Origin of the sequence: Phytomonospora endophytica (assembly GCF_014202425.1) — a bacterium.
GTDB lineage: Bacteria > Actinomycetota > Actinomycetes > Mycobacteriales > Micromonosporaceae > Phytomonospora > Phytomonospora endophytica.
On sequence record NZ_JACHGT010000008.1, the window covers coordinates 55525 to 110848 of the forward strand.

Consider the following 55324-nt stretch of genomic DNA (forward strand, 5'->3'; position numbering starts at 1 on the left):
CGTTGCCGATCCCGACGGTCGCGGCGGCCGTCGGGATCCCGGACCTGCAGGCCTTCAACAAGGTGTGCCGGCGTGAACTGGGCGCGGCGCCGCGAGCGCTGCGGGGGTGACCTTCGTGCGCCGGTGGTACGACCAGGTGACGGCCGCCAGCATGGGCCCCCACAGCAGCAGTGGCGCGTAACAGGCGAGCATGACGGCGGCGTATCCGCCGGACAGGCCCATGTTGCTTTCGACGGCGACTGCCACGACGGTCTGGTACACCCACAGCAGCGTCAGGAGCCCGGAGCCGGTCGAGGCGGCGATGAGCGCGGCCCTGCGGTTGACGGGTTTGCCGCCCATGAAGGGGATCCAGCGTGGGGCGATGACGCCCCAGTCGCGGACCAGGCCCATGGTCATGAAGGCGGCGAGTTCGGTCAGCACGCACAGGCCGAGCATGTAGACCGTGCCCCAGCCCGGCGACCGGTAGTCGTCGCGGAGGACCTGCTCGGTGAAGCCGACGTGTACGCCGAGGGCCATGGCCGCGCGCCAGATCGTCGACGGGAGGACGACGAGCAGGACGGCGTGGGCGGTCCGGACGGCCCAGCGCGGGGCGGGTGCGATGTTCATGGGTCCAGAGTCGCGCGGTCACGGCCGCGACCCCTCCCGCTGTGGAGCGGAAGGGGTCCCCCACGTGGGGGATCAGCCGGTCAGGGTCCAGGTCATGCCGTACTTCGCCAGGCCGTCGAGGAACGCGGCGGGTTCGAAGAGTTCGGCCGTCGCGCGCGCCCCGGTCCTGCCTTCGCCGGATGCCAGCCGCACGGCCACGTCGACCGACATCTGGCCGCTGTTGAGGTAGGTGTCCGGGCCGCTTCCGATGCCGCGCAGGCGGCGGCCGTCGCGGTAGGTGTCGACGACCATCCGGTAGGCCGCGGGCACGTCGGGGGTCTCGGGCGCGGCGGCCAGGTCGGCTTCGCTGACGTCCTTGACGACGTCGAGGATCGCCGTGGCGAGCACGCCTTCGACGGCGCCGGTCTTCGTGTGGCGCGGGATCGACACGACGCCGGGTTGCGGGAACTTCGACACGGTGACGGTCTCACCGTCGGGCAGTTCGAACTCGGCGCGGCGGGCCGTCGGTCCACTGTGGAACTCGCCGTCGGCGTAGGAGAGTCCGCCGGACAGGAAGGTGTCGAGGTTGTTGAAGACGGTGAGCATGCTCCCGCGCGAACCCGCGCCGGAGGCGACGTGGCTGAGCACGATCTCGTCGGCGCCGCCGAGCCGTTCGGCCGCGACATGTGCGAGCAGGTCGGCGAACACGCCGGCCTCGGTGACGGCCGGGACGAGCGTGACGCCCGCCGCCGCGGCGGCATCGCCGTACTCGTCGTAGATCTTGCGGACGAACAGCTGCTCACCGGCGACGTCGACGTAGTGCGCGCCCGCCGCGATCGCCGCCCGGACCACGCCTTCGCCGTTGCCGGTGTAGTCGGGCAGCGAGCTGACCACGGCGTCGACGCCGGTGAACGCGGCGACCAGCGCGTCATGGTCGTGTGACCCGGCGACGCGGATCTCGGGGTCGGGCACACCGGCGCGTTCGGCGGCGGCCCTGAGCCGGCCGGCGTCGCGGCCGACGAGGACGGTGGGGATGTCGCGGCGGCGCAGCTCCTCGACGGCGAAACGGCCGACGTGTCCGCTGGCCCCGTAGACGGCGATCTTCATGGTGGACTCCTTCATCAGTGGCTGTGCCCCAACCATATGAGTCCATGCGAAGACTTCCCATGGCCGAGAAGCTCGGTTCCATGTCTCATCGTCTTCAGGCATAGACTCACGGCATGGATGTTCTCTCCGACGTGATCGCCACGACCCGCACCGGCCGTCCCGTGTCGGGCATGTTCGAGCGCCACGCTCCCTGGGGCCGCCGCTACCCCAAGGTGGAGGCCGCGGGCTTCCACGTCGTCCTCCAGGGCGCCTGCGTGCTGCTCAGGGACGGCGCGGAGCCGGTGGCGCTGGCCGTCGGAGACGTCGTGTTCATGCCCCGCGGATGCGAGCACGCCCTCGCCGACCGGCCCGACTCCCCGCTGACCGAGACCGCGCGCCCCGGCGAACCCCGCCACATCCCCGGTCCCGGCGTGTCGACGACGCTGCTGTGCGGCTCCTACGAACTCGCCGCCGACCGCACCCACCCGCTCCTGGCCGAACTGCCCGAGGTCGTCCACATCCCCGCGCGCCTCGGGACGCACCCCGCGCTGCGCGGCGCCGTCGACCTCCTCGCCGCCGAACTCGCCGCGCCCGCCCTCGGCGCCGACGCGGCCGTGCCGCCGCTGCTGGACCTGCTCCTGCTGTACATGCTCCGCGCCCGCCTGAGCGAGGGCACCGGCGGATGGGCCGCCGCCTTCGCCGACCCCGCCATCGCCGCCGCCCTGCGCGGCATCCACGCCGACCCCCGCCGCCAGTGGACCGTCGAGGCCCTCGGCGAGCTGGCGGGACTGAGCCGGGCGGCCTTCGCCAAACGCTTCACCGCGGCCGTCGGCGAACCGCCCCTGGCCTACCTGACCCGCTGGCGCATGATCACCGCCGCCCGCCTCCTGCGGGAGGGCGACGCGCCCCTCGCGACGGTCGCGCGGCAGGCCGGGTACGGCTCGGAGTTCGCCTTCGGCAAGGCCTTCAAGCGTGAGTACGGGTGCGCGCCGGGACGGTACCGGCGCGACGGCCGGGACGTGGTGCTCGCGGGCGCGGACACGGTGTCAGCGCCCGTATCAGCGTGAGGTCAGGGTCGTGACAGCCGACCGCCACATAGTTGCCTCAACAACCCGGCAAGGCGATCACCCGAGGAGCACACGACCATGAGCATCACCTTCACCCCCGCCGAGCAGTCCACCCTCCGCGTCGCCGCCTACGGTGCCGTCACACTGATGTCCTACGCCGACATGGCCGGCTCGCCGCACAAGGTCGCCACGCACGGCACCCTGGCGCTGAACGCCGCGACCGGTCCCGTCGGGCACGCCCTGGCCTCGAAGAAGCGGGACTTCAAGCTCAAGGCCCGCTCCAGCGCCGCGCTCGCCGACCAGGTCCTGCCCGCGCTGGCCGAGTCGGTGCGCCTGCTGGAGGCCCGTGACGCCGCCGAGGCCGCGAACTTCCGCGCCACCATCACCACCGCCCTTGAGGCGGCCGTGAACGCGGGCAAGGGCGGTCCGGCGCTGGCGGCGATGACCCGCAAGCTCACCGGCGCGCTCAACGCCGCCTGAGGGTGGCGGCGCGACGGCGCGAAAGGTCGCGGAGGTCCGTTCGCCGGGCCTCCGCGACACGGTGCGACCCCCAGCGCACGTACTAGTCCGTGCGGTCACGAACCCACCATCGCGCCCCTCCCTCCCCACCTCAGAGTGACCGAACCCTAAGTCCGCCTAAATCGGAGTGAGATGAGGGTCGCTTTACGCGCTCGAATCGGGTAAGCAGGGTCAATGCAGGTACGTGATTTCGACCCGGCCACCGCCGACGGCGACGCGTTCACCGACTGGCTCGCCGTCCTCAACGAGATGACCGAGGCCGACATGCCGGGCGAACCGCGCTGGTGCGACGACCGGCTCGGCGACTACCTGTCGGTGACCATGCCCGACGAGGCGCGCGTCGCCTGGTCCGCCTACGACGACGACGGCGCGATCGCCGGTCACGCGAACCTCCTGCTCTTCGGCGGCGATTTCGCCCACACGGGCGTTTTCGAGATCTTCGTCCGGCCTTCGGCACGCGGGCTCGGCGTCGGCCGGGCGCTGCTCACCGAACTGGCCAAGCACGCCGCCGCCGACGGTCGCCAGACGATCAGCACCGAGGTCATCGCGACGACTCCCGCGGTCGGCTTCTACGAGCGCCTCGGCTTCAGCCGGGCCGTCGTCGAATGGCGCTCCCTGCTGCCCATGTCCAATGTGGACTGGTCGCGCACTTCCCTGCAGGCACGCCAGGTCAGCGCCCCCTACCGGCTGGAATACCACCGCGGCGGCCTTCCCGACGGCCTGCACGAGCGTTACGCCGCGACGAAGGCGAACCTGCGGACCGCCGGTCCCCAGGCCTCGGAATGGCGCGGCTCGTCCGACGCCGTCCGCCTCCGCGACAGCCTCGCCACCCTGCGCGGCCGCGGACTGCGCACGCACCTGGTCGTCGCCGTACACGAGAAGACCGAGCAGGTCGCCGGTCTCACCGAACTCGTCGTCGCCGCGCAGCGCCCGACCCGCGGCGACCAGTACGACACCGTCGTCGCGCCCGCCCACCGCAGCTACGGTCTCGCGCTGGCCATGAAGGCCCGCATGCTCACCGAACTGCGCTCGGCCGAACCCCAGCTGCGCGACGTCCAGACCTGGACCGCGCTGGAGAACTCGCCCCTCGAACACGTCAACGCCCAGCTCGGTTTCGAGCAGGACGTGCACTGGTACGAGTACGAGGCGACCGTGTCGGACCTGCTGGACAGCCTGCGCTGAGAAAATTATCGACAATGACTGTCATGATCGCGACACACCAGGCAAGATCATGACATCGGCGGTCACGAACCGCTACGGTCCAAGGCATCTCGTCCCCGCGCGCCGGTGGACCCACCCCACCCCACACCCATAACCGCAGAACAACCGAATAAGGACCGAACGAAGCGACCCGGGGGACAACATGGCCGCCGTTCAGCCCAACCCATTGTGGTGCCCGTGCCACAGCCCGCCCGCGCCTTCGGCGCAGGCGGTTCGACGGTGCCTCCTCCCGCAATCTCCAGAGGGGACGTACCGATGAGTTCCATGTCCACAGTGGTCAGATCGGCGGCGGACGCCACGGCACGCGGATTCCGCGACCTGCTGCCCCGCCGGGAAGACCTGCTCAGCGTCAAACGCCATCCCCGGCGCGACCTGCTCGCCGGCGTCACCGTCGCGATCATCGCGCTGCCGCTGGCCCTCGGTTACGGCGTCGCCTCCGGGCTCGGCGCGGCCGCCGGGCTCACCACGGCGATCGTCGCCGGCGCCATCGCGGCGATCTTCGGGGGATCCAACCTTCAGGTGTCCGGCCCGACCGGCGCGATGACCGTCGTCCTGGCACCCATGGTGGCCGCCTACGGCATCGGCGGTGTCCTGACCGCCTGCGTCATGGCCGGGGTCATCCTCATCGTGCTGGCCGCGACCGGCATCGCCCGCTACGTCCGGCTGATCCCGGCGCCCGTCGTGGAGGGCTTCACGGCCGGCATCGCCGCGATCATCTTCGTCCAGCAGATCCCCGTCATGCTGGGGATCCCGGCCTCACCCGAACAGAAGGTCCTGGCCGGGGCCTGGCAGTCCATCCGCGGCTTCACCGCGAATCCACAATGGACCGGCGTGTGCATCGCCGCCGCCGTCGCGGGAGTGACCCTCCTCGGTGCGCACTGGCGGCCGAAGATCCCGTTCTCACTGCTCACCATCATCGGCGCCACGATCGTGGTCGAACTGACCCCGATCACCGCCCCCGAGATCGGCGCGCTGCCGGCGACCCTGGCCGCGCCCTCCTTCGCCTTCCTGGAACTGTCGGCGATCCCGTCACTGGCGTGGTCGGCGGTCACCATCGCCGGAATCTGCGCACTGGAGAGCCTGCTGTCGGCGACCGTCGCCGATCGCATGCGCGGCAAGGGCGAACGGCACGACCCGAACCGGGAACTCTTCGGCCAGGGCCTGTCCAACCTCTTCGCGCCACTGTTCGGCGGCATGCCCGCGTCGGCGGCGATCTCCCGCACGGCCGTGAACGTCCGCGCCGGGGCCGGATCCCGCCTCGCGGCCTTCACCCACGCCGCCGGACTCGCCGTCATCGCACTCGCCGCCGCGCCGCTCGTCGCGCACATCCCGCTCGCCGCGCTCGCCGGAGTCCTGGTGGCCACGGCGATCCGGATGCTCGAACTGGGCGTCCTGCGCACCTTCGGGAAGGTCTCGCGTGCCGACGGCGTCATCATGCTCGTCACCGCGATCCTGACCCTCGCGCACGACCTGCTCGCCGCGATCGCCATCGGCGTCGGCGTCGCCGGGATCTCCGCGATCCACAAGATCGCGGCCGCGACCCGCGCCGAACGCGTCGGGCACGCCGGCGACATCGCCACCTTCCGCCTCGACGGCCCGCTCTTCTTCGCCGTCACGCACCGGCTCCTGCACACCTTCACCGACCCGCACGGCTTCAGCGCCGTGGTCTTCAGGTGCGCCAAGGTGTCCACGATCGACTCCTCGGGGGCACTGCTGCTCCGCGACGTCATCGAAACACTGGAATCGGCCGGAAAACACGTCCACCTCGCCGGGGTCCGCGAAGACCACCAGCGGGCGCTCACCGCCGTCGGCGTCCTGCCGAGACTGGCCGCGACCGGCCGCGTGCACCCGCACACACCGGCGGCATTGGCGGCCGCGCGAGAACAGCTCGCCGCGGCGGCCTGAGGAAGCGACGTTTCGGATCGGCGACCGTGGAACCGGTCGCCGATCCGCCCGTCCCCCGCAAAGGCGCTGGCGGTCAGCGACGGTCCGGGACATTCGTACCCACCAACGTCACACATCCGGTAGCACGGCGTCCTCACTGCGGACGGGCGACGACGGCCCGTTGAGCGACCGGGTCAAGAGGCCGCGACACATGCCACCACCGCGTCGCGTCCACCCGTCATCCCCGGGTAATCGCCCTGCCGGAACGAACCGTCCGACCGTCGCGACGCTCACCGCGACGGGCGACTTCACCCGTTCGTGCTACCTGTGCTCTCGCTGTCCCGTTTCCGTTCGTGCCTTTTGGGTTCGGAGTGGTTAGTTTGTAACTTCAAGCGATTGAACGCAGCTCAGAACCACCACACCGGACGAGTAACGAACAATCGCCGAACAATCGCCCGAACAACCCGTTCTGCTGGGGGACATCGTGGGAAGGCCGCAACGACCGATCGACCGCAACGGCGGGCCGGTGGCGGAATTCGCCGGAGCACTCAGGCGCCTGCGCGACCGCAGCGGCGCCCTCCCTTACCGGACCCTCGCCCGCAGAGCCAACTGCGCACCGTCCACATTGTCCGACGCCGCCGCCGGACGCCGCCTGCCCAGCTGGCCGGTCGTGTCCGCCTTCGTCCGCGCCTGCGGCGTCGGCGACGAGTCGCCCTGGCTCGCCCGCTGGCAGGCCGCCGCCAACCGCACCCCGACACCCGCGCCCGTCGGCCGCATCCCCGACGACCCGGCCTCCTTCCTCGGCCGCGACGACGAACTCGACGGCACCCTCCGACTGCTCGAAAGCGCCCGGATGGTCACCGTCACCGGACCCGGCGGCGTCGGGAAGACCCGCCTCGCGCAACGCGTCGCCGCCCAGGCCCAGATCGACTACAAGAACGGCGCCCGCTGGGTCGAACTCGCCGACCTCAACGACCGCGCCCTCATCGCCCGCAAGATCCTCTCGGCCCTCGACCAGCCACCCGACCCGATCCGCGACCCCGAGGAACAGCTCCTCGCCGCGTTGACCGGTCGGCATTTACTGCTGGTCCTCGACAACTGCGAGCACCTCGCCGCAGGCGTCGCCCGCCTCACCCGCGAGATCCTCACGCACACCACGGGTGTGTCGATCCTGGCGACGAGCCGCCGTGCGCTCGGACTCCCCGAGGAACATCTGTCCACTGTGGGGCCGCTGTCGCCCGAGCAGGCCACCGACCTGCTGCTGGAACGCGCCCGGGCGGTCCTTCCCGGGTACGAGCCGGGCGAGACCGACCTGCAGTGCGCCCAACGCATCTGTGAACGCCTCGACGGGCTGCCCCTGGCGATCGAGTTCGCGGCCCGCCGGTTGCGCACCTTCTCGCTGGCGCAACTCCTCGAATACCTCTCGGCACCGTCGGCGCAGCTCGGTGACGACTCCGGGGTGCGGCATCCACGCCAGGCCTCGATGCTCGCGACGCTGGACTGGAGCCACGAACTCTGCTCCCCGGCGGCGCGCCGACTGTGGTGCGACCTGTCGGTCTACCTGGGCGGCGCGCCTCTAGAAGCGGTCACGGCCGGAGCGGGCGCCGAGGCCTTCGGCGCGGTGTCGGAACTCGTCGACCAGTCCGTCCTGGTCAACGCCGGGCAGCGGCTGCGGATGCTGGAGACCGTGCGGGAGTACGGGATCCGGCGGCTGACCGCGCGCGGCGGACTGGCGGAGGCGCACGAACGACATCTCGACCGGTGTCTGGCCTACCTGATGCGCGCCGACGCCGAATGGTACGGACCCAAGCAGCTCGACGTGCTGCGCCGGGTGCGCGCCGAGATGCCGAACTTCCGCGTCGCCATGGAGTACGGCATGGACGCCGGCGGCGACGCCTCCCTTCGCGCGCTGCGGATCGCGCGCACCCTCTGGTGGTTCTGGCTCGCGTCGGGGACCGTCGACGAAGGACGCGACTGGCTGGAGAAGGGGATCGCGGCCTGCGACGACCCCGCCGAACGCCACGACGCCTACTGGGCCTGCGCCTATGTCTACGTCCTCCTCGGCGACACCAAACGCGTTGGGGAACTGTGCGACCTCGCCGTCGAAGGCGGCGGGAAGGCCACGATCGCCTGGGCCACCCTGGTTCGAGGGCTGATCGCGCTCGTCTCCGGGCCCCTTGAGGAGTCGATCGAGGTCTCCGAGTCGGCCCTGCGCCGCTTCGAGGAGATCGGCGAGGACCAAGGCGCCCAGCACGCCCTGAGCCAGCTAGGGATCGCCGAAGTGCTGCGCGGCAACGAGGACAGGGCCGTCCCCTGGCTGGAGCAAGGGCGCCACATCGCCGCCGAACACGGCGAACGCTGGCACCGTACCTACCTGCTGTGGGGACTGGGAACCCTGCGGTCCAAGGGATCCGACCCCGCGTCGGCACTTCCCATGCTCAAGGAGGGACTGCGGATCCAGGAGGACTTCGGCGACCAGCGAGCCGTCGCGGCCAACCTGGAGGCCCTCGCCTGGGTCTCGGCGGCCATCGGCGCCACCGACGCCGCCGTCGTCCTGCTCGGCCGCAGCCATTGGGCGTGGCCGGAAGCCGAGTCGAGGCTGTTCGGGTTCAGCGCCCTCGTCGGGATAGGTGAACGCAATGAGGCCGCCCTGCGCGCGTCGATGACCCCGGCCGCGTTCGAGACGGCCTACACCCGCGGTGGCGAACTGTCGAGCGACGAGTTCTGGGACCTCGTCGACGACCTCTAGCCGGGGACGCCACTCCACGCCGGCCGATCGGCGTGGTCGGCGCGGACGACGACGTCGGCGGGCTCGACTTCCCCGTCATAGCGGGCGAAGGCGGGCAACTGCCAGTCCTCGGTGCCACGCCGGCGCAGCGCGCCCGCCGACAGGTGAATGTGGACGGACAGGTCGAAGGGGAACCACCGGTTGAGCAGGAACTCCCCGACGACGACAACGACCGTGCCGGGAGCGAGCTCGACGTAGGGACTGCGGGTCGCGCGGTCCTTCGTGGTGTCCCACAGGTCGGGCAGGACGCGACCGGAACCCTTGGCTTCGAGGGGATCGAACACCTCCCGGAAGAGCGCGCCGGAGTCGAGCCAGTGGTCGAGGAACGCGTCGGCGTCGCGCTTGCCGTACTCGAAACGCAGCGACGCGGGCTTGAGGAACCCGCCCGACGGGACGATGAGGGTTTCACGGCCCAACGGGCGCAGCTCGGCGGCGAGCGCGTCGGCGAGGTCGCGGGGCCGCGCCACCGCGGCTCCGTCGACGGCGACGCGGGTGTGGCGGGCGTCATCGGCGGGCGTGAGGTCGGCGATGTGGCGGGCGAGAGTGGCCGCGATGGCGGGCCAGGTGGTGGGGACTGGTGGTGGCACGGGGTCAGTGTGCCGGATCTTGGGCCGGGGTGGGGGCGAGGTGGCCGGCGTGGTGGGCGGCCTGGTCGGCCAGGGCGCGGGTGAGGCGGTGAGCGGGCCAGAGGAGGGCGGCGTCGGCGAGGCCGTGCAGGGCGGCGAGATGACGAAGGTCGATCGGCGACCTTGCCGCTCTTGCCTTCCTCCGCCAAGATGTCCGGATGGGTTCGCGGGGGCGGTGGGTCGTCGGGGTTGCGGCGGGGCTGGTCGGGTTGGCGGCGTCGGGGTTCCTCATCGTCGCCTACGCGTTCGCGCCTGCGCGCGACTTCGGGGCCACGTCGGGCGTGGTCAGCGGGGTGATCGGGGCGCTCGGGTTCGCCGTCGCCGTGTTCGCCCTGCTTCCCGGGCTGGCCGGGCCTTCCGGCGATCCGCTGGAGGAACTGGCCGCCGCGGTGGCGCGGGAGTGGGAACGCGAGGTCATGGCCCGCGGCCTTGACCGTTCGGACGTGTTGCGGGTGCGCTGGGGGTCGACGCGGCGGCCGGTCGTGACCGCCTGCGGCGACGATTCCGGTGACGTCGCGGGGATGGCGGACCTGTGGCGGGCGCATCCCGCCCGGCAGCTCGTCGTCATCGGTGATCCGGGCGCGGGCAAGAGCACGGCGGCGGTGGGGCTCGTGCGGCGCATTCTCGCGGAGCGGTCGGCGGGTGATCCGGTCCCGGTTCTGATTCCCCTCGCCGACTGGGATCCCGGTGCCGACCACGCCGAGGTGTGGCTGGCCCGGCGGCTCGCCGACGCCTATCCCTGGCTGCGTCGGCGGGGTCTGGCGTCGGACCTGGTCGAGCGCGGCAGGCTCGTACCGGTCCTGGACGGCCTGGACGAGATCGGCGGTGACCGGCGGCCCGCGGCTATCCCGGCGCTGGAGGCGGCTTTCGGCGCGTCGCGGCCGTTCGTGCTGACCTGCCGGTCGGCCGAGTACGAGGAGCTCATCGCCGTGACGGGATCGCCGTTCGCGGCGGCCGCCGTCGTGGAGATCGAGGCCGTGTCGGCCGAGGATGCGGTCGCCTACCTGCCGTCGGGGCAGGTAGGCGGCGCCGAGCGCTGGAAGCCGGTGCTGGACCGGCTTCGTGCCGAGCCGGACGGACCGCTCGCGACGGCCCTGCGGACACCGCTGATGGTGTTCCTGGCCAGGGAGGGCCATCGGCGCGGCGACCCGGCCGAACTGCTCGCTCTGTCCGATGTAGACGTGATCGAGGAGACGCTCCTTGACGGCTACATTCCGGCCGTCTACGGCGATCGTGGGCCGGCGGCTCCGGGGGACAGGCGCCTCGACGTCGCCGAGGATGACGCCCGGCAGTGGCTCGGGCATTTCGCGCGCCGCTCGCCGGGGCCGTTCGCCTGGTGGGAGACCGCCCCGGCGATGCGCTGGACACGCCGCCTGCTGGGGGCGGCGGTGGGTGTCGTCGTCGGTGTCGTCGCGTTCGCGGTGTCCGGGGACGAGTCGATCTGGTTCGCCGTCATGCCGACGCTCGTGTTCGGTGCCGCCGCCACGGGCCGGATCCACGCCGCGCGCCCGAAGTCCCTGCGCGGCAGCCGCCGGGTCTGGTCGACGGTCGTGTGGATCACCGTGGCCGACGCGGTACTGGCCGTCGCCTTGTTCGCCTTCGGCGAGTCCGAGCTGGGGCTGGCGGTCGCGCTCATCTATCCCGGTGTCGCCGTGCTCGGCGTGCTCCTCGCGTCGATGCTGACCGTCGAACCCGGCGTCTCGGGACCCGAACGCTCGCTGCGTGACGACCGAACGGTCGCGATGCTCACGGCCCTGGCCTACCTGCTGTTGCTGGGCGGGCTGCTGGTCGCCATCGGATGGCGGGGCGCGCTGGACACGGAGCCGCTCCCGATCGTGGCCAGCATGCCGATCGGCACCGCCCTCATGGGGATCACCGCGAGCGCGTGGGCGCGCTTCTGCGCGGCCCGGTTGCTGTTGGCGCGGCGGCGGCGGTTCCCGTTGCGGCTCATGCGGTTCCTCGCCGACGCCCACCGTCGCGGCGTGGTGCGCAAGGTCGGCCCGCGCTACGAACTGCGGCATGCCCGGCTGGCGCAGCACCTGTCGTCGACGTGGGTGCCGCGGTGAGCGGGATTCCCCGCGTGTCGGAGCTTTGGGACGACCCACCGCGCATCTCACGCGGAACCGGTCACGTGCACTGCTCCACCATCAACGCGCGCTCGAAGCGCCGGGCCGCCAGGTCGTCGTCGCGGACGAACCAGTACAGGTTCCAGTAGTCGCCGCCGGCGAGCGCGGTCCTGTCGTGCGGCACGTACTGGAGGAGCGGCCGCCAGTGCGGCAGCTCGCGCTGGACCGTCTCCTCGTCGGCCTTGCCTTCGAAGACGGCGTAGCGGACGAGTTCGTCCTCGGGCGGGTCCTGCATCGCGTAGGTGTGGCCGCCGATCTTCGTCGGGACCTCGCCTTCGCCGTACGGCGGCTCGAAACCCCCGCCGTCCAGGGCTTCCAGCACCTCCGGGTCGGACTCGCCGTACCGTGCGCGCCACGCCGCCGCCGCGTACTCGGGCTGCGTGAGGTCCACCCACCCCGTCAGCGGCTCGGCCTCGACGCAGGTCAGCGCGGTCGGCGCCCGCCGTCGAAGGCCTGCCCCGTCAGGGATGTAGACGACCTGCCCGGCCTCGGGCGCGCCCGCCGACGCGCCCATCGTCCACGGCGTGCGCCCGCCCCACAGCTGCCCGTCGGCGACGAAGAACTGGAGCAGCCCCGACTCCGGCAGGCCCAGCCCGGCGTCCGGCAGGGCCGCGCAGTCGAGCGTCAGCTACGGCGACAGCTCGCCGTAGTCGTCCCACACCGGCCACGGCATGTCCGGCGGAAGGACGGCGGAGTCGCCGCCGTAGCGGCCGACGACCGGCTCGTGGTCGTCGGCGTGGTCGAGCAGGACCGCCGGGAGCAGGAGCTCGCGCCAGCGCGGGATCGCCTGGGGCGGCAGGAGTTCGCGGGCCGCGGCCACGAGACGCGGCTCGTGGACGGGCGCGCGAAAGGGGGTGGTGGGCATGTGGGACAAGGTATGCGGCGAGGCGGGCGGCGACCTTGAGGGGAACTTGAGTTGCCCCGCTCGACGTCGCGCACGAAGATGTTCGGATGGGGACGAGGGGGCGCCGGATACTCGGCGGCGCAGGGGTTCTGCTCGGACTGGCGGCGGCCGGCGGCTTCCTCGCGGCGTACCTCGCCTCCCCGGCCCGCGACTTCGCCACCACGTCCGGGCTGATCAGTGGCGTGCTCGCCGCGCTCGGCTTCACCGTCGCGGTGCTCGCGCTGCTCCCGGCCCTCAGTCGGACCGGCGGCGACCCGCTCGAAACGCTCGCGCTCGCCGTCGCCCGTGAGTGGGAGCGTGAGGCCGTGTCGCGGGGTCTCGACCGGCCGGAGCCGCTGCGGGTGCGATGGGGACCGACGGATCGGCTCGTCGCCGAGGCGCGGGTCGAAGAATCCGGCGACGTCACCGCGATCGCCGACGTGTGGAGCGCGCATCCCGCGCGGCAACTGGTGATCCTCGGCGAGCCGGGGGCGGGCAAGACCTCGGCGGCGGTGATCCTGGTGCGGCGGCTCCTGGCGACCCGGGCGCAGGGGGATCCGGTGCCGGTGCTGCTGAACGTCGGCGACTGGGAGGCCGGTGGAGACCACCTCCACTCCTGGCTGGCCGACAAGCTCGTGGCCCACTACGGTCTTCGTCCGGCTGTGACCGGTGAGCTCGTCGACGGTGGACGGATCGTGCCGGTTCTCGACGGGCTCGACGAGCTGCGTGAATCGGTGCGAGAACGCGCGATCGGCGCGCTGACCGACGCCGTGGGAATGGAACGGCCGCTGGTGGTGACCTGTCGCTCGGTGGAGTACGAGTCGCTCGTCCGGTCGGAGGGAGCGCCACTCGCCCGGGCCGCGGTCGTGGAGATCAGGCGGGTCGAGGCCGCGGAGGCGGTCGCGTATCTGCCTGCGGGCCAGATCGGCGGTGAGACCCGGTGGCGGCCGGTCCTCGACCGGTTGCGCGACGAGCCGGATGGACCGCTCGCCACGGCGTTGCGGACGCCGCTGATGGTGTTCCTCGCCCGGGAGGAGTACCGGCAGGCGGAGACGGATCCGCGCGAGCTGCTCGCACTGTCCGATATGGACGCGATCGAGCGAGAGCTGCTCACCGGCTACATCCCCGCCATTTACCGGGACCCAGGTCCCCAGCGACCGGGAGAGAAGGCTCCGCCGGACTACCCGGCCGCTGATGTCGAGCGATGGCTGAGTTTCCTGGCGCGACCTGCGGCCTTTGGCGATGTCGGCGGATTTCACTGGTGGGGTCTGCGCGGCAAGGTTCGCAGGCGCCCGGCACAGCACAGAAGTCTGCGCGGAGAATCGGCGATCGGGGGCATCGCCGCGGGTCTCCTCACATCCGCGCTGCTGGGCTACCTGGTCGGTGCGAACGCCCTCCCCGACGTGAACTCCGGGCTGACCCTCGGTGTGCTCGTTCTCTCGATCACCATCGGTCTGTGGATTCCGAACCGATCGCCCTGGCGGGCTCGGATCTGGGAGGACTGGCCCGATCGTTTCCTACCGGAGGCGCGCTCGAATCTGTACGCGGTCTCCGGAGCCTGGCTTGGGCTCACCTTGCTGGGCGGGATGCTCACCGGTGCCTTTCCGTCCGCATGGCACCTGGTCTCGCTTCCGGTGGCGTTCGTGGCCGCGTTGATCATGCTGCCGTGGGTTTCGGAGTCCGCCAACTTCCATCTCGCGACGTGGCAGCTCTCGCGGGACGGCGTCATACCCGTGCGTCTCATACCCTTCCTCGAAGACGCCCACCGCCGGGGCGTCATGCGCAAGGTCGGCCCCGCCTACCAGTTCCGCCACGCCCGCCTCGCCGAACACCTGGCCGCCCAACACCTCGCCAAACAGCAGGGACCGGCGGCCGAAGCCCCCGGTCCCTCCACAAGCGACTAACGCGTTACACGGCCTCCGCCGTGTCCAGGATCCAGGCCAGCGCGAACGCCTGCTCCTTCCACGCGTCGTACCGGCCCGACCGGCCGCCGTGCCCGGCTTCCATCTCGGTCTTCAGCAGGAACGGACCGCCGGTCGCGACCTCCCGCAGCCGCGCGATCCACTTGGCGGGCTCGTGGAACAGCACCCGCGTGTCGTGCAGCGACGTGACCGCGAGGATCGCCGGGTACTCGGTCGCCGCGACGTTCTCGTAGGGCGTGTACGACTTCATGTACTCGTAGACCTCGGGGTCCTCAAGCGGGTTGCCCCACTCCTCCCACTCGATCACCGTCAACGGCAGTGAGGGGTCGAGGATCGTGTTCAGCGCGTCCACGAAGGGCACGTCGGCGACGACGCCGGCGAAGCGCTGGGGCGCGAGGTTCGCGATGGCGCCCATGAGCAGTCCACCGGCGCTTCCGCCGCGGGCGACGAGCTTGTCGGGGGCCGACCAGCCGGCCTTGACGAGGTGCTCGGCACAGGCGACGAAGTCGGTGAAGGTGTTGCGCTTGTGCAGCATCTTCCCGTTGTCGTACCAGGCGCGGCCCATCTCGCCGCCGCCGCGGACGTGCGCGATCGCGAAGACCATGCCCCTGTCCACAAGAGACAGGCGCGGAACGGCGAAGTACGGGTCGATCGACGTCTCGTAGGAGCCGTATCCGTAGATCAGGCAGGGCGCGGTGCCGTCGGCGGTGATGCCCTTGCGGTACATCACCGAGATCGGCACGCGCGTCCCGTCCTCGGCGACGGCCCACTCGCGGCGCTGCTCGTAGTCCTCGGGCCGGTAGCCGCCGAGGACCTCTTTCCGCTTGCGCAGCAACAGTTCCCGCGTCGCAAGGTCGTAGTCGAACACCGAGTCCGGCGTGATCATCGACGTGTACGACAGGCGCACCTGCCCGCTCACGTAGTCGGGGTTCGCCGACGGATGCACGGTGTAGATCGGCTCCGGGAAGCTGAGCTCGACCGGCTCGCCGTAACCGGTGCCCTCGGCGAAGTCCAGAATGGACACACCGGTCAGCCCGTCCCGGCGGTACGAGACCACCAGGTGCGTCGAGAACGCGTCCACGTCGAGGATCCGGGTGTCGGCCCGGTGCTCCAGGATCGGGTTGAACGCCGAGGTGTCGTCCAGCGGAGCCCAGCCGAGGGTGAAGTTCTCGGCGCCGTCGTTGTGCAGCACCAGGAAGCGGTCGCCCTGGTGGTCGACGGTCACCTCGACGCCGTGGCGACGGCCGGACCCGAACAGCGCGAACTCCTCGGTCGGCCGATCCGAGGCCAGGTAACGGATCTCGCTGGTGATCTTGCTGTGCGACTCCAGGAACAGGTACCGCTCGCTGCGCGACAGGTCGACGCCCACCCAGAAGCGCTCGTCGGTCTCCTCGTGCACGAGGGCGTCCTCGCCCTTCGCGCCGAGGTCGTGCCGGTAGACCTGGTACGGGCGCCACGACTCGTCGACGCGCGTGTAGAACAGCGCCTCCCCGCCGTGCGACCAGGCGCCGCCGTAGAAGATCCCGGTGATCTCGTCGGCGAGGGCCTCGCCGGTGCGCAGGTCCTTGAACCGCAAGGTGAAGCGCTCGTCGCCGGTGGTGTCGACGCTGTAGGCGAGCAGATTCCCGTCGGGGGTGATGGTGAAGGCCCCGAGAGCGAAGAACTCGTGTCCCTCGGCGAGTGCGTTCTCGTCGAGGAGGATCGTCTCGCCGGGCAGCGGACCGCCGTCGCCGAGGTCGGGCGGGGTGTCACCGGTGGCGGCGGTGCGGCAGTGGATGCCGTACTGCTTGCCCTCCTCGGTACGCGTGTAGTACCACCAGTCGCCCTTGCGGCTGGGGACGGTCAGGTCCGTCTCCTTGGTACGCGACTTGATCTCGCCGAAGATCTGCTCGCGCAGCCCGTCGAGGTGCTCGGTGTGGGTCTCGGTGTAGGTGTTGTTGTCCTTGAGGAAGGCCAGGACCTCGGGATTCTCGCCGTCGCGCAGCCACGCGTACGGGTCGTCGACGGTGTCGCCGTGGTGCGTGCGCGGCGAGGGCTGCTTCGGGGCGAACGGGGCCTGGACATCGCTCATAAAGGGGGAGCCTACCGCCTGCCCCCGGTGGTCACATGGGGTCCTGCGGCCGCCGCCTGCGGCGACCCCACCACCAGAAGGCCGTTCCGATGACCAGAACGAGGATGACGAAGGCGAAGAAGAAGGCCCAGCCGGCGCCCGGTGATTCCCAGGCGAGCGCGGGTGCTTCGGAGGCGGGGATGGGTGGCACGGGAGACCTCCTGTCAGGTGGGTTCATAGTGCCACAAAACGGCCGGAGCCAAGGATCGGGACGCGACGGGGCCCGGCACGCAAATTACCGTGCCGGGCCCCGATCGAGGATTACTTGCGAAGGGTCGTCCCGACCGAGCGGAGGTCCTCGCAGGCCTGCACGACGCGCTTGGCCATGCCGTTCTCGGCGGCCTTGCCCCAGGCGCGGGGGTCGTAGGCCTTCTTGTTGCCGACCTCGCCGTCGACCTTGAGCACGCCCTCGTAGTTGGTGAACATGTGCGACACGACGGGGCGCGTGAACGCGTACTGCGTGTCGGTGTCGACGTTCATCTTCACGACGCCGTAGTCGAGGGCCTCGCGGATCTCCTCAAGGAGCGAGCCGGAGCCGCCGTGGAAGACCAGGTCGAAGGGCTTCTCGCGGCCCGTCTTGGCGCCGACGGCGTCCTGGATCTCCTTGAGGATCGACGGGCGCAGCTTGACGTTGCCGGGCTTGTAGACGCCGTGCACGTTGCCGAAGGTCAGGGCGGTCATGTACCGGCCCTTCTCGCCGACGCCGAGCGCGGCGGCGGTGGCCAGGCCGTCCTCGACGGTGCTGTACAGCTTGTCGTCGATGGCGCCGACGACGCCGTCCTCTTCCCCGCCGACCACGCCGACCTCGATTTCGAGGATGATGTGCGCGGCGGCGGCGCGGGCGAGGAGGTCCTCGGCGATCTGGAGGTTCTCGTCGAGCGGCACGGCCGAGCCGTCCCACATGTGCGACTGGAACAGCGGCGCCTGGCCGTTGGCGACGCGCTCGGCGGAGACGTCGAGCAGGGGGCGCACGAAGCCGTCGAGCTTGTTCTTCGGACAGTGGTCGGTGTGCAGCGCGATGTTGACCGGGTACTTCTTGGCCACCTCGTGGGCGTAGGCGGCGAAGGCGACCGAACCGGTGATCATGTCCTTGACCGTGGGGCCGGAGAAGTACTCCGCGCCACCGGTCGACACCTGGATGATGCCGTCGCTCTCGGCCTCGGCGAAGCCCTGGAGGGCCGCGTTGAGCGTCTGCGAGGAGGAGACGTTGATGGCGGGGTAGGCGAACGCGCCGGCCTTGGCGCGGTCGAGCATCTCGGCGTAGACCTCGGGTGTGGCGATGGGCATTTAAGCTCCCAAATGGTTCGGTTACGGATTCAGCCGGACGGCGCTGTCCCTGCCGGCGGTGTGCGTACTCGGCCGTACCGGTCACACGCCCCAACGAGCGGCTTTACCGTGATCCTATGACGGGCCACGACTGGCAAGACCCAGAGGCACCGGAGGCGGACGCCACCGAGCAGTCCCTCTCCGTTGATCCCGACGAGGACGCCGACGCCGCCGCCGAGGAGATGAGCGCGCTTCCGGCGGAGGCCGACGAGGGCGACGCGGTGGAGCAGTCGCAGCGCGTGCCAGGTGAGGACGAGTACCGGGACTGACGAACGGCGGGAAACGGTGGGCGGCGAGGACCGGCGGTCACCTGGGTCGACGTGTCTTCGTCCACAGGTTATCCACAACTTCCACAGCTTTGTGCACAGGGTTATCCACAGGTTTTCCACCGGCAGAGCCGGTTGTCCACAACCGTGAGCCACGTGCCGTCACCCTGTGGATAACCGGCGCCGTCCGGTTCCTCGGCGTAGCCCGCGCGCCCGAGGACGTCGCCGCTGACGGCGTCGACGAGCAGGTGCGCGTAACCGCCCTCCTCGTAGTCCTGGAGGCATACCAGCAGCGTGTCGGCGTCGATGAAGCCGCCGCTGTAGTCGAGCGCCCACTCGGCGCCGTCGAGGCCCGCGCGAACGACCAGCCATTCGCCCGGGAAGGTCAGGCGGCTCTCGCCGCCGGGGAACCTGTGGACGACGGCGTCCTCCAGGTAGTGCGCGACGGTGAAGTACTCGCCCGTCGCCGGTGAGATGTGGACGAGCACGTCGTCGACGCCGGCGAGGCTGTGGACGATGGTGTCGCCGTCGAGCCGGCCCCAGTAGAGAGGTGCGGCGTCCTGGCCTTCGCCGATGGACAACGCGACGTGCACGCCGTCGGGGTGGAGGTGGTGCTCGGAGCCGGCGGCGGTCACGTCGGCCAGGGTCGTCCGGGCGAGGATCCGGCCCGTCACGGCGTCGAAGACCATCCACAGGTCGCCGCCGTAGGGGGTCGCGCACGGGCCGGGGACGGTCGCCCACACGTGGCGGCCGTCGGCGGTGACGACGGCCGAGCCGGACCCGTCGCCGATGACCCAGTCGGTGTGCTTGAACATCCAGCGCATCCCCTCGGCGTCGATCGCGGTCAGGGTTTCCCGCCCGGGCACGACGATCAGGTTCGCGCCCGGGGTGACGGTGAGCGGCCTCGTCACCAGCTCCGGCAGTCGGTAGACCGCCGCCGGCGTGAGGTCGGCGGCGAGGAGGGTCAGGGTCGAGAGGACGCTGACGGCGGGGCCGGCGTGGAGCCGCGTCCCTTCGGGGAAGGGCACCGAGGCGACGAGCTCGGCGGTGACGCGTGGGGGCAGCGCGGACATGGCATGACTCTAGGACCTGGCGGGGACGGTCTCGCTCCGTTGGGCCGTTCCGGCGACCCCGCGCGTCACGCGCTTGGCGATGAGCGCGACGAGCTTGCGCGGTCGCCGCGGCATCAGGTGCGCGAGGGCGAAGGTACCGCGACCGGGGACGACGTAGCCGCGGTTGCGGGCCAGGGCCTTCAAGGCGGAGTCGACGACCCGTTCGGGCGTCTCGTACTTGCCGCCGATGGCCGCCTCCTCGGTGCCGATGACGTCGAAGAACGCCGTCTTGACCGGTCCCGGGCACAACGCGAGGACGTTCACACCGCGCCCCTGGTACTCGGCCCACAGCGCGAGGCTGAAGTTGAGCACGAAGGTCTTGGCCGAGGAGTAGACGCTGAAGTGCGGCGAGGTCTGGAAGGCCGCGACCGAGGCCACGTTGATCACGCCGCCGCGGCCCCGGGCCAGCATGCCGGGCACGAGCGCGTGGGTGAGGCCGACGAGCGCGGCGATGTTGACCATGATCTGCCGCCGGTCGCGTTCGGCGTCGACGTCCTCGAAGCGCCCGCAGGTGCCGAAACCGGCGTTGTTGATCAGCAGGTCGACGGGTTTCCCGCCCAGCGCGGCGACGATTCGTTCCGGGGCGTCGGGCTCGGCGAGGTCCTGGCCGATGACGTCGACGGCGATGCCGTGCTCACGACGGAGGCGTTCGGCGTGCGCCTCCATCACCCCGACCGAACGGGCGACGAGGACGAGGTCGTGGCCGTCGGCGGCGAGCCGGTCGGCGAAGGCGGCGCCGATGCCCGAGGAGGCTCCGGTGATCAGTGCGGTGGTCATGTCTGCTCCTTCGATCGGGGACTGCATCATCAATGTAGCAAGAAAATGCTTAACTGCAACACTGATGTAGCGGTTAATTCGTCAACGATGGCAGCCGTGTAGCCTTTGATGGTCGAAGGGAGACATCATGGCGGCCAAACCGCTCCGTGCCGACGCCGAACGCAGCGTCCGCGCGATCCTCGACGCGGCCCAGCGCGTGCTCAGCGAGAACCCCACCGCGTCGATGGAGCAGATCGCCGAGGCCGCCGGAGTCGCGCGCACGACCGTCCACCGGCGCTTCGCCAACCGCGAGGCACTGCTGCGGGCGATGGGGCTGTGGGCCTGGCAGCGGATCAAGGAGGCCATCGAGGCGGCCCGCCCGATGACCGCGCCGCCCATGGTGGCGCTGCACCAGGCCACCGCGAACGTCCTCGCCGTCAAGGACTCCTGGACCTTCGCCCTCGACAACGCCGACGCGACCGACCCCGAGACCGAGGCGGTCCGGGCCGAGGTCGCCGCGCTGCGCGACAACGCCTTCGCCGGCGCCCGCGACGCCGGGATCTTCGCGCCCGACGCCGACCTGGCCTGGCTGGCGCGCGTCTACATCGCCCTGATCAGCGAGAGCGTCCACGGGCAGGACGAGGCGGGCGACCCCGACGTCCTCGCCACCCGCGTCCTCGACACGCTCCTGCACGGATTCGGGCCGAGGACGTGAAAAGAGCGGGCGGCCGAGGCCACCCGCTCTTTCGAGGATCGCGTGTCTAGTTCTGGTCGCGCCCGCTCTGCTCGGCGAGGAAACGCTCGAACTCCGAACCGAGCTCGTCGGCGGTCGGCATGTGCTCGGAGGTCTCGGCCAGCAGGCTGCGCCGGTTTCCCGCCTCGGTGAACACGTCGTACTGCCGTTCCAGGGCGGCGACGACGTCGGCGACCTCGTTGGAGTTCTCCACCTGCCGGGTGATCTCGGCCTCGGCGCTCTCGGCGGCGTCGAGCAGCGGACCGCCGGGCAGGGCCAGGCCGGTCGCGTCGGTGACCGCGTCGAGGAGCCGCACCGACGACGAGGGGTACGTCGCCTGCGCGAGGTAGTGCGGGACGTGGACGGCGTAACCCATCGCGTCGTGCCCGTTCTCACCGAGCCGCAGCTCCAGCAGCGCCGAGATGTTCCCGGGGACCTGGAGCGTGTTGAGCCAGGGCGAGTGGTCGGGGCCGAGGAGGGCCTCGCGGGTCGCGTGGGCCGTCACGCCCAGCGGCCGCGTGTGCGGGACGCCCATCGGGATGCCGTGGAAGCCGACGGTGAGGCGGACGCCCCACTGCTCGATCAGGTCCTGGACGGCGCGGGCGAACAGTTCCCACTCGCGATCCGGTTCGGGGCCGGTGAGCAGCAGGAACGGCACGCCGGTGACGTCGTGGAGGAGGTGGACCGCCAGCTCGGGGGACTCGATGCCCTCCCAGTGGTCGGAGGCGAAGGTCATCGGCGGCCGCTGGGAGCGGTAGTCGACGAGACGGTCGGCGTCGAAGCGGGCGATCACCCGGGGCTCGAACTCCTCAAGGAGGTGCTCGGTGAGGGCGCGCCCGGCCGAGCCGGCGTCCATGAAGCCGTCGAACTGGTGCAGCATGACGGCCCCGGACAGCTCGGGGATGTCGGGGTCGAGTTCGTACAGGTCACGTGGATCGCGCACCGGTCAACCTTCCATCGGCGTTAGTGACTGAATCTCTGCAACATAAGGACGGACGGTTTCCTTCCTTCCGGGCGGGAAACCCACGCCTGAGGTGACGTATGCCACTCTCGTCGGCGTCCATGCCGAGGGGTTTCGCGAGCGCGGGCGCGAGCGGGTAGACGCGTTCGGCAGGGAGGAGCCGGCGGGCCGCGGCGGTGTCGCCGCGCAGGATGAGGCCGGCGGCCTTGCGCACGCGCGGGGTCAGGTCGGTGATGTCGCGGACCCAATCCTCGGCGAAGGCGCGGATCAGGCCCCGGCCGACACCGACCTGGATGCTGTAGTGGTTCGCGGGCGCCCCGCGCAGGGTCCGCTCGGGGTCCCACTGCACGTGGACGTCGGCGCGGGCCAGTTCTCGCGGGTCGCCGGTGGTGAGGGCGGCGGCGCCGAGCGCGGTTTCCCACCCGGCGCGGGTGATGCGGACGGCGAGGACGCGTTCCTGGCCGGGCCTGCGGGCGCGGTCGCTGCGGTGCATGAGCCAGGTCAGCGAGGGCTTGAGCCAGGTCATGCGGCCGAAGGAGAAGGGCGCGACGAAGGTGCCCGCGGCGAGGGCGGCGTCGGCGATGCGGTCGCCGTAGGCCTGGTAGATCACGATCGTGGCATCGTCGAAGTCGGCGCGGATCTCGCGGGACGCGGTCATGGACGTACGGTGCCGGGGTTTCGCGCTTCGGCGCGAGGGTTTTTCGGCGGGCGGCGGGGTTAGGGGAGGATGGCGCGGTGAAGCTTTCTCCCCGCCGACGGCTGTTCGCGCTCGTCACCGTCTGGGCGGTGCTGCTGGCCGGGCTGGCCTTCCTGTGGCCCGACGGGAGCCCGACCGTGCGCGAGCAGGTCACCGTGGGCGAGTCGCGGCCGGACATCGAGGCGGCCGTCGCGGCGGCGGTGACGGCGGCGTCGGGCTACGACGACGCGGTGTTCACCGTCGGCGCGTTCGCGAAGGAGGCCGACTGCTCGCTGACGCCGGTGCGGGGTGGGGTCGTGTACGCGCAGGTGGTGGCGCTGTACGCGCGGCCGGAGAACGCGAAGTCGGTGCTGAACCGGCTGTTCGAGACCCTGCGCGAGCCCTACGACCTCGTGGGCAACGGTGAGGGTGCCTACCTCGGCTACGCCGGGCCGTTCGTCACAGCGGAACTGTCCCTCGCCGATGACATGGCGGTGACATGGCGGCTGAACACCGGCTGTCGTCCGCTCGATGAGCCGACGGCGCAGCTGGCGACGGTCGGGGTGCCGTCCGAGGCCGCGGCGTCGGTCGCGGCGACGCTCGGACTGGCCGGGGGCCGCTGGACGCGGACGGGAGGTGGGTGCGCCGAGACGGTGACGACGGCGAGCGCCGCGCCGGGCGCGGCCGGTGTCGCGGTGACGGCCGACGCGGTGACGCGCGCGGCCGAAGGCGGCTGGGTGACCTACGCGGGCCCGGAGGGCGCGCCGACGTGGCACGTGGGCGTGGGGGCGGATGGCGCGGCGACGGTCCTGGCGTGGGACGCCGAGGATGGAGTCGCGCGGGTGAACGGGACCGTGGGGCGCGGCTGCGCGTAGGGCGACGCCCACCCGGAACGTGAGGAAATTCCGTCCGGGGGATGCGCGCACGCGCGAGTCACGGCACACTCGGGCGTTGTGAGCCCCGAGGAACAGCCCGAGGACGCCGACGACGGCGAGCCGGCCGACCGCGTCTACGCGCCCGTCCTCGGCGTCACACTCGCCTGGTACGTCGTCCCGGGGCTGCTCTTCGTCTTCTGGTCGATGCTCTTCGGCGGGGGTGCCGCCGCGTCGGCGTGCGGGCCCGGCCTGACCTGTGACCAGGCGGGTGACGACCCTCGGCTGGCGCTCATCTCGGCCCTCCCCTGGCTGGGCCTGGCCTTCCTGTCGAGCCTGCTGACCGCCGTCCTCCTGCGCATGATCGCGACGACCTGGCGCGCGATCAGCGCGGGCACGGCGGCGGCGGTGATCGGGGCGGGGATGTCGACGTTGCTGCTGGAGTTGATCACGTGAAGGGGTGGGACGGTCGGCTCACCGTTGCCCGCGTCTGGGCCGCGCCGTGGCGTGGGAGCGGCGTCGCGGCGGCCACCGTGCGAACGGGCCGGCGGGCGTCGTGAAACTCCGGGCTCGACGAACCCGGTTCGGTCGCCCGTGATCCTCAGGTCCGCGTCTCATTCCGCGATGTCACGAGAGCGCGTGGCGCGGCCGAGCCGCCGCTGCCGTGACCGGGACGGCGGGGTCGCGGCGGTGTGATCACGGTCCGGTGGTCAACGGGCTTCCGCGGAGGTTACGGCCGGGTGGGCCGTGGCGTGATCCGCCTGAACGTCGTCGCCGCCCACGGCGCGGGCCGGGCGTCGTCGCCCGGCCCTTCACCGTCGCCTAACTGCCTTGCTTTTCTCGCGCGTCCCCTACCCGATGCTGCTCAGGGCGTCGGCGGCCGCCGGGTCGCTGTCGCGCAGGAACTGCGCGCATCGCGCCGCCTCGTCGGCTTCGCCGATCTGGGCGGCGGCGACGCTGAGACGGTACAGCGAGGTGAGGAAACCACGGTTGGGCTTGTGGCTCCACGGGACGGGCCCGTGTCCGCGCCAGCCGTTCTTGCGCAGCTGGTCGAGCGCGCGGTGGTAGCCGGTGCGCGCGTAGGCGTAGGCGGCCACGTCGTCGCCGGCCTCCATCGCCTTCGCCGACAGCGCCGCCCAGGCGGCGGGGAAGTCCGGCCACTGACGCGCGACGTCGGCGGGGTCTTCGGTCTTGAGCGCCTCGACGGCGGGGGTGTTCTCCGGGAGCAGAGTCGCCGGGGGTTCCGGCATCAGGTTCTGCGGCGGCATATGGTCCTCCGGTGGTTGACGGTCGCCGACGGTTGATCAGTCTTTCAGGCGCCGACGACACACGATCCGGCCGCCTCCGGACACGGCTCCGGGGCGCCCGCGCGCACGGACGCCCCGAAGTCGCGTGCGGGTCAGGTCGACAGCAGCTCGCGGATCTCGGCCACCGGCGCGTTCCGCTTCACCGACTCGATTCCGTTGACCGCGCCCGTCCTCGACTCGTAGGCCTCCCCGACGGCGATGATCTCGCCGTTCCCCGCCTTGAGCCGCCAGCGGTACTTGCCTGCCTTGTCGGTGTACAGCTCGAATTTCCCAGCCACGTCGTCCCCCTCTGGCCGAGATGAATAGAAGTATTCACATTGTTGCCGATATGGCACGGCCGAGGTGAAGGTTTCTCGTACTACCTGGCGGCGGCGGGGGAGTTCACCCCACCAACCCCGTCTCGTAAGCACAGATGACCGCCTGCACCCGGTCGCGCAGCCCCAGCTTCGACAGCACCTTCGACACGTGCGTCTTCACCGTGTGCTCGCTGACCACGAGCTCGCCCGCGATCTCGGCGTTCGACATCCCCCGCCCCATCAGCGTCAGGATCTCCGTCTCGCGCGCGGTCAGCGCCGCCAGCCGCTCCGACGCCGACACGCCCGGCGCGCCGGCGGGCCGCGTCGCCGTCAGGTCCGAGATCAGCCGTCGCGTGACCGACGGGGCGAGCAGCGACTCACCGGCCGCGACGACGCGCACGGCGTGGACGAGGTCGTCGCGCCGGACGTCCTTGAGCAGGAAACCGCTCGCGCCCGCGTACAGGGCCTCGTAGACGTAGTCGTCCTGATCGAAGGTCGTGAGCATCAAGACCTTCGTCTCCCCCGCCGCGCACACCTGCCGGGCCGCCTCGATCCCGTCCATCACGGGCATGCGGATGTCCAGCAGCAGCACGTCGGGCCGGTGTTCGCGCACCGCGCCGACCGCCTGGGCACCGTCGCCGACCTCGGCGACCACCTCGATGTCGTCCTGCGCGTCCAGGATCATGGCGAAACCGGAGCGGACCAGCTCCTGGTCGTCGGCGACGACTATGCGGATCATCCCGCGACCACCCGTTCCTCCCGCGCCAGCGGGAACTCCGCGTTCACCTGAAACCCGCGCCCGCCCGGCCCGGGCCCGAAATCGACGCGGCCACGGTGCGCGGCCACGCGCTCGCGGAAGCTGATCATGCCGTGCCCGCGTCCGTCGCCCACGGTGGGGCCGACGCCGTCGTCGACGACGGTCACCGCGACGACGTCTCCCCGCCAGTCGAGGCGCACGGCGACCCCGCTCGCGCGGGCGTGCTTGACGACGTTGGTCAGCGCCTCCTGCACGATCCGGTACAGCGACACCTGCACGTCGGCGTCCAGCGCCACGGGCGTCCCGGTCACGGTCAGTTCGGCGCGTGGACCGGTCGCGGAGACCCCGGCGACGAGCGCGTCGAGGTCGCCGATCGTCGGCTGCGGCACCCGCACGGCGTCGCCCTCCTCCTCCTTGAGGACCCCGAGCATCCGGCGCAGCTGCGTCATGGCGTCGCGGCCGGACGCGGCGATCGCGTCGAAGGCCCGTTCGGCGCGCTCGGGATCGCGGCGGACCGCGACCGGCCCCGCCTCGGCCTGCACGATCATGATGCTCACGGCGTGCGACAGGACGTCGTGCATGTCGCGGGCGATGCGGGCGCGTTCGGCGACGACGGCCCGGTCGGCCTCGGCCTTGCGGGTGAGTTCGATCTGCTCGGCGCGGGCCTCAACGGCCAGGGCGCGTTCCTGCCGGTTGTTCTGGAGCCGGCCGAGGGCGTAGGCGCCGAAGTAGGTGAAGAACGTGAAGAGGTACTCGCGGGCGCCGTTGGAGTTGGCCGCCACGGCCAGTGGGATCACGACCATGGCCAGCCCGTTCATGACCATCCGCTGCCTCAGCGGGGAGACGGCCGCGACGGTGTAGGCGGCGATGAGGCCCGCGTAGGGGAGCGGTTGCCCGACGCCGTCGATCATCTGGTTGATCGCCATCGGGATGTTCGTCGCGATCAGCACCATGAGCGGGAAACGCCGCCGCCACACCAGCGGGAGCGCGCACAGGCAGGTCAGGAAGTACGACGTCGTCGAGCCGTAGGGCAGGCCCTCCGGCCGCGGAACGATGAACTGGACCGACAGCGCCAGCCACACCAGGGCCGTGATGGCCGTGTCGACGATGTAGGGGTTGGCGGAGGCTACCCGGCGGACGAGTTTCCCCGCCCGCCCCTGCCACTCGCGCAGCACCGGCATGGACTTGTCGAGCCGGGCGCGGACGGCGGTGGCGAGCGGGGGCATGATCGACTCCTGGGTGGTGCGGAGTCGATCAGTGTGCCACCGGCGCCTCGGCGTTGACGACCAGGTCGGTCACCTCGGCCAGTTCCTTCTCGCCCCCCGGCGCCGGGTGCAGGCGCGAGATCCAGATCGCGAGTGCCCCCACGATCACGATCGCCCCGCCGAGTGTCGCCCCCACGAAGGCGATGTCGGTCCACAGCGTCATTTCGCCCATTGCCCGTCCCCTCTTCCATGTTCCTGTGATTACCAAGACGTGGTCTGGGGCCGTTCAGGTTGAGTCGGAAGCGCTTCGGTTGTGCGGCGATTCGGCCACGGAGTGTGGGCTAGCCCACCCCGTCGAACCTGCCGAGTGCCCCAAGCACTTCCCGTACCGTCCACGCGGGCCGGCGTCGCAGCGTCTCCCCCAGGCGCCGGATCGCCCCGGGCAGCGCGCCGACGCGCGCGACGAGTTCGGCGACGGCCTCGGTTTCGCCGCGCAGCCGCTCCTCGCCGGCGATCCGCCCGAGCAGCGCCCACGCCTGTTCGGCGGGAAACGCCCCGAGGGTCATGGCGTAGGCGCCGTCGACGGCGAGCCGTGCCCTGGACGTGAGGATCGCGAAGCAGCCGGGCCCGTCGGGGAGCAGGGGCGCGGCCTGTTCGGCGCTGCGGCAGTCGTCGAGGACGACGAGGGTCTTCGCCGAGGCCGTGGTCTCCCGCCAGCGCGCGGCGGCGGTCTCCAGTGACGCGCCCGCGTCGGGCATCAGCGAGTGCAGCGCGTCGAGGGGCGTGCGCGGACGGCGGCCGCGGCCGCGCAGGTCGACGTAGTGGACGGCCGTGAAGCGGGAGGCGAGCCGGTGCGCGGCCCGCAGGGCGAGTGCGGTCTTGCCGATGCCGGGCGCCCCGCCGATCGTCACGATCCCGGTCGCGCCCGTGGAGTGCGTGACGTGGCCGAGGATGCGGGCCAGTTCACCGGCGCGTCCGGTGAAGTCGCCGGTGTCGTCGGGGAGCGGTGTCGCCTTCGCCGGCGACGACCCGCGCAGTCCGCTCCACGCCTCGACCCAGCGACCGGGCGCGTCGGCGGGTTCCCGTCCGGCGGCCCGGTAGCAGGCCGTCACGTAGGCGTCCACAAAGGACTTCCGGGGCAGTTGCGGCAGGCGCACCCCGCGCAGCACGTAGGAGATCGTCGAGACGGGCAGCGCGTCGACGGTGTCGCCGCCGTTGGTGGTGGTCGTGCCGCCCAGGACTCGAAGGCTGCGCAGGGAAGGGTTTCCCGCCCAGGCGCGCAGGGCCGACAGTGACGCGACGAAGGCGGCGGCGTCGGCGGTGGCCGGGTCGGGCGGAGGAGGGGCGCCCACGGAGTCTCCAGTGTCGACGGACGGCGGCGTCTAACAAGGTCTCACATTGTCCACAGCCGCCTCACACCGCGCACCCCTGTAATTCTGCGCGACCCCTTGGCCACAAGGGGTTATACCCATTCCTCCCCGGTGATGCGCTGATAGGCCTCGATGTAGAGCAGCCGCGTCCGGTTGGCGATCTCGGTGGGCAGCTCGGGCGCCGCGGTGGTCTTGTCCCAGCCGGAGTCCTCGGCCCAGTCCCGCAGGAACTGCTTGTCGTAGGACGCCTGCCGCGCGCCGGGCTTCCACTGGTCGAGCGGCCAGAAGCGCGAGGAGTCGGGGGTGAGGACCTCGTCGGCGAGCACGATCTCGCCAGCCTTGTCCAGCCCGAACTCCAGCTTCGTGTCGGCCAGGATGATCCCGGCGTCCTCGCAGCGTTCGGAGCCCAGCTCGTAGATGCGCAGGGTCAGGTCCTCCAGGTCGGCGGCCCGGTCCTCGCCGAGGAGCTCCTCGACGCGCTCGTAGGTGATGGGCTCGTCGTGGTCGCCGACGTCGGCCTTCGTGGACGGCGTGAAGATCGGCTGCGGCAGCGCTGAACCGTCGAGCAGTCCCGGCGGGAGTTCGACGCCCGACACCGTGCCGCTCTTCTCGTACTCGCGCAGGCCGCCGCCGGTCAGGTAGCCGCGGGCGACGCACTCGACGGGCAGCATGTCGAGCTTCTTGCAGCGGATGGCGCGCCCGGCGAACTCCTCGGGCACGTCCTCGGCGGAGATGACGTGGTTGGGGACGAGGTCGGCGAGCTGTCCGAACCACCACAGGGACAGCGCGGTGAGGATGCGGCCCTTGTCGGGGATGGGGGTGGGGAGGACGACGTCGAAGACGCTCACGCGGTCGGAGGCAACGAGGATCAGGTCGCCGCGGTCTTCGTAGACGTCGCGGACCTTGCCTGAGTGCAGCAGTCGCATGATCGGCACGCTACCCGGAGGGGGCACTGTCGCCCTGCCGACACTCCCCCGTTCGGCGCAGGTGAGGACCCGTATGGGGGCCAACTGGCACGAAACCGGGTTGGCGCCCGTCACACCTGTCGGGGATCATTCCAGGATGCAAACGCCGCAGAAGCTCCCCGTGGCGCACGCGGCCCGCAAGCCGGAACGCGCGCCCGTCGAGCTCAAGACCTCGGATCTCCTGCCGATCGTCATGAACTACGACGACGACATGGACGCCTTCGACGTGATCGACGCCCTCGCGCTCGGCCCCTACGTCCGCGGCGACTATCCGCACGCCCGCTCCAAGTGGATCAACCGCATCCGTAAGGACGCGACGCTGCTCCCGCCCGACGCGCACGTCATCCGCACCGCCGAGCAGGGCGGCCAGCACGCCTTCCTCGCCTCGGGCGAGAACTGGCTGCTCCAGTCGATCCGCTGGTCGAGCGGCAACGGGCGGGTCCGCGTGTCCGCGCGCACCGCCGAGCTCGCCGAGACGATCCTGAAGGCGGCGACGGAGGGCGTGGAGGAACCCGAGCCCGAGGACGACGACACCGTCATCGACATCGGTTTCTGGCACATGTCGATGCCGCGCGCGAACCGTCTCGTGCGCACCATCGAGATCCCGAAGTGGGCCGACATCCGCGGCAACTACGCGACCGGCTCGGTCGGGCAGCTCGACTCGCTCATGGCGACGACGCCCGACAACATCTCCGGCCGCCTGCTGCTCCTGCACGGCCCGCCCGGTACGGGCAAGACGACGGCCCTGCGCGCCCTGGCCAACGAGTGGCGTTCGTGGTGCCGCATGGACTGCGTCCTCGACCCGGAGCTCTTCTTCGGCGACCCGGGCTACCTCCTCCAGGTCGCCCTCGGCGACGACGACGGCGACGAGGACGAGAAGAAGTGGCAGCTGTTGCTCATCGAGGACTGCGACGAGCTCATCCGCGGTGAGGCGAAGGCCGCCGCCGGGCAGGCCCTGTCGCGCCTGCTCAACCTGACCGACGGCCTGCTCGGGCAGGGCCGCAACCTGATGATCGGCCTCACCACGAACGAGGACCTCACCCGCCTGCATCCCGCGGTGATCAGGCCCGGGCGCTGCCTGGCGCAGATCGAGGTCGGCCGTTTCCCCTACGACGAGGCCGTGACCTGGCTCGGCCGCCGCGACGGCATCGCCGGCGGCGGGGTGACCCTCGCGGAGCTGTGCGCGCTGCGCAGCGGCGAAGTGCTCCAGGCGGGCGTCGAGGAGCTGCCGACGGGGGCGTACCTGTAATCGCCTGCGGTGGGACGCGCTCCACGGCGACGATGTGGGCGTGAACGTTCACGAGGCCACCGCGATCATCAACTACCCGGCAGAGGTCGATCCTCTCTCGGTGCTGGACGGGTTGTCCCTCGACGCCTACCTCCAAAACGACTTCCCGCACGCCTGCACGCGCTCCATCGACCGGCTCCGCAAAGGCCATCCGCTGGTCCCGGCCGGCGCGGAGCTGCGGCGGAGCGTCGACAGCGACGCCAGCGTCTCCTACCTGTCCCACGGCGAGGACTACGTCGCCCTCGGCGTGCGCTGGGCGTCGGGAAACGGCCGGGTCCGGGTCGTGGCGGCCACCCCGGAGGTGGCGCGGACGGTCGTCGACGAGGTCGTCGCCGCCGCCGAGGAACCCGAGGAGGCGCAGGACTCCGGGACGATCGAGATGGGCTTCTGGTTCGTCGGGAAACCCATCGCGCACCGCCTCGCGCGTTCGATCGAGATCCCGTCGTGGGAGACGATCCGCCCGAACTACCCGGCCTCGGCCCTCGGGCGCCTCGACGCGCTGATGGCCGTGAAGTCCGAGCACGTGCGCGGGCACCTGCTGCTCCTGCACGGCCCACCCGGAACGGGGAAGACCACGGCCCTGCGCGCCCTGGCCAACGAGTGGCGCGACTGGTGCAAGACCGACTGCGTCCTCGACCCCGAGGTGTTCTTCCAGGACACCGCCTACCTGATGCAGGTGGCCCTCGGCGACGACTACGACGACGACGAACGCTGGCAACTGCTCATCATCGAAGACTGCGACGAACTCATCCGGGGTGAGGCGAAGGCCGCCGCCGGGCAGGCGCTGTCACGGCTGCTCAACCTCACCGACGGCCTGCTCGGGCAGGGCCGCCGCATCCTCGTCGCGCTCACCACGAACGAGGACCTCGCGCGCCTCCACCCCGCCGTCGTGCGGCCCGGCCGGTGCCTCGCGCAGATCGAGGTCGGCCCGCTGTCCCACGCCGAGGCCGTCACCTGGCTCGGGACCCCCGACGGGATCGCCGCAGGCGGCGCGACCCTCGCCGAACTGTGCGCGCTGCGCGAAGGCGAGGAGACGGTCGCGGGGGACACCGCGCTGCGGACGGGTCACTACCTGTGAACCGCCGACTGTCCCACCCGGCGCCTACCCTGCCCGCATGATCAACGTCCTCGCGGTCGAGAACTACCGCTCGCTGCGGCACCTGGTCGTGCCGCTGAGCGGGATCACCGTCGTGACCGGCGCCAACGGCAGCGGCAAGTCGAGCCTTTACCGGGCCCTGCGCCTGCTCGCCGAATGCGCACGCGGCGGCGCCGTCGCGGCCCTCGCCGCCGAAGGCGGACTCCCGTCGACGCTGTGGGCCGGCCCCGAACACCCCGGCCGCGGGCCCGTCCAGGGCACCGTCCGTGACGGGCCCGTCGGCCTGCGCCTCGGCTTCGCCGCCGACGACTTCGGCTACGCCGTCGACCTCGGCCCGCCACCGCCGACGCGGTCGGCGTTCGCGCTCGACCCGCAGATCAAGGTCGAAGCCGTCTGGGCCGGACCCTTCCTGCGCCCGGCCGCACTCCTCGCCGAACGCAACGGGCCGCGCATCAAGGTCCGCGACGGCCGCGGCTGGGCCGTCCTCGACCACCGCCCGGCGCCCTTCGACAGCATGATCGGCGAACTCGCCGACCCGCGCCACGCCCCCGAGCTCCTCGAACTGCGCGAACGCATCCGCTCCTGGCGCTTCTACGACCACCTGCGGACCGACGCGGGCGCGCCCGCGCGCGGCTCGCACATCGCGACCCGCACGCCCGTGCTCGGCCACGACGGCGCCGACCTGGCCGCCGCGCTCCAGACCATCATCGAGATCGGCGACCACACCACCCTCGAAACGGTGATCGACAAGGCCTTCCCCGGCTCGCGGCTGAAGGTCGTCGCCGACGGTCCCGCCAGGCTCGCCGTCGAGCTGCGACAGCCCGGGCTCCTGCGGTCCCTCGGCGCGGCGGAACTGTCCGACGGGACGCTGCGGTACCTGCTGTGGGCGGCGGCGCTGCTGACGCCGAGACCGCCGGAACTGTTCGTGTGCAACGAACCCGAGACGAGCCTGCACCCCGAACTGATCGGGCCGCTCGCCGAACTCATCGCGGCGGCGTCGGCGCACACGCAGGTCGTCGTCGTGAGCCACTCGGCGCCGCTGGTCGCCGCGCTCGAAGAGGTCGGCGCCGGGACGGTGGAACTGCGTAAGGAGGGCGGACGGACCATCGTCGAAGGGGAAGGACCGCTGGACGGGCCGCCCTGGTACTGGCCGAAGAGGTGAGCCGTCACCAGTCCGCGCCGGCCCGCCGGATCGCGCCCAGCGACAGGCCCGTCTCGTCGAAGAGGTAGGCCCGCATGAGTTCGAGCCTGGGCGCGTAGACGTGCACGCTCACGGCCGGTTCGGCGCCGTCGTTGCGGACGGCGTGGACCGTCCGCGGCGACACCGCGACCGACTCCCCGGCCGTCACCTCCCGCGACGACAACCCGGGGAACAGGCCCGGCACGACCGCGTACTCCCGCAGCCGCCCCGAAACGACCGTGAACCCCGCCTCCGACGGGCGGTGCTCGCCGCCGTGGTCGTGGAGTTCCGTGCCCTGGCCGGGGAGCCAGGCCATCAGCCAGGCCTCGTGGTCGGGTGCTGAGATGAGTCGCCGCGCGGTGCGGCTGCGTTTCGAGAAACGCGGCGGCACCGTGATGGAACCGGCGTAATACGCCGAAAGGGCGGAAAGAACGGTGTGGGTGAGAGAACTCACGAATGACCCTTGTGGACGGTGCCCGGTCGGTGCGCGGGCAGAAGGCGGTCGGCTGTTCGGGTTAACGACAGCGACAACAGGCGCCGGATGTGGCGGCGATCACTCGAATGAGGTCCACAATCGGCCATGTTAACGCACAGACTGTCCGGCGGGTTGTCACGCTGCGCTGATTTTGTTGTGGGGGCGCGAAAAACTGCCGTTCCGGGCTTCAGTTGTCCCCCGAACGTGCAGTACTCTCGCCGATGGTCCGCCCGCTGAAGAAGGAGCGAATGTTGCTCGGGAAAGCAGCACGCAGCAAGTCACGCCTACGCGCACTCGGTGTCATCGCGCTCGCTGCGGTCGGAGTCCTCCTTGCGTCCGCCTCTCCCGTCTCGGCCGATCCGGTCGACGACAAGGAGAAGGAGATGGAGACGCAGTACCACGATCTGGAAAAGATCATCGAGGACTACAACAAGGTGAACCTTGAGTTCAAGGACACCAAGCGGAAGATCGCCAAGCTCGAAAAGAAGCTGAAGCCCTTCGAGGAGAAGCTCGACGTTCTCTACGAAGAGGTCGGCAAGATCGCCTCCGCGTCCTACATGGGCGGCAACATGTCCGGTCTGACCGCGGTCTTCACGACCGGTTCGGCCGACAACCTCGCCGACCGCATCACGCTTCTCGACCAGGTCACCGTCGACGATCACGACGCCATCACCGCGCTCAACGACGCGAAGGCCGATCTCGACGAGCAGAAGCGCGTCCTCGACGGGCTCTACAGCACCCAGTCGGAGCAGGAAGGCGAACTGCGCGAGAAGAAGGAGACGATCGAGGCCGACCTCGACCGGCTCCAGGACGAGCGCGAGACCGCCTACCGCGACTCCCGCGACGTCGCCGACGACGGCTTCATTCCGCCGTACGTTCCCGGCGACCGCGGCAAGGTCGTCCGCTTCGCCCTCAAGCAGGACGGCGAGCCGTACGTCTTCGCCGCCGCCGGCCCCGACGGCTGGGACTGCTCCGGACTGACCCTCGGCGCGTGGGGGCAGGTCGGTGTGAACCTGCCGCACAACGCCGAATCGCAGTGGAACATGGTGCAGCACATCTCGCGGGATGAGTTGCAGCCCGGGGATCTGGTGTTCTACAACGGGCTGAGTCACGTCGCGCTGTACATCGGCGACGGGCACGTGATCCATGCGGCCACGAACTACTCGAACGTGTACGTGACGACGATCGACGCCGCCGCGAGCGACTACTTCGGCGCGGGACGCATCCCGGGCTGGTAACCCTCCGCGGAGTCGACTTCCGAGACCCCAATGCCCTCGCCCCCACCTGCCCCCGGGTGGCCGCGGGGGCATTGGTCTGCGCTGATCGGTCGCCGCGCTCCTCGCGACCGGGTCTCAAGATTCGCTCAAGGCCGCATCCGCCGCCCCGGCCTACGTTGACCGTTCCCCTTCGAAAGGAGCGCGTCCATGCGCACCAAGACCGTCGTGCGTGCCTCCATCGCCGCCACCGCGGCCGCCGTCGCCGCCATCGGCGCCGCGGCACCCGCGCAGGCCGCCGACGCCAACGCCTACTCCATCGACGGCGACGGCTACCTCCTCGGCGTCATGGTCCACCACGACGACGGCGACAAGTTCTACGTCGGCGACTCCCGCGCCGACGGGCACGGCGTTCGCGGCTACCTGTTCGACAGCAACGGCAACGTCCTCAAGACCATCTACAACGGCAACGGGACGGCCGGGCCCAGCGCCACCTTCTCCTACGACGTCCTCGCCGGCCGCGACTACACCATGAAAATCTGCACCGTCGACGGCTCAAACGACTGGAGCCCCACCAACTGCGGCTACCGCGCCATCACCGAGTAGAACCACTGACGGCCCGGGACCGAAGGGTTCCGGCCGTCGCGGCCGCGGAGCCGTCCCCTCCCGCCGACCACCACGGCAGGCCCGTCCACGTCCGGGAGTCCAACGCCACGGCGACCGGACCGCGTCCGTGTGCGACCTCGCGGACCCGAGAATCGCATGCGTGTTGGTGTCCGTTCGAGTGATTTGCGGCTATTAGTGGATTTACTCTCGGTGATCATGAGACGTCACATCGGCCATCTGCTCGCCTCCGGTGCCGCCGCCGCGCTCTGCGTGGTCTGCCTCCCCGGAATCGCGCAGGCCGCCCCAGGCAGCGCCACCTTCGTCTTCACCGGCGCTCCCCAGAACTTCACCGTTCCCGAGGGCGTCCGCTGCGTCCACGTCGACGCGTTCGGCGCGCAGGGCGCCGACTCCGGCAACGGGCCTCTCGGCGGCTCCGGCGCCGAGGTGTCGGCGGTCCTGTCCGCCTCCGGCGGCGACACCCTGGTCCTGGACGTCGGCGGCGCCGGCGAAACCGGCTCCGGGAGTGGGAGCCCCGGCGCGGGGGGCTACGGCGGTGGCGGCATCGGCGGGGCCTGGTACGCCGGCGGCGGGGGAGGCGCGACCACCGTGACCTTCGAGAACACGGCGATGATCGTGGCCGCGGGCGGAGGAGGCGGCGGCGGCTCCTTCAGCGGCACCGACGGGGCCGGCGGTGAGGGCGGCCGGACCGGAACCGACGGGGGCACGGCCTCGGCCGACCACGACGGCCGGGGCGGGAAGTCCGGCGGCTCCGGCGGCGCCGGAGGAGCGGGCGGTACGGACGCGTCCGGCAGCGCCGAGGCCGGCACGGCGGGCACCGCCGGGCAGGGCGGCGACGGCGGTGACACCAATGACCCGCACGACGGCGGTGGCGGCGGCGGAGGCGGCGGCGTGAAAGGCGGCGGTGGCGGCGGAGCCGGCGTCGTTGGCAACGTCGCGTCCGGTGGGGGCGGTGGCGGCGGCTCCAGTAAGGGACCCGACACCGCCGTGTTCACCACCGGCGCGCACAAGGGCGACGGCGAGGTCACCATCACCTGGGACACCGCCGACAGCGCGGACTGCCCTGAAACGCCCACCCCGTCGCCGTCGGCGCCGTCCTCGGCACCCGCGTCGACCCCGGCCTCACCCGGCGGCGGCAGTGGCAGCGGCCATCACGACGACGCCCTCGCCGAGACCGGCGGACGAGGCACCGCCCTCGCCCTCACCGGCACTGTCCTGCTGCTGGCCGGGGCCGGAGTGGTCGTCGCGGCCCGCCGCGCCCGCCGCGCGGACTGATCACCAGGCGAGTGCTTCGCCGCAAGGCACGTCGTGCGCGGACGTGGCGTTGGGTCTCGTGGTCGCATCAGGATCAACGCGGCGACGAGGACGGGCAGTGCCGTACCGGTGACGTAGAGGCAGGCGAGTGCTCGGTATTCGACGGACATGCGGAGATTCGCCTCTCCTGCGCGAGGCGGCCACCCCGGTTTTCGAGGCCTCGGGGTGGCCGCCGTTTCTCTGCCCCGGCGCGGATGCGGTGTTCGCGGAAAAGTCGGACGGCCCGCGCGACGAGTTCGGCCGTGAGGTCGGGCGGCCCGCGCGGTGGTGCGAAGCCGAGGCGCCGAACACCGCGACACGCCCCGGCCCTCACCCGGCGGGGTATGTCCTTTATGGACCCGCACCCCTGTTGATCAGCGCCTCCACCTTCAGCGTTTGGGCCGAACGGGTGAGACGCGGGCCGCCGGCACCCCCGATGCAGTACAGTCGCCAACGGTCCGATAGCCGAAAAGGAGCAACTCGTGCTCGGCAAACCAGCACGCCGCAGTCTCCGTGCGTTCGCGATCGCCGCCCTGGCCGCCGGAACACTCATCTTCACGGCCGTCCCGGCGAACGCCGATCCGAGCGACACCATCGAAGACGAGATCGACCAGCAGTTCCATGACCTCGAAGCGGTCATCGAGGACTACAACGCGATCGCCATCGACTTCAAGGAAACAAAGAAGAAGGTCGCCAAGCTCGAAAAAGAGCTCAAGCCCTTCGAGGACGAGCTCGAAGTCCTCATGGTCGAGGTCGACGCCATCGCGTCGAACGCCTACATGGGCGGCTCCCTCTCCGGGATGACCGCGGTCTTCACGACCGGCTCCCCCGACAACCTCGCCGACCGCATCACCCTCCTCGACCAGGCCACCGCCGACGACGTCGGCGCGATCACCGAGCTCAACGCCGCCAAGGCCGAACTCGACGAGCGCAAATCCGTCCTCGACGGCCTCTACGAGACGCAGGCCGCGCAGGAGAAGGAACTCAAGGAGAAAAAAGAGTCGATCAAGGCCGACATCGACCGCCTCTCCGACGAGCGCGACACCGCCTACCGCGACGAGCGCGGCCTCTCCGACGACGCCTTCGTTCCCCCGCACGTCCCCGGTGACCGCGGCAAGGTCGTCGAGTTCGCCCTCGACCAAGAGGGCGACGCCTACGACATGAACGCCTCCGGCCCCAACGTCTGGGACTGCTCCGGCCTCACCATGGGCGCCTGGCAACAGGTCGGCATCAACCTCCCCCACAACGCCGCCGCGCAGTGGAACATGATGCAGCACATCTCCCGTGACGAGCTACTCCCCGGGGACCTGGTGTTCTACAACGGCCTCAACCACGTGGCCATGTACATCGGCAACGACCACGTCGTGCACGCCTCGACCTACGGCGTCGGCGTCATCATCTCGACGGTCGACCAGGGCGGCAGCCCGTACTTCGGCGCCGGCCGCATCGCGGGTTGGTAACCGAGCACGAACAACCCACAGACCAGCAGAGACAACGGACGCGCGGCCCCTCGGGGCCACGCGTCCGTTCGTTCGCAGGTCCGCGCGCTACTCCCCGACGGCCCCGTCCAGAGCCTCCCGAACAAGGTCGGCGTGCCCGTTGTGGCGCGCGTACTCCTCCACCATGTGGATCAGCACCCACCGCAGCGAGCACTCCTCGCCCCACGGCGTGCGGCCCTTGGCGTCCAGGTCGAGCCCTTCGATCGTCTTCCCCGACCGATCGCGCTCGGCCTTCCACGCCGCCATCGCCTCGCCGACGTCGGCGCCTTCCACGTCATCGAAGTCGGCGTCGCCGCGGTTGTCGAGGTCCAGCGCACGGGTGTAGTCACCGTCGCCGAAGATCTCGTGGAACCAGCCGCGCTCGACGCTCGTCGCGTGCCGGACGAGCCCGAGCAGTGTCAGCTTCGAGGTCCCGACCGACGCCGTCCGCAACTGCTCGTCGCCCAGCCCCGCGCACTTCCACGCCAGCGTCTCCCGCTGGAACTCCAGGAACCCTACGAGGACGTCGCGCTCCCCGCCGTACATGTGCTCCCCGTAGGGCCGATTGTCGGGCGGATTGGACATGTCAGCCGACTTTCGCCAGGAACGCCAGCACGCGCTCGGTGAACAGGGCGGCGGCCTTCTCGTCGTAGGACGGGAGGCTGCTGTCGGCGAAAAGGTGCTCCTCGCCGGGGTATAGGAACAGCGCGGCGTCGTCGGCCGACTTCACGAGGTCGCGGGCCGCGTCGATGTCGCCGCCCTCCTCGGCGAACCAGGGGTCGGCGTCCTTGGCGTGGATCTCGACCGGGACGCCCTCGGGCCATTCCTCACCGAACTCGCTCACCGGCACGCAGCCGCTGAACAGCAGCGCGCCCTTGGTACCCGGGCGCGTCTGCGCGAGCTTCTGCGCGGGCATCGCGCCGAGCGAGAAGCCGGCGTAGACGAGACCGTCGGGAAGCCCTTCGGCGTGCGCGACGGCCCGTTCGAGGACGACGCCGAACCCGGTCGCCTTCGCGTACCCGACGCCCTCGTCGAGGTCGTCGAAGGTGCGGCCCTCGTAGAAGTCGGGGGCGTGGACGGTGTGCCCGGCCGCGCGGAGGGTCTCGGCGAAGGCCTTGACTCCCTCGGTGAGGCCCTGTGCGTGGTGGAAGAGAAGTACCTCGGCCATGGTGGTTCCTTTCGTAGGTTCACCAGAGATCCTGCCCTCTATTCCCGACATCCTCTGTCGTAATCACGAGGCAGTATTGATCAATGCGCGCCTCCCGGATGATGACCCTCCTGCTGCACCTCCAGGTGCGCGGCCACGCGACGGGACGCGAGTTGTCGGAGTTGCTGGAGGTGAGCGAGCGAACCGTCCAGCGCGACGTCGACTCGCTGACGGCCTCGGGCATCCCCATCCGCTCCACGCGTGGACCGGCGGGCGGTTACCGCCTCGCCGGTGGCTACCGGACCCGACTCACCGGTGTCGGCCTCGACGAGGCCGGCGCCCTGGCCTTCCTCGGGCTCGCCGGACCGGCCGAGCAGCTCGGGCTCGGCGAGATGCTGGAGGGCGCGCGGATCAAAGTCTGGGCAAGCCTCACCGGCGAGGCGCGTGAGCAGGCGAAACAGACGGCGGAGCGGTTCCATCTCGATCCCATGCGCTGGTACGGGACGCCCGAGCCCGTGCCGATGCTGACGAAACTGGCGCGGGCGGCGTGGAGCGACCGTCGGGCCCGCATCACCTACGTGACCAAGGGGAGAGCCGGCGCGCGGGAGGTGGAGCCGCTGGGACTCGTCCTCGCGGCGGGAGATTGGTACCTGGTGGCCATGCGCGACGGGGAGCGCCGGACCTACCGGGTTTCGCGCGTCACCGAGGTCGAGTTGCTGGAGGAGCGCGTCGTCCGGCCCGAGGGCTTCGACCTGGGTGAGACCTGGGCCGCGTCCCGGAAGGAGCTGGAGAAGGAGGCGACGGCGATCGAGGTGACCTTGCGGGCGGACGCCGAGGTGCTGCCGAGGCTGCGCGGGATGATCCCCGTGCACGGGCATGGCCGGGTGCCGGTCACGGCGACCGAGCCGGTGGTGCTGACGGTGCCGTTCGAGAGCGAGTCGTGGGCGAGGTGGGCGCTGCTGGGTTTGGGCGCGACCGTGGAGGTCATCGCGCCCGAGAGCCTGAGGGAGTGGGTGTCCGGGCAGTTCAAGGCCGCGGCGGCGAGATACTGAACTCCATTGTTGGCAAGGCCAACGTTTTAGGTTATCGTTGGGCTCACCAACGTTGGTCAAGCCAACAAAAACTAAGGAGTCACCATGCCCGCCACCGCCGACCGCGTCGAGATCACCGAACTCTTCGCGCGCCTTGGCCACCTACTCGACGACCGCCGCTGGGACGACGCCGGCGAGGTCTTCGCCGAGGACATCGTCGGCCGCTCGCCCCGGGGCGAGATCAACGGCCTCACCGACATGCGCGCCTTCCTGCACCGCACCGAACCCAACGGCGAGCTCAGTCAGCACATCGCCACCGACATCGTCGTCGACTTCACCGGCGACGACGCGGCCACCGGCACCGCCAACAGCACCGTCCACTACTTCCGCGAGGGCGAAGCACCCCACCGCACGGCCGGGCTCCGGATGACCTGCGAGGTCGCGCGGACCGGATCCGGCTGGCGCTTCCGCGAGTACGGCATCACCCTGCTCTGGCTCCAGGGCGAGTAGTCCTCACCTGCGCGATACAACCTCCCGGCACTCCATCCGCATTGAACGGGTGCGGGCGTCGCCCGCACCCGGCGGTCGTCCCGCCGGGTCCCACGGCACGGGAGAGCGCGTGAAGAACAGGAAACTCCGATACGGCCTCGTCGTCCTCGCGGCGGCGGGAGTCGCCGCGCTGTCGGCGACGAGCGCCTACGCGTCGGGTCCCCTTGACTGGACCCAGACCACGACGCCCGAACCCGGTAACTGGTACTCCTTCGACGACATGGAGATCCTGTCCAAAAAGGACGCCTGGGCGAGCGGCGGCGGCCCCGACATACCGATGCTCGCCCACTGGAACGGCAAGGCCTGGGCGCAGACCGCCGCGCCCGCCGACGTCCTGTACGTCTCCGACATCGACGCCGCCGCCTCCGATGACATCTGGGGCGTCGGCGCGGGTGGCGAGACCTGGTACGAAGGTCGCGTCATGCACTACGACGGCGACGCGTGGACCGGTGTGAAGGCCCCGATGCCCGACGTCGGCCATAACGGCCAGGTCACCATGAACGACGTCGTGGCCGACGGCGACGAGGTGTGGGCCACCGGGATGGCCAACCGCAGTATCGACGGCGAGCGCGTCAACAACGGTTTCGTCCTGCACTTCGACGGGGAGACCTGGACCGTTGAGGAGCTGCCGATTCCCGCGGACTCGACCGATGTCCTGTACACCGGGCTCGCCGTCCTCGACGGCGGCGACGTCGTCACCACCGGCGTGCGCTTCGTGCCGATCCCCGAGGATCCCGACTTCTCCAGGGCCGAGCCCTGGGTGCTGCGTTACGACGGGGCACAGTGGACGAACGTCGGTTACGCCGACTTCGGCGAGGTCAGCAAGCACGGGGACCTGAGCGCCATGGCGGTCGACGCCGAGGGTGAGGGCATCTGGGCGTCGGGAACCCTGTGGCAGGACGGTGTCCCCGAGCCGTACCTCGTTCACTACGACGGCGACAGCGGCGAGTGGACGCGCCCGAAGCTGCCCACGGTCGCGGGCAGCGCCAACGGCGCCCTGGCCGTGGACAAGCGCGGCGGAGTCGTCCTCGGCGTCGCGATGAACGATGTCGGTGATGGCGGCGACCGGCTCTTCCACTACGACGGGCGGACCGTCGCGGAGTGGACCGGGCCGCAGCACGAGGGCCTCTGGACCTACGGGGTCGCGGCCTTCGTGCCGGGGACGAACACGCTGTGGCTCGTGGGCTGCACGCGTGAGGAGAACGGCCGGCCGATCGCCGGGATCGCGGCCCACGCCCCGGTTCCGCTGCGGCACTAGACAGGGAGCGGGCCGCCGCGCGGAACTCGCGTGCGGCGGCCCCCGGACCCCGTTAGGCTCCGCGAATGCCACTGGTACCCGCAGACTTCGACGTCCCGCTCGTTCTCGACTCGCCGCCGTTCTACCTCGAACCCCTGGGGCCGCAGCACAACCAGGACGACCACGGGGCGTGGACGTCCTCCGTCGAGCACATCCGTTCGACGCCCGGCTTCGGCAAGGGCTTCTGGCCGCCCGCCGAGGGCATGAGCCCGGCCCGCAACCTTGAGGACCTGCAAGGCCACGCCGACGACTTCGCCGCCCGCGAAGGCTTCACCTACACCGTCTTGGACCACGAGACGCGCATCGTGATCGGCTGCCTCTACATCTATCCACAGCGCGACGGCGAGCCCGGCACGCGGGTCCGCTCCTGGGTGACGGAATCGCGCGCCGAGCTCGATGCCCCACTGTGGAGGGTCGTGTCGGAGTGGCTCGAAGGCTGGCCGCTGGAGGGCGTCGACTACGACGCGCGATGACTCACCAGCTTCGTCCCGGAACCTCCGACCAGGCGGCGAGTCCGGTGCCCTCGCGGCCGCTCGGCTGGCGGGTCGAGCCGACCAGCCACAGCCGGTCGGTGCGCGGGATGTAGTCGGCGGTCAGGTAGGTCGCGAGATCCTTGTTCTCGGGCGCCTCGTAGTGGATCGGGAAGAAGCCGTTGAAGTGGATCAGTACGTCACCGGTCTCACCGAAGGGATCCCGGTTGGCGACCACGAGGACGTCACCGGCGGTGGAGACCGCGAGATCCGAGCCGAGCCCCTCATCGAGTTCGAGATCGGCGTCGATCCAGGTGCCCCGGCCGTCGTAGTGGCGAAGGTAGGGGCGCGGGGTGCCGTCGTCGGTCCAGGCCGTGCCGGCGATCCAGAAGCCCCGGCCGCGCCTGTCGAGGGCGACGCCGCCGACGTGGCCCGGGTCGAGATCGCCCGGCAGCGCGGGGAACGCGAGGTCCGTCCACTGTGCAGCGTCGCGTCGCTGGAGCCACGGCTCCGCGGTCGACCAGCCCGTACCCGGCTCCGGGACGTACTTGACGCCGGTGGTGTAGACCGTCCCCGACCGGGTCACGGCGAGGCCGGTGTACTCGACATCCGTGGCGCCGTCGGGGATCGGGAGTTCTTCGAGGGTCCAGGCACCGCCGGTCAGGTGCAGGGTGAAGCCCGAGGAGTAGCGCTCGTCCTTGATCTCGCGGTTGACCAGGCCGGTGGCCCAGACATCACCGTTTGCGAGCGGCTCCAGGTCGGCCATGTAGACCTCGCCGTACTCGCCGGGATCGGGCAGCGGCACGGGGAGGTCCGCCCAGGCGGTTCCGTTCCAGTGCATGACGTGTCCGCCGCCGGGGCCCGTGCCGAGCGCCCAGACGTCGTCGGTGGCGCGGGCGCGGATGTCGTCGATGTACCAGAGTTCGGCGGGCAGCGGTGTCGTCGTCCACGCGGTCCCGTCCCAGTGCGCGGCAAGGGCCGTGCCGCGTCCACCGCCGGCCGCCCACACGTCGTCGTCGGCGATCGCCTCGACGGAGCCGAAGCTGTAGGGGGTCTCGGACGGCGGCGTGTCGGTCTGGATCCAGGAGAGCGGTCGCGGGATCTCGGCGGCCGCGGCCGCCGGGGCGGGTAAGGCGGTGGCCGCGGCGAGCGCGCAGGCGAGGGTCAGGAGGCGCTTGGAGGTCGAGGGCATGGTGGATCACCTTCCGTCGGCGAACGTCCTATGTAGAGGACGGTCGCGGGAGGCGATTCGGTTGTGGTCGTTGTCGGATCGGTGGGGGCCCGTTCGTAGTAGAAGTGAGAGACCGACCACGACCAGGGAGCACGCCATGACCGCGACCTACACCTTCGACGTCTTCTCCAGCCTCGACGGCTTCGGCACCGCCGGCGGGGACTGGACCGGCTACTGGGGCAAGCAGGGTCCCGAACTGCTCGCCCGCCGCCTCGACCTCTACGCCGGGCCGCAACGGATGGTCTTCGGCGCCGACACCTACCGCGCGTTCGCGGGCATGCTCGCCGCGGCCGCCGACGGTGATGACGCCGAGGTCCGCGACCCGTGGGTCACCGCGATGGTGAACACGCCCGCCTACGTCGTGTCGTCGACGCTGAAGGCGCCGCTCGACTGGCCGGACGCGACCGTCGTCGCCGGTGACGCCGCCGACGTCGTCGCGCGGCTCAAGGCCGAGTCGGACGTGCCGTTGCGCTCGCACGGGAGCCTGTCGCTGAACCGCGCGCTGATGGCGGCGGGGCTGGTGGACTTCGTGCAGGTGAGTCTGTTCCCGGTGATCACCGGGCGGAGCGGGACCGAACCCGTGTTCGGTGGTGCCGCCGACTTCGACCTGGAGCTGGTCGGCAGCCGGGTGCTGGACGGGCGCACGCACGAGCTGACGTACCGGCCCAGGTTGCACGGGTAGTGGGCGGCGGCGCCCGCGAATTCCTACCGCCCCGGCGGCCCGACCACCGAGTCGCGCACCACGACGTGCGTCCCCAGCATCACCCGTGCGCGTTCGTCACCGGGGCGTTGTGAGATCGCCAGGCGCGCGGCCGTGCGGCCCAGCTCCTGCACCGGGATGTGCACCGACGTGAGCGCCGGGTACAGGTCCAGCGCGATCTCGGAGTCGTTGTACCCGAGCACCGACACGTCCTCCGGTACGCGCAGGCCCGCGTCGCGCACGGCGTGCATCGCCGCCCCCGCGAGGATGTCGTCGAGGGCGAAGATCGCCGTGAAGTCGGCCGGGCCGCGGGCGAGGCGTTCGCGGACGCGGTCGTAGGCGAAGCGCCGCCCGAACTGTCCCGGCATCATCAGCGACTCGTCGACGGGGATGCCGTGGTCGGCCATCGCCCGCCGGTACCCGGCGATGCGGCCGTCGCCGGTGGTCTGCCCGGGAATGCCGCCCAGCAGGATGATCCGGCGGTGCCCGCGCGCGATCAGGTGGCTCGTCCCGGCGTGCGCGCCGCCCTCGTTCTCGTACTCCACCACCACGGCCGGGACGTCCGGCCCGATCGACGGACGTCCACAAAGGACGAGCCGCCCGCCGACGGAGGCGAGTCCGTGCGCGAACCGCGCCATCCGGTCGTGGTACTCCGGCGTCATCGCCACACCACCGACCAGGATCACCGCCTCGGCCCGCTGCTCGCGCATCAGGCCGAGGACGTCCAGCTCGCGCCCCACGTCGCCGTCGGTCGACACGTACATGCACAGGCGGCCCTCGACGCTGACGTAGCTCTCCACGCCGCTGGCGATGTCGGCGTAGAAGGGCGCGTTCATCGAGCTCGTCACGATCGCCACGAGCTTCGAGGAACTCCCCGACAGCGCCCGCGCGTGCGCGTTGGCGACGAAGTCGAGTTCCTCGATGGCGCGCAGGACCTTGGTCCGGGTGCGGGCGGCGACGGGATAGTTGCCGCCCAGCACCCGGGACACTGTGGCTACCGAGACGCCGGCGTGCGCGGCGACGTCCCTGATGGTGGATCGGGCCATGGTTAGAGGTTAAGGCGCTATTTCGACGCGGCGTACTCGGCGGCGAACTCTTCGGCGGCCTTCTGCCCGCCGTCGTTGTGCCACTTCGTCAGCACGGCGTCGTAGGTGGAGATGTCCTCACCGCGGAAGATGATGCCCATCCACGCGTCGGTCAGCGACTTCTGCAGCGCCGCGCCGTTCTCCGTCCACGCCTGCGAGCGGATGCCGTTCGAGGGGTCGGGGATCGTGATCGGCGCGACCTTCTTCTCCCACTCGTAGACGCGCTCGGTGGCGTCGGGGAAGCCCGAGTAGTGCAGGACCAGCGGCGCCGAGCCGAGGTACTTCACCGGGAAGTTGGTGGAGTTCTCGGTGTTGGTCCACAGGTCGGTCGGGACGGGCGTGCCCTTGTCGTCGCGGGTGAAGTGCGTGCCCTCGACGCCGTAGTTGAACAGCTCGAACTCCTTGGTGCCGAACGGCGCGGCCAGGAAGTTCGTGACCGCCAGCAGCATCTTGACGCGCGCCGGGTCGGCCTTCTTGAAGACGGTGTAGCCGAAGCGGCCGGTGCCGCCCCACGAGTTGCCGCCCGCGAAGGGCAGGCCGAAGTCGAGGGTCCACTTGTCCTTGGCGATCGCCAGGACCTGCGTGGAGTAGCCGCCCCAGCCGTCGCGGTAGGCCGCGACGGTCTGGTTGTTGAAGACCGTCTTCATGTCGGTGCCCGACGTGGAGGCGCCGTCGGGGTAGACCGAGCCGTCCTTGAACATCTGCTGGAGCATCACCAGCGTGTCCTTGTACTGCTGCGTGCCGAAGGCCGTGGCGAACTTGCCGTCGGCGCCGACGTCCCACACGTTCGGCGCGCCGAGCCCGCCGGCGTAGTAGTCGATGCTCGGGGCCATCGCGATGCCGAGACCGTAACGCTTGCCGCCGGTCACGCCCTTCATCGCCGCGAGGAAGCCGTCCTTGTCCCAGTCGGGCTTCGCGCCGGCCTTCTCGACCAGCGTGCGGTTGAGCATCAGCGAACCGCCGAAGATCGGGCGCTCGATCGGGATGCCGTACAGGCGGCCGCCGATGCGGCCGAGGCCCTGCCAGGCGTAGGCGGGGATGTTGGCCAGGCCCGGGTAGGTCTTGACCGCGTCGCCGCTGATGTGCTCGGAGATGTCGGCGCAGGCCGAGGCGATGAACTGCTCCTCGCGCGGGAGGACCTCACCGGCGCCGAACATCATGATGTCGGGCAGCTCGTTGCCCGCCATCATCGTGGCCATCTTCTCCTTGAAGTTGGCCGCGGGGATGACCTGGAGGTCCAGCTGGATGCCGAGGGCGGCGTTGATCGCCTGGCGGAACTTGTTCTGCTCCAGCGCGGTCGGCGGGACGCCGTAGGTGATGACGCTCGCGGTGACGGCCGAACCGTCGCCGGGGGTGTCGAAACCGGCGGGCTTGATCTCCGTCGGGTAGTTCAGGTAGGCGTTCTGGACGCCCTTGTCGTCACCGGGCAGGTCGGGCGTCGGCCCGACCAGCGGCACGTACGCCGGGTACGGCGCCAGTTCCTTGCCTTCGTTGCCGACGTCGCCGGAGTTGCCGTCGGACGAGCAGCCGATCAGCGCCGGAGCGCCGGTGATGGCCACGGCGCCGGCGCCGAACAGCCGCAGGGTGTCACGGCGGTTGAGAGCCATGGTGGGAGTTCCTTTCACAGCAGTGGAAAAGGGGCGGGGGTGTGTCAGGACTTGATGGCGCCGGTCAGGACGCCCTTGACGAAGAAGCGCTGCACGAAGGGGTAGATGAGCATGATCGGCAGCGTGGCGATGACGACGACGGCCATCTTCACCGACTGGGGGGAGTTGAGGATCGACGCTTCGGCGTTGCCGAGGTCCGACAGCGCGGCGCCCTGCGTGACGTACTGGCGCAGCACGGCCTGCACCGGATAGTTGTGCGCGTCCATGTAGATGACGGCGTTGAAGAACGCGTTCCAGTAGGACACCGCGTAGAACAACCCGACGACCGCCACGATCGACTTCGACAGCGGCAGCACGACCCGGGTCAGGATCCGGAACTCGCCGGCGCCGTCGAGGCGCGCGGCCTCGATCAGCTCCGTGGGCACGCCCTGGAAGAAGCCGCGCATGATGACCAGGTTGAACACGTTGATCAGGACGGGCAGCACCAGCGCGGGGAAGGAGTTGAGCAGGCCCAGCTCCTTGACGACCAGGAACGACGGGATCATCGCCGGCGGGAACAGGAAGGTGAACAGCACCAGCAGCAGCACCGGCTTGCCACCGAAGACGCCCGGCCGCGCCAGGGCGTAGGCCAGCGCGATCGTGGCGACCAGGCTCGTCGCGGTACCGAGGACCGTCACACCGCCGCTGATCAGCAGCGCCCGCGTGATGACCTCGCCCTTGAAGATGCTGGTGTAGGCCGTCAGGTCCACAGCGGACGGCCAGATCACCCAGCCGCCGTTCTCGATGACCTCGTTCGGCGAGGCGATCGAGGTCGCCACGATCGTCCAGAACGGGAAGACCACGATCGACACCACGATCGTCAGCGCGATCGCCTTCGCCAGGCGGGTGTACCACTTCGGCAGCCCCATCCACAGTGGACGGGTCACTTTGGACGCCATTACCTGTACACCCCCTGCTCACCGAGCCGGTGCGAGATCTTGTTGGCGGTGTAGACCAGGGCCACACCGAGGACGCCCTTCATCAGCCCGGCCGCGGCCGCGACGCCGAAGTGGCCGTCCTGGATCCCGCTCCAGTAGATGAAGGTGTCGAGGACCTCGCCGACCTCCGGGCCGACGGCGTCGCGCTGCAGGAAGAACTGCTCGAAGCCGACCGTGAGGATGTCGCCGAGCCGCAGGATCAGCAGCAGCACGATGACCGGCCGGATCGCCGGAAGCGTGACGTGCCACAGGCGCCGCCACCAGCCGGCGCCGTCGATGGCGCTCGCCTCGTAGAGCTGCTCGTCCACATTGGCCAGTGCGGCCAGGAAGATGATCGTGCCCCAGCCCGCCTCCTTCCAGATCACCTGGACGACGACGAGGGGCTTGAAGGCGTCGGGGTTGCCGATGATGTCGATCGTGGACAGGCCGTTGTCGTCGAGGATCCCGTTGAGGACGCCGACGTCGCCGAGCACCTGGTTGAACAGCGCCACCACGATCACCCAGGAGATGAAGTGCGGCAGGTAGACCACGCTCTGCACGAAGCGGCGGATCTTGTCGCCGACCAGGCTGTTCAGCAGCAGGGCCAGGGCCAGCGGCGCCGGGAAGAAGAACACCAGCTGGAGCAGGGCGATGACGACGGTGTTGCCCGCGGCGTTCCAGAAGTCCGGGTCGCCGAGCAGCACCGTGAAGTTGTCGATCCCGACCCAGGCGCTGTCCCACACGCCGATGAAGGTCACGTAGTCCTTGAAGGCGATCAGGTTCCCGAACAGCGCGCCGTAGTGGAAGACCACGAAGTAGATCACGCCCGGGAGCATCAGCCCGACCAGGAACAGGTCCCGCCTGAGGCGCTGCGCCCGCGTCCGCTTCGGCTTGACCTTCGGCGCGCGCGGCTCCGGGACGGGCGGGTCGCCGGGAGCGGCGTCGGGTGCGGGGGTACCGCCGGTTGACGCTGCGGTGACGGTCAACGGTGACCTCCTCGCTCATCGGGCGGCTGCGGCCGCGGGTGGAGCTGAAGATAGACGGTTTCTGTGACCTAGGACAAGCCCTGTTAATGTTTCAAGTCCATAACACCGCAGGTGGACAACCGAAGTAGCGGCGCAGTGACTGTTGACCTTCGGAAAACTCGGCCCTAGGGTGCTGAAGTTGAGAAACCGGTTTCTACGCGCGATGATGAACCGGGACGCAACAGGGTGACCCCGAGGAGGGCACGTGAGTCAACGGCCGTACGGAGCGCTCGCCATGGCGCCATACGCGCGGGCCAGCGCACTGACCGACGAGGTCCTGGACCGGCTGCGCGGCTTCGCCGATGTGGAGCCCGCGCTGCTGGTCGGCGACTTCGCCGACCCGGCCGCGCGCGACGTGCTGGGCCGCGCCGAGTTCCTCGTGACCGGCTGGGGCTGCCCGCCGCTCGACGCCGCCGCGCTCGACGCGATGCCGAAACTGCGCGTCGTCGTCCATGCCGCCGGCTCGGTCAAGCACCACGTGACCGAGGAGGTCTGGCGGCGCGGGATCGCGGTCTCCTCGGCCGCCGACGCCAACGCCACGCCCGTTGCCGAGTACACGCGGGCGATGATCCTGCTGGCGCTCAAGCGGGCCTTCACCCTCTCGGCCCAGCTGTCGACGATGGGCTGGCCCGGACCGGACCGCAGGCAGCCCAGCGGGATCGTCCGGCGCACCGTCGGGCTCGTCGGCGCCTCGCGGATCGGCCGCCTGGTGATCGAGCGGCTGCGTGACTTCGACGTCCGGATCCTGGTCAGCGACCCCTATCTGGACGAGGCCGGGGCCGCCGGGCTCGGTGTCGAACTCGCCGACCTGGACACGCTGGTGTCCACATCGGACGTCGTGAGCCTGCACGCGCCCCAGCTGCCCGAGACCCACCACCTGATGGACGCCCGCCGCCTGGCGCTCATGCCCGACGGCGGCATCCTGATCAACACCGCCCGTGGGTCCCTTGTGGACACCGACGCGCTCGTCCGGGAATGCGCGAGCGGGCGGCTCGACGCCGTCCTCGACGTCACCGACCCCGAACCCATCGACGGCGATCACCCGTTGCTCGCCCTCCCGAACGTCTTCGTGACCCCGCACCTGGCCGGTGCGCAGGGCACCGAGATCGCGCTGCTCGGCGAGTACGCGGTCGCCGATCTGGAGCGCTTCCTGCGCGGCGAATCCATGCTCGGTGCCGTTGACGTGGCCGAACTTCCCCGGCTAGCCTGACCGGCCATGAGCTTGAAAGCGCTTTCCATACCTGACCTCGACCACACGCTCTCCCCGCACACGGGCTACACCCGCGCGCATTGGGAGGCCGTCGCCGACCACTGGCTGTCGACCGCCTTGGCCCACGCCTCGCCGAACAACGCGCTCTTCGAGATCCCCGGCCGGCACGCCTGGAGCGGGCCGGAGTCGGACGCCCTGGAGGGTTTCGCGCGCACCTTCCTGATCGCCGCGCCGCGCATCGCCGGCGCCGACGGGAAGGACCCGCTGGGCCTGGCCGACAAGTACGCCGCCGGGCTGGTCGCGGGCACGACCAGGGGCGGGCCGGAGGAATGGCTGTGGGGCGTCGACTGCGTGCCGCCGCTGACCGGCAAGACGCAGCCGATCGTCGAGGCCGCCAACATCGCCTGGGCGCTGCACCTGTCGGGCGACCACGTCTGGGGGCGCCTCGACCAGGCCGGCAAGGAACAGGTCGCCGAGTGGCTGGCCCACCACGCCTCCAAGCAGGCGTGGAGCAACAACTGGCTGCTGTTCACCGCCGTGATCGAGGCCTTCCTCGCCTCGAAGGGGATCGACACCTCGGTCTTCGACAGCACCGCCGACGTCCGCCGCGTCGAATCCTGGTACCTGGGCGAAGGCTGGTACACCGACGGCGTCCGCCGCAACATCGACTACTACAACGCCTGGGTGATCCACCCGTTCCTGTGGGCCTGGTACGACATGGTCGGCGAGAAGCGCGACGCCGACGCGAAGTGGCTGTGGGAGGGCAGGCTCGGCCGCTACCTGGAGAGCTTCCCGCATCTGTTCGGTGCCAACGGATCCCCGCTCATGCAGGGCCGCTCGCTGACCTACCGCACGGCGACGCTGGCGCCGGTGTGGCTGGGCGCGCTGACCGGGCTGGGCACGCTGTCGCCGGGCGCCACGCGGCGGCTGGCGTCGGGAACGCTGAAGTACTTCGTGGACAACGGTGTCGGCGCCGAAGGGCCGCTCTCCCTCGGCTGGCGCGGCGGTCAGTACCTGCCGGTCACCCAGTACTACTCGGGTCCGGGCTCGCCGTACTTCGCCGGCATGGGCTTCATGGGACTCGCGCTGCCCGCCGACCATCCCGTGTGGACGGACGTCGAGGAGCCGCAGCCGTCGGAGACCGGCGATCACCTGATCGGCCTGGACGGCAACGGATGGCTCGCGCACTCGACCTCCGGCGACGGCATCGTGCGGCTGGTCAACCACGGCAGCGACCACCACACCGGTGGGACGCCCGATGAGGACCCGCTGTACGTGAAGTTCGCCTACAGCACCCACACCGCGCCCGGGATGGACGCCGCCTTCGCCGACAACGTCGACGGCGCCTTCGTGCTCCTCGACGGCGAACCCTCCCGCCGCGGGCCGATCCTGGCCCACCGCGTGCGCGGGAACGTCGCCGGATCCCGCTGCGCGCCAAGGGAAGGCGCCGAGCTGCGGACGGTCTCGGTGGTCAACGGCGCCTATGAGGTCCGCTGCCACCTCCTCGACGCCGACCGGCCGACCGCCGTACGCGAAGGCGCGCACGCCGTCGCCGACGACACGCCGGTCGCCCGGGGCGTCGACAGTGGAGCCGCCTGGGCCCGTCGCGCCGACGGCCTCACCGCCGCCGTGCTCGGCCTGCACGGCTACGAGCGGGCCGAGACCGTCGCCCACGAAGGCGGCAGCATCCTCGGCGAGCACCACTCGACGCCGGCCCTGTTCGGGGCCTCGGACGGTGGCCGCAGCGTCCATGTCGCGCTCCACTTCCTCGGCCGTACCGAGGATCCCGCCCTTTCGGTGGAAACCTGGCAGGCCGCCGCGAGCGTCTCTGTAGGAGACACCACCGTCCGGGTCGACTGGCACGGGGGCGAGTCGGTCATTGTGGACTTGTCGGACTTCGTCGACTGACCACACTGGTGTCCGCGCCGCTCAATGGCATGCCTTACATTGAGCGGCGCGGATGCCCTCTGTGATTGCGCCCGCCCGGTACGGTGACCGGGATCCATTCTGGAGGGGCGAATTGTGAGGGTGACGAGGAAGACGAAGCTGGTGTGGGCCGCGGTCGCCGCCGTGGCGGTGCTGCTGGCCGTGGGCATCAAGTTCGCCCTGGAGGATCCCGCCCTGAAGGCGGGCAGCCAGGCGGGCGCGGCCGGCCCGGGCGGCGAGTCGCCGAACCCCAACACCGGCCAGCCCTCCGAGACGCCGACGCCCCCGCCGACCACGCCGCCGCCGTCACCGACGCCGAGTCCGTCGAAGACCAAGGGCGACGGCGAGAACAAGCCGCCGAAACCGAAGAACCCCTACGACCGGGTCATGTACACCACCGGCGGGAAGAGCGTCGCGCTCACCTTCGACGACGGCCCGGATCCGACGTGGACACCGCAGGTCCTCGGCAAGCTGCGCGAGCGCGGCATCAAGGCGACCTTCTGCCTCATCGGCAAGAACGCCGACGCGCACCCCGACCTCGTCGCCGACATCGTCCGCGACGGGCACACCCTGTGCAACCACAGCTGGAATCACGACCTGAAGCTGGGGAAGCGCGGCGCCGAGGAGATCCGCGCCGACATGCAGCGGACCAACGACGCCATCCACCGGGGCGCGCCCGGCGCCGACATCGCCTACTTCCGCCACCCCGGCGGCGCCTGGACGAACCGCGCCATCGACATCGCCGACGAGCTCGGGATGAAGTCGCTGAACTGGACGGTCGACCCGGCCGACTGGGAGAAGCCGTCGGCGAAGAAGATCGCCTCCCGCGTGATCGACGGCACCGAGAGGGGCTCGATCGTGCTCATGCACGACGGAGGCGGCGACCGGTCGAGGACCATGGAGGCCCTCGACAAGATCCTGCCGAACCTCCAAGACCGCTTCAAACTCATCGCACTGCGGCATTGACCTGCGGATTCGTAAGGTCGACCCCCCGGATTTCGCGCGTGGAGCCCGCTCACGTATGCTTTCCAAGCCTCCGGCAGGACCGGGTGGAGGCAGTTCGTCACGGATACTGAGCTGACTCCGGTCAGCGACTGTGTCAGGATGGCGAGGCGCCCTCATCGTCTAGTGGCCTAGGACGCCGCCCTTTCAAGGCGGTAGCACGGGTTCGAATCCCGTTGGGGGCACGACTTCGGTCGAGGTTACGATGTAACCGCACACGAGGTCCCGTGGAGCAGTTGGAGTGCTCGCCGCCCTGTCAAGGCGGAGGTCGCGGGTTCAAGTCCCGTCGGGACCGCGTTGGGAAAACCCCCTCTTCGGAGGGGGTTTTTCGTGTCGGTCGACCGCCGGCCACCGCGGCCGTCCCCGGCTTCCCCCGCCGATCGGAGTTCCACCGAACGGCCGAGTTTCGGCAGGCGACGCCCACGGGTACTCCGGATCCGGCGGTCAGAGGAGACACCTGCCGGGTGTGTTCTCGGCTCAAGAAGTGGGGGGACCCGCGCGTTGTCGAGACGTACGGGGAACATCGCCATCAGGGGCAGCGCCCGGAGGCCTTCCTTCCGCCTCCGGGCGCTGTTTTCACGCTCGGCGACCGGCTCACCGGCCTCGGCCCCACCGGCGTGGTGGTGCACGACCTCGGGTGGCGCTCCTGGTCCGGCGGACCAAAGAGGGAGGACGTCCGCGGTGACCGCCGGTCGGGTGTGACCTGAATCTCACCCGCGCCGTGGCGATCGTCCCCCCGACATCCCTCGCAATCCCTGAGGTACCGCATTCGTTGGTCCCGCCGCATATGGCGTCACGTCATTACTCTGTCTGGCGCTACGCCATCCCTTGCCGCCGGCCGGAAACGGAGTCGTGATGGACAATCCGCTCATGGACGTCGAGGGCGCCAGAGAACGCCTCGAAGCCTGGAAGGCCGACGCCGAACGGCGGGCCGCCGCGACGCAGGCCGCAGGTGAGGGCCTGCAGGCTTTACGCATCAAGGGATCGGACGACTACCGCATCGTCGAGATAACCATCGACTCGTCGGGGTCTCTTGTGGACGTTCAGCTCGCACCGCAGGTCCAGCGGCAGAGCCCCGAACAGACGCGGCAGGCGATCCTGGCCGCCCACCGGGACGCGCGGGTGAAACTCGCCGAGGCCGCCGCGGAGGTCGTGCGGGAGACGATCGGCGAGAACTCGGCGACCGGGCGCGCTCTCCTCGCCGGGTTCCAGCCCCGCGACACCGAGCCCGACGACCCCGCCGACCACGGCCGGGAGTGGCGATGACCGGCTTCCACGTCGACGTAGCGGCCCTGCGCGCGCACGCCGCCGCGCTGGCGGCCATCCACGAGCGCTTCTCCGCCATCAAGACGGCCAGCGCCTCCATCTTCCAGGCCGACGACGCCTACGGCCAGCTCTGCCAGTTCCTCCCGCCGGTGCTCGAAGGCCGCCATGAGGCCCAGGACGAGGGCGTCGGGATGCTGGCCGAGAACATCGAACTCCTCGCCGCGGGGATCAAGCGGAACGCCGACGCCTACGAGCGGACCGAGGAGTCCGCGACCGGCGGCTTCGACGCCTTCCAGGCCTGAGCATCGGAGCCCGAAGATGACCGACCTCATCGCGACCACCGGCGACATCACCTCGGACAATCCCGCTCACCGCGACGGCTGGACGGGCCTGCCCCTCGCCGACGACTACAAGGGCATCAGCGACGCCATCGAGTCCGGCAGCTGGATCGACGGCTCGGTCGCCGGTCTCGGCGCGGCGCTCAACGTCGCGTCCATCGCGATCGACCCGTTCAGCACGCTCCTGTCGATGGGCATCGAGTGGGCCATCGAGCAGATCCAGCCCTTGCGGGACGCCCTCGATTGGCTCGCCGGCGATCCCGAGATCATCGAGACGCACGCCATGACCTGGGACAACATGGCCACGGAGCTCTTCTCGATCGGCGAGGACTTGAAAGCCCGCCTGGAAGGCGATCTGGAGAGCTGGCAGGGCGCGGCCGCCGACGCCTACCGCGCGAAGCTGGCCATCAACATCGA

At 70.6% G+C, this 55324-nt stretch carries 58 protein-coding genes and 2 tRNA genes (2 of these 60 running past the window's edge); 33 read left to right on the plus strand and 27 right to left on the minus strand.

Translation table 11 applies throughout. From position 1 onward, the window contains the following. Positions 1–110, plus strand: the end of a protein-coding gene (locus HNR73_RS18915) for an AraC family transcriptional regulator (RefSeq protein WP_184788854.1). 634 nt of this gene lie to the left of the window's left edge; the window shows 110 of its 744 coding nt (coding positions 635–744); its start codon lies off the left edge, out of view; the stop codon is at positions 108–110. Here HNR73_RS18915 and HNR73_RS18920 read toward each other — a convergent pair. Both HNR73_RS18920 and HNR73_RS18925 read right to left on the minus strand, forming a co-directional pair. Beyond that, positions 55–606 (minus strand): hypothetical protein, encoded by a 552-nt coding sequence (locus HNR73_RS18920; protein ID WP_184788855.1) that lies wholly within the window; start codon positions 604–606, stop codon positions 55–57. The genes HNR73_RS18915 and HNR73_RS18920 overlap by 56 nt on opposite strands. A gap of 72 nt (positions 607–678) precedes the next feature. Further along, entirely contained in the window at positions 679–1692 is a 1014-nt protein-coding gene (locus HNR73_RS18925; protein ID WP_184788856.1) for a saccharopine dehydrogenase NADP-binding domain-containing protein, read from the minus strand. 113 nt (positions 1693–1805) lie between these two features. Between HNR73_RS18925 and HNR73_RS18930 the strand changes: the two genes are divergently transcribed. The 5 genes from HNR73_RS18930 to HNR73_RS18950 all read left to right on the plus strand — a co-directional run bounded on the left by HNR73_RS18930 (position 1806) and on the right by HNR73_RS18950 (position 9111). Next, positions 1806–2738, plus strand: a complete 933-nt coding sequence (locus HNR73_RS18930; RefSeq protein WP_184788857.1) for an AraC family transcriptional regulator — start codon at positions 1806–1808, stop codon at positions 2736–2738. A gap of 78 nt (positions 2739–2816) precedes the next feature. Continuing rightward, a complete protein-coding gene (locus tag HNR73_RS18935; protein ID WP_184788858.1) occupies positions 2817–3218 on the plus strand; it encodes a hypothetical protein in 402 nt (133 codons plus the stop codon). Positions 3219–3431: 213 nt separating this feature from the next. Beyond that, on the plus strand, positions 3432–4439 hold the full coding sequence (locus tag HNR73_RS18940) for a GNAT family N-acetyltransferase (RefSeq protein WP_184788859.1): 1008 nt from the start codon (positions 3432–3434) through the stop codon (positions 4437–4439). 303 nt (positions 4440–4742) lie between these two features. Continuing rightward, positions 4743–6383 carry a SulP family inorganic anion transporter gene (locus tag HNR73_RS18945; protein WP_184788860.1) on the plus strand — a complete coding sequence of 547 codons (1641 nt, stop codon included), beginning with the start codon at positions 4743–4745 and terminating at the stop codon, positions 6381–6383. Positions 6384–6888: 505 nt separating this feature from the next. Beyond that, a complete protein-coding gene (locus HNR73_RS18950) occupies positions 6889–9111 on the plus strand; it encodes an ATP-binding protein (protein ID WP_221331016.1) in 2223 nt (740 codons plus the stop codon). Here HNR73_RS18950 and HNR73_RS18955 read toward each other — a convergent pair. Continuing rightward, positions 9108–9737 (minus strand): nucleoside/nucleotide kinase family protein, encoded by a 630-nt coding sequence (locus tag HNR73_RS18955; RefSeq protein ID WP_184788862.1) that lies wholly within the window; start codon positions 9735–9737, stop codon positions 9108–9110. The two genes, HNR73_RS18950 and HNR73_RS18955, sit on opposite strands and share 4 nt — an antisense overlap. 197 nt (positions 9738–9934) lie before the next feature. On the opposite strand from HNR73_RS18955, the gene HNR73_RS18960 reads away from it, so the two are divergent. Next, entirely contained in the window at positions 9935–11842 is a 1908-nt protein-coding gene (locus HNR73_RS18960; RefSeq protein WP_184788863.1) for a hypothetical protein, read from the plus strand. A 61-nt stretch (positions 11843–11903) separates the two neighbouring features. Here the strand turns inward: HNR73_RS18960 and HNR73_RS18965 are convergent, their stop codons facing one another. After that, a complete protein-coding gene (locus tag HNR73_RS18965) occupies positions 11904–12473 on the minus strand; it encodes a DUF1963 domain-containing protein (RefSeq protein WP_239122150.1) in 570 nt (189 codons plus the stop codon). Here HNR73_RS18965 and HNR73_RS39910 point away from each other — a divergent pair. Next, positions 12427–12552, plus strand: a complete 126-nt coding sequence (locus tag HNR73_RS39910; protein ID WP_260337277.1) for a hypothetical protein — start codon at positions 12427–12429, stop codon at positions 12550–12552. The two genes, HNR73_RS18965 and HNR73_RS39910, sit on opposite strands and share 47 nt — an antisense overlap. Here HNR73_RS39910 and HNR73_RS18970 read toward each other — a convergent pair. Next, positions 12531–12767, minus strand: coding sequence for a YwqG family protein (locus HNR73_RS18970; RefSeq protein WP_184788864.1), 237 nt, complete (start codon positions 12765–12767; stop codon positions 12531–12533). The two genes, HNR73_RS39910 and HNR73_RS18970, sit on opposite strands and share 22 nt — an antisense overlap. A gap of 86 nt (positions 12768–12853) precedes the next feature. On the opposite strand from HNR73_RS18970, the gene HNR73_RS18975 reads away from it, so the two are divergent. Next, positions 12854–14689 carry an NACHT domain-containing protein gene (locus tag HNR73_RS18975; protein ID WP_184788865.1) on the plus strand — a complete coding sequence of 612 codons (1836 nt, stop codon included), beginning with the start codon at positions 12854–12856 and terminating at the stop codon, positions 14687–14689. A gap of 4 nt (positions 14690–14693) precedes the next feature. Here HNR73_RS18975 and HNR73_RS18980 read toward each other — a convergent pair whose 3' ends face one another. From HNR73_RS18980 to fbaA, 3 genes are all read right to left on the minus strand, one after another. Further along, positions 14694–16778 carry a S9 family peptidase gene (locus HNR73_RS18980; RefSeq protein WP_184788866.1) on the minus strand — a complete coding sequence of 695 codons (2085 nt, stop codon included), beginning with the start codon at positions 16776–16778 and terminating at the stop codon, positions 14694–14696. 31 nt (positions 16779–16809) lie between these two features. Further along, the gene (locus HNR73_RS18985; protein WP_184788867.1) at positions 16810–16968 is read right to left on the minus strand and encodes a hypothetical protein; all 159 of its coding nucleotides are present in this window, start codon (positions 16966–16968) and stop codon (positions 16810–16812) included. A gap of 110 nt (positions 16969–17078) precedes the next feature. Continuing rightward, a complete protein-coding gene (fbaA, locus tag HNR73_RS18990; RefSeq protein ID WP_184788868.1) occupies positions 17079–18104 on the minus strand; it encodes a class II fructose-bisphosphate aldolase in 1026 nt (341 codons plus the stop codon). A gap of 116 nt (positions 18105–18220) precedes the next feature. Here fbaA and HNR73_RS18995 point away from each other — a divergent pair, with 116 nt between their 5' ends. Beyond that, positions 18221–18412, plus strand: coding sequence for an Rv3202a family protein (locus HNR73_RS18995; protein WP_184788869.1), 192 nt, complete (start codon positions 18221–18223; stop codon positions 18410–18412). 101 nt (positions 18413–18513) lie between these two features. Here HNR73_RS18995 and HNR73_RS19000 read toward each other — a convergent pair whose 3' ends face one another. After that, a complete protein-coding gene (locus HNR73_RS19000) occupies positions 18514–19482 on the minus strand; it encodes a hypothetical protein (RefSeq protein WP_184788870.1) in 969 nt (322 codons plus the stop codon). A gap of 9 nt (positions 19483–19491) precedes the next feature. Continuing rightward, on the minus strand, positions 19492–20298 hold the full coding sequence (locus tag HNR73_RS19005; RefSeq protein WP_184788871.1) for an SDR family NAD(P)-dependent oxidoreductase: 807 nt from the start codon (positions 20296–20298) through the stop codon (positions 19492–19494). A gap of 127 nt (positions 20299–20425) precedes the next feature. Here HNR73_RS19005 and HNR73_RS19010 point away from each other — a divergent pair, with 127 nt between their 5' ends. Further along, complete coding sequence (locus tag HNR73_RS19010; protein ID WP_184788872.1) at positions 20426–20992, plus strand: TetR/AcrR family transcriptional regulator; 567 nt, start codon at positions 20426–20428, stop codon at positions 20990–20992. A 46-nt stretch (positions 20993–21038) separates the two neighbouring features. On the opposite strand, the gene HNR73_RS19015 is transcribed toward HNR73_RS19010, so the two are convergent. Both HNR73_RS19015 and HNR73_RS19020 read right to left on the minus strand, forming a co-directional pair. After that, positions 21039–21953 (minus strand): proteasome assembly chaperone family protein, encoded by a 915-nt coding sequence (locus HNR73_RS19015; RefSeq protein ID WP_203686234.1) that lies wholly within the window; start codon positions 21951–21953, stop codon positions 21039–21041. Further along, positions 21937–22629, minus strand: a complete 693-nt coding sequence (locus HNR73_RS19020; protein ID WP_184788873.1) for a DUF4291 domain-containing protein — start codon at positions 22627–22629, stop codon at positions 21937–21939. The genes HNR73_RS19015 and HNR73_RS19020 overlap by 17 nt, the downstream gene beginning before the upstream one ends. A gap of 77 nt (positions 22630–22706) precedes the next feature. Between HNR73_RS19020 and HNR73_RS19025 the strand changes: the two genes are divergently transcribed. Both HNR73_RS19025 and HNR73_RS19030 read left to right on the plus strand, forming a co-directional pair. Next, on the plus strand, positions 22707–23522 hold the full coding sequence (locus HNR73_RS19025) for a hypothetical protein (RefSeq protein WP_184788874.1): 816 nt from the start codon (positions 22707–22709) through the stop codon (positions 23520–23522). Positions 23523–23600: 78 nt separating this feature from the next. Further along, the gene (locus tag HNR73_RS19030; RefSeq protein WP_184788875.1) at positions 23601–23975 is read left to right on the plus strand and encodes a hypothetical protein; all 375 of its coding nucleotides are present in this window, start codon (positions 23601–23603) and stop codon (positions 23973–23975) included. A gap of 395 nt (positions 23976–24370) precedes the next feature. Here the strand turns inward: HNR73_RS19030 and HNR73_RS19035 are convergent, their stop codons facing one another. The 7 genes from HNR73_RS19035 to HNR73_RS19065 form a co-directional block, all read right to left on the minus strand. Further along, positions 24371–24787 (minus strand): DUF3151 domain-containing protein, encoded by a 417-nt coding sequence (locus tag HNR73_RS19035; protein WP_184788876.1) that lies wholly within the window; start codon positions 24785–24787, stop codon positions 24371–24373. A gap of 131 nt (positions 24788–24918) precedes the next feature. Then, on the minus strand, positions 24919–25104 hold the full coding sequence (locus HNR73_RS19040) for a YegP family protein (protein ID WP_184788877.1): 186 nt from the start codon (positions 25102–25104) through the stop codon (positions 24919–24921). Between the two features lie 103 nt (positions 25105–25207). After that, positions 25208–25861 (minus strand): response regulator, encoded by a 654-nt coding sequence (locus HNR73_RS19045; RefSeq protein ID WP_184788878.1) that lies wholly within the window; start codon positions 25859–25861, stop codon positions 25208–25210. After that, positions 25858–27105, minus strand: a complete 1248-nt coding sequence (locus tag HNR73_RS19050; RefSeq protein ID WP_203686235.1) for a sensor histidine kinase — start codon at positions 27103–27105, stop codon at positions 25858–25860. Before HNR73_RS19050 ends, HNR73_RS19045 begins: the two co-directional genes overlap by 4 nt. A gap of 28 nt (positions 27106–27133) precedes the next feature. Next, the gene (locus HNR73_RS19055) at positions 27134–27316 is read right to left on the minus strand and encodes a hypothetical protein (RefSeq protein WP_184788879.1); all 183 of its coding nucleotides are present in this window, start codon (positions 27314–27316) and stop codon (positions 27134–27136) included. A 109-nt stretch (positions 27317–27425) separates the two neighbouring features. Then, positions 27426–28436 carry an AAA family ATPase gene (locus HNR73_RS40780; protein WP_184788880.1) on the minus strand — a complete coding sequence of 337 codons (1011 nt, stop codon included), beginning with the start codon at positions 28434–28436 and terminating at the stop codon, positions 27426–27428. Between the two features lie 110 nt (positions 28437–28546). Further along, entirely contained in the window at positions 28547–29380 is an 834-nt protein-coding gene (locus tag HNR73_RS19065) for a phosphoribosylaminoimidazolesuccinocarboxamide synthase (RefSeq protein WP_184788881.1), read from the minus strand. A gap of 136 nt (positions 29381–29516) precedes the next feature. Here HNR73_RS19065 and HNR73_RS19070 point away from each other — a divergent pair, with 136 nt between their 5' ends. The 3 genes from HNR73_RS19070 to HNR73_RS19080 are packed head-to-tail and all read left to right on the plus strand — an operon-like array spanning position 29517 to position 32965. Then, positions 29517–30668, plus strand: a complete 1152-nt coding sequence (locus tag HNR73_RS19070; protein WP_184788882.1) for a DUF5925 domain-containing protein — start codon at positions 29517–29519, stop codon at positions 30666–30668. Positions 30669–30708: 40 nt separating this feature from the next. Continuing rightward, on the plus strand, positions 30709–31785 hold the full coding sequence (locus tag HNR73_RS19075; protein ID WP_239122132.1) for a DUF5925 domain-containing protein: 1077 nt from the start codon (positions 30709–30711) through the stop codon (positions 31783–31785). Between the two features lie 37 nt (positions 31786–31822). Beyond that, positions 31823–32965, plus strand: coding sequence for an AAA family ATPase (locus HNR73_RS19080; RefSeq protein ID WP_184788883.1), 1143 nt, complete (start codon positions 31823–31825; stop codon positions 32963–32965). Positions 32966–32969: 4 nt separating this feature from the next. On the opposite strand, the gene HNR73_RS19085 is transcribed toward HNR73_RS19080, so the two are convergent. Further along, positions 32970–33437 carry a cysteine dioxygenase gene (locus HNR73_RS19085; protein WP_184788884.1) on the minus strand — a complete coding sequence of 156 codons (468 nt, stop codon included), beginning with the start codon at positions 33435–33437 and terminating at the stop codon, positions 32970–32972. A gap of 404 nt (positions 33438–33841) precedes the next feature. On the opposite strand from HNR73_RS19085, the gene HNR73_RS19090 reads away from it, so the two are divergent. The 4 genes from HNR73_RS19090 to HNR73_RS40785 all read left to right on the plus strand — a co-directional run bounded on the left by HNR73_RS19090 (position 33842) and on the right by HNR73_RS40785 (position 38049). Beyond that, positions 33842–34696: a C40 family peptidase gene (locus HNR73_RS19090; RefSeq protein ID WP_184788885.1), complete on the plus strand. Its 855-nt coding sequence runs from the start codon at positions 33842–33844 to the stop codon at positions 34694–34696. Between the two features lie 186 nt (positions 34697–34882). After that, the gene (locus HNR73_RS19095; RefSeq protein ID WP_184788886.1) at positions 34883–35278 is read left to right on the plus strand and encodes a hypothetical protein; all 396 of its coding nucleotides are present in this window, start codon (positions 34883–34885) and stop codon (positions 35276–35278) included. Positions 35279–35494: 216 nt separating this feature from the next. Next, entirely contained in the window at positions 35495–36571 is a 1077-nt protein-coding gene (locus tag HNR73_RS39920; RefSeq protein WP_184788887.1) for a hypothetical protein, read from the plus strand. 500 nt (positions 36572–37071) lie between these two features. After that, positions 37072–38049 (plus strand): C40 family peptidase, encoded by a 978-nt coding sequence (locus HNR73_RS40785; RefSeq protein WP_184788888.1) that lies wholly within the window; start codon positions 37072–37074, stop codon positions 38047–38049. Between the two features lie 87 nt (positions 38050–38136). Here the strand turns inward: HNR73_RS40785 and HNR73_RS19110 are convergent, their stop codons facing one another. Then, positions 38137–38652 carry a DinB family protein gene (locus tag HNR73_RS19110; protein WP_184788889.1) on the minus strand — a complete coding sequence of 172 codons (516 nt, stop codon included), beginning with the start codon at positions 38650–38652 and terminating at the stop codon, positions 38137–38139. Position 38653: 1 nt separating this feature from the next. Continuing rightward, positions 38654–39235, minus strand: a complete 582-nt coding sequence (locus tag HNR73_RS19115) for a dienelactone hydrolase family protein (RefSeq protein WP_221331018.1) — start codon at positions 39233–39235, stop codon at positions 38654–38656. A gap of 83 nt (positions 39236–39318) precedes the next feature. On the opposite strand from HNR73_RS19115, the gene HNR73_RS19120 reads away from it, so the two are divergent. The 4 genes from HNR73_RS19120 to HNR73_RS19135 all read left to right on the plus strand — a co-directional run bounded on the left by HNR73_RS19120 (position 39319) and on the right by HNR73_RS19135 (position 42564). Beyond that, positions 39319–40266 (plus strand): helix-turn-helix transcriptional regulator, encoded by a 948-nt coding sequence (locus HNR73_RS19120; RefSeq protein ID WP_184788891.1) that lies wholly within the window; start codon positions 39319–39321, stop codon positions 40264–40266. Between the two features lie 84 nt (positions 40267–40350). Beyond that, on the plus strand, positions 40351–40755 hold the full coding sequence (locus HNR73_RS19125; RefSeq protein WP_184788892.1) for a nuclear transport factor 2 family protein: 405 nt from the start codon (positions 40351–40353) through the stop codon (positions 40753–40755). 109 nt (positions 40756–40864) lie between these two features. Continuing rightward, positions 40865–42052 carry a hypothetical protein gene (locus tag HNR73_RS19130; protein ID WP_184788893.1) on the plus strand — a complete coding sequence of 396 codons (1188 nt, stop codon included), beginning with the start codon at positions 40865–40867 and terminating at the stop codon, positions 42050–42052. A gap of 65 nt (positions 42053–42117) precedes the next feature. Beyond that, on the plus strand, positions 42118–42564 hold the full coding sequence (locus tag HNR73_RS19135) for an N-acetyltransferase (protein ID WP_184788894.1): 447 nt from the start codon (positions 42118–42120) through the stop codon (positions 42562–42564). Position 42565: 1 nt separating this feature from the next. Here HNR73_RS19135 and HNR73_RS19140 read toward each other — a convergent pair whose 3' ends face one another. Then, on the minus strand, positions 42566–43753 hold the full coding sequence (locus HNR73_RS19140) for a hypothetical protein (protein WP_184788895.1): 1188 nt from the start codon (positions 43751–43753) through the stop codon (positions 42566–42568). A 136-nt stretch (positions 43754–43889) separates the two neighbouring features. Here HNR73_RS19140 and HNR73_RS19145 point away from each other — a divergent pair, with 136 nt between their 5' ends. After that, positions 43890–44474: a dihydrofolate reductase family protein gene (locus tag HNR73_RS19145; protein WP_184788896.1), complete on the plus strand. Its 585-nt coding sequence runs from the start codon at positions 43890–43892 to the stop codon at positions 44472–44474. 23 nt (positions 44475–44497) lie between these two features. Here the strand turns inward: HNR73_RS19145 and HNR73_RS19150 are convergent, their stop codons facing one another. Genes HNR73_RS19150 through HNR73_RS19165 form a run of 4 tightly spaced genes read right to left on the minus strand, consistent with a single transcriptional unit; the run spans position 44498 to position 49126 of the window. Then, on the minus strand, positions 44498–45538 hold the full coding sequence (locus HNR73_RS19150; protein WP_184788897.1) for a LacI family DNA-binding transcriptional regulator: 1041 nt from the start codon (positions 45536–45538) through the stop codon (positions 44498–44500). Between the two features lie 17 nt (positions 45539–45555). Then, complete coding sequence (locus HNR73_RS19155; protein ID WP_184788898.1) at positions 45556–47184, minus strand: type 2 periplasmic-binding domain-containing protein; 1629 nt, start codon at positions 47182–47184, stop codon at positions 45556–45558. 44 nt (positions 47185–47228) lie between these two features. Then, entirely contained in the window at positions 47229–48122 is an 894-nt protein-coding gene (locus HNR73_RS19160) for a carbohydrate ABC transporter permease (protein ID WP_239122133.1), read from the minus strand. Continuing rightward, the gene (locus tag HNR73_RS19165) at positions 48122–49126 is read right to left on the minus strand and encodes an ABC transporter permease (protein ID WP_239122134.1); all 1005 of its coding nucleotides are present in this window, start codon (positions 49124–49126) and stop codon (positions 48122–48124) included. The genes HNR73_RS19160 and HNR73_RS19165 overlap by 1 nt, the downstream gene beginning before the upstream one ends. A gap of 244 nt (positions 49127–49370) precedes the next feature. Between HNR73_RS19165 and HNR73_RS19170 the strand changes: the two genes are divergently transcribed. The 8 genes from HNR73_RS19170 to HNR73_RS19205 all read left to right on the plus strand — a co-directional run. After that, the gene (locus tag HNR73_RS19170) at positions 49371–50375 is read left to right on the plus strand and encodes a hydroxyacid dehydrogenase (RefSeq protein ID WP_203686238.1); all 1005 of its coding nucleotides are present in this window, start codon (positions 49371–49373) and stop codon (positions 50373–50375) included. 6 nt (positions 50376–50381) lie between these two features. Continuing rightward, a complete protein-coding gene (locus HNR73_RS19175; protein ID WP_184788899.1) occupies positions 50382–52283 on the plus strand; it encodes a DUF2264 domain-containing protein in 1902 nt (633 codons plus the stop codon). Positions 52284–52403: 120 nt separating this feature from the next. Beyond that, positions 52404–53267, plus strand: a complete 864-nt coding sequence (locus tag HNR73_RS19180; RefSeq protein WP_239122135.1) for a polysaccharide deacetylase family protein — start codon at positions 52404–52406, stop codon at positions 53265–53267. Positions 53268–53415: 148 nt separating this feature from the next. Beyond that, a tRNA-Glu gene (locus HNR73_RS19185) sits at positions 53416–53488 on the plus strand. Between the two features lie 36 nt (positions 53489–53524). Then, positions 53525–53598, plus strand: a tRNA-Asp gene (locus HNR73_RS19190). 560 nt (positions 53599–54158) lie between these two features. Next, positions 54159–54569: a YbaB/EbfC family nucleoid-associated protein gene (locus HNR73_RS19195; RefSeq protein WP_184788900.1), complete on the plus strand. Its 411-nt coding sequence runs from the start codon at positions 54159–54161 to the stop codon at positions 54567–54569. Then, positions 54566–54871 carry a hypothetical protein gene (locus HNR73_RS19200; RefSeq protein WP_184788901.1) on the plus strand — a complete coding sequence of 102 codons (306 nt, stop codon included), beginning with the start codon at positions 54566–54568 and terminating at the stop codon, positions 54869–54871. Before HNR73_RS19195 ends, HNR73_RS19200 begins: the two co-directional genes overlap by 4 nt. A 16-nt stretch (positions 54872–54887) precedes the next feature. Continuing rightward, positions 54888–55324 carry the 5' portion of a WXG100 family type VII secretion target gene (locus tag HNR73_RS19205; RefSeq protein ID WP_203686240.1) on the plus strand. It continues 286 nt past the right edge of the window, so only the first 437 of its 723 coding nucleotides appear in the window; its start codon is at positions 54888–54890; its stop codon lies beyond the right edge, outside the window.

Coding starts and splice junctions, on each gene's coding strand:
- HNR73_RS19135 (WP_184788894.1), top strand. CDS start 42,118: ATGCCACTGGTACCCGCAGACTTCGACGTCCCGCTCGTTCTCGACTCG.
- HNR73_RS19095 (WP_184788886.1), top strand. CDS start 34,883: ATGCGCACCAAGACCGTCGTGCGTGCCTCCATCGCCGCCACCGCGGCC.
- HNR73_RS19050 (WP_203686235.1), bottom strand. CDS start 27,105: ATGCCCCCGCTCGCCACCGCCGTCCGCGCCCGGCTCGACAAGTCCATG.
- HNR73_RS19145 (WP_184788896.1), top strand. CDS start 43,890: ATGACCGCGACCTACACCTTCGACGTCTTCTCCAGCCTCGACGGCTTC.
- HNR73_RS19065 (WP_184788881.1), bottom strand. CDS start 29,380: ATGCGACTGCTGCACTCAGGCAAGGTCCGCGACGTCTACGAAGACCGC.
- fbaA (WP_184788868.1), bottom strand. CDS start 18,104: ATGCCCATCGCCACACCCGAGGTCTACGCCGAGATGCTCGACCGCGCC.
- HNR73_RS19000 (WP_184788870.1), bottom strand. CDS start 19,482: ATGTCCGCGCTGCCCCCACGCGTCACCGCCGAGCTCGTCGCCTCGGTG.
- HNR73_RS18935 (WP_184788858.1), top strand. CDS start 2,817: ATGAGCATCACCTTCACCCCCGCCGAGCAGTCCACCCTCCGCGTCGCC.
- HNR73_RS19010 (WP_184788872.1), top strand. CDS start 20,426: ATGGCGGCCAAACCGCTCCGTGCCGACGCCGAACGCAGCGTCCGCGCG.
- HNR73_RS18925 (WP_184788856.1), bottom strand. CDS start 1,692: ATGAAGATCGCCGTCTACGGGGCCAGCGGACACGTCGGCCGTTTCGCC.
- HNR73_RS19070 (WP_184788882.1), top strand. CDS start 29,517: ATGCAAACGCCGCAGAAGCTCCCCGTGGCGCACGCGGCCCGCAAGCCG.
- HNR73_RS19195 (WP_184788900.1), top strand. CDS start 54,159: ATGGACAATCCGCTCATGGACGTCGAGGGCGCCAGAGAACGCCTCGAA.
- HNR73_RS19160 (WP_239122133.1), bottom strand. CDS start 48,122: ATGGCGTCCAAAGTGACCCGTCCACTGTGGATGGGGCTGCCGAAGTGG.
- HNR73_RS19035 (WP_184788876.1), bottom strand. CDS start 24,787: ATGCCGCCGCAGAACCTGATGCCGGAACCCCCGGCGACTCTGCTCCCG.
- HNR73_RS19110 (WP_184788889.1), bottom strand. CDS start 38,652: ATGTCCAATCCGCCCGACAATCGGCCCTACGGGGAGCACATGTACGGC.
- HNR73_RS19115 (WP_221331018.1), bottom strand. CDS start 39,235: ATGGCCGAGGTACTTCTCTTCCACCACGCACAGGGCCTCACCGAGGGA.
- HNR73_RS19045 (WP_184788878.1), bottom strand. CDS start 25,861: ATGATCCGCATAGTCGTCGCCGACGACCAGGAGCTGGTCCGCTCCGGT.
- HNR73_RS18980 (WP_184788866.1), bottom strand. CDS start 16,778: ATGAGCGATGTCCAGGCCCCGTTCGCCCCGAAGCAGCCCTCGCCGCGC.
- HNR73_RS19155 (WP_184788898.1), bottom strand. CDS start 47,184: ATGGCTCTCAACCGCCGTGACACCCTGCGGCTGTTCGGCGCCGGCGCC.
- HNR73_RS19125 (WP_184788892.1), top strand. CDS start 40,351: ATGCCCGCCACCGCCGACCGCGTCGAGATCACCGAACTCTTCGCGCGC.
- HNR73_RS19200 (WP_184788901.1), top strand. CDS start 54,566: ATGACCGGCTTCCACGTCGACGTAGCGGCCCTGCGCGCGCACGCCGCC.
- HNR73_RS18970 (WP_184788864.1), bottom strand. CDS start 12,767: ATGCCCACCACCCCCTTTCGCGCGCCCGTCCACGAGCCGCGTCTCGTG.
- HNR73_RS18930 (WP_184788857.1), top strand. CDS start 1,806: ATGGATGTTCTCTCCGACGTGATCGCCACGACCCGCACCGGCCGTCCC.
- HNR73_RS18995 (WP_184788869.1), top strand. CDS start 18,221: ATGACGGGCCACGACTGGCAAGACCCAGAGGCACCGGAGGCGGACGCC.
- HNR73_RS19140 (WP_184788895.1), bottom strand. CDS start 43,753: ATGCCCTCGACCTCCAAGCGCCTCCTGACCCTCGCCTGCGCGCTCGCC.
- HNR73_RS18960 (WP_184788863.1), top strand. CDS start 9,935: ATGGGTTCGCGGGGGCGGTGGGTCGTCGGGGTTGCGGCGGGGCTGGTC.
- HNR73_RS18975 (WP_184788865.1), top strand. CDS start 12,854: ATGGGGACGAGGGGGCGCCGGATACTCGGCGGCGCAGGGGTTCTGCTC.
- HNR73_RS18945 (WP_184788860.1), top strand. CDS start 4,743: ATGTCCACAGTGGTCAGATCGGCGGCGGACGCCACGGCACGCGGATTC.
- HNR73_RS19055 (WP_184788879.1), bottom strand. CDS start 27,316: ATGGGCGAAATGACGCTGTGGACCGACATCGCCTTCGTGGGGGCGACA.
- HNR73_RS19005 (WP_184788871.1), bottom strand. CDS start 20,298: ATGACCACCGCACTGATCACCGGAGCCTCCTCGGGCATCGGCGCCGCC.
- HNR73_RS19020 (WP_184788873.1), bottom strand. CDS start 22,629: ATGACCGCGTCCCGCGAGATCCGCGCCGACTTCGACGATGCCACGATC.
- HNR73_RS19090 (WP_184788885.1), top strand. CDS start 33,842: ATGGAGACGCAGTACCACGATCTGGAAAAGATCATCGAGGACTACAAC.
- HNR73_RS19175 (WP_184788899.1), top strand. CDS start 50,382: ATGAGCTTGAAAGCGCTTTCCATACCTGACCTCGACCACACGCTCTCC.
- HNR73_RS18920 (WP_184788855.1), bottom strand. CDS start 606: ATGAACATCGCACCCGCCCCGCGCTGGGCCGTCCGGACCGCCCACGCC.
- HNR73_RS19080 (WP_184788883.1), top strand. CDS start 31,823: ATGATCAACGTCCTCGCGGTCGAGAACTACCGCTCGCTGCGGCACCTG.
- HNR73_RS19150 (WP_184788897.1), bottom strand. CDS start 45,538: ATGGCCCGATCCACCATCAGGGACGTCGCCGCGCACGCCGGCGTCTCG.
- HNR73_RS39920 (WP_184788887.1), top strand. CDS start 35,495: ATGAGACGTCACATCGGCCATCTGCTCGCCTCCGGTGCCGCCGCCGCG.
- HNR73_RS19120 (WP_184788891.1), top strand. CDS start 39,319: ATGCGCGCCTCCCGGATGATGACCCTCCTGCTGCACCTCCAGGTGCGC.
- HNR73_RS18940 (WP_184788859.1), top strand. CDS start 3,432: ATGCAGGTACGTGATTTCGACCCGGCCACCGCCGACGGCGACGCGTTC.